Origin of the sequence: Pseudomonas izuensis, from assembly GCF_009861505.1 — a bacterium.
Lineage (GTDB): Bacteria > Pseudomonadota > Gammaproteobacteria > Pseudomonadales > Pseudomonadaceae > Aquipseudomonas > Aquipseudomonas izuensis.
In genome coordinates this window covers 1-57,671 of record NZ_WTFT01000015.1, presented here as the reverse complement: position 1 = coordinate 57,671, position 57,671 = coordinate 1, and the positions used below count along the sequence as shown (strand labels likewise).

Annotated in this window: 49 protein-coding genes and 3 pseudogenes (1 of these 52 running past the window's edge); 27 read left to right on the top strand and 25 right to left on the bottom strand. The window is 61.5% G+C overall.

What is annotated here, in order from left to right:
* Nucleotides 1–940 carry the 5' portion of a DUF1615 domain-containing protein gene (locus tag GPL81_RS16005; RefSeq protein ID WP_160107560.1) on the bottom strand. The gene continues 146 nt to the left of window position 1, outside the view, so the window shows 940 of its 1,086 coding nt (coding positions 1–940); it begins with the start codon at nt 938–940; its stop codon lies beyond the left edge, outside the window.
* Between the two features lie 277 nt (nt 941–1,217).
* Here GPL81_RS16005 and GPL81_RS16000 point away from each other — a divergent pair, with 277 nt between their 5' ends.
* Nucleotides 1,218–2,753 (top strand): FAD-dependent oxidoreductase, encoded by a 1,536-nt coding sequence (locus GPL81_RS16000; RefSeq protein WP_160107559.1) that lies wholly within the window; start codon nt 1,218–1,220, stop codon nt 2,751–2,753.
* Nucleotides 2,754–2,874: 121 nt separating this feature from the next.
* Here GPL81_RS16000 and hemB read toward each other — a convergent pair whose 3' ends face one another.
* On the bottom strand, nt 2,875–3,849 hold the full coding sequence (hemB, locus tag GPL81_RS15995; RefSeq protein ID WP_160107558.1) for a porphobilinogen synthase: 975 nt from the start codon (nt 3,847–3,849) through the stop codon (nt 2,875–2,877).
* A gap of 155 nt (nt 3,850–4,004) precedes the next feature.
* Nucleotides 4,005–4,715, bottom strand: coding sequence for a glutathione S-transferase family protein (locus GPL81_RS15990; protein WP_160107557.1), 711 nt, complete (start codon nt 4,713–4,715; stop codon nt 4,005–4,007).
* 370 nt (nt 4,716–5,085) lie between these two features.
* Between GPL81_RS15990 and GPL81_RS15985 the strand changes: the two genes are divergently transcribed.
* The gene (locus GPL81_RS15985) at nt 5,086–5,760 is read left to right on the top strand and encodes a histidine phosphatase family protein (protein WP_160107556.1); all 675 of its coding nucleotides are present in this window, start codon (nt 5,086–5,088) and stop codon (nt 5,758–5,760) included.
* A gap of 134 nt (nt 5,761–5,894) precedes the next feature.
* Here GPL81_RS15985 and mnmH read toward each other — a convergent pair whose 3' ends face one another.
* From mnmH to GPL81_RS15960, 5 genes are all read right to left on the bottom strand, one after another.
* The gene (gene mnmH / locus GPL81_RS15980) at nt 5,895–6,998 is read right to left on the bottom strand and encodes a tRNA 2-selenouridine(34) synthase MnmH (protein WP_160107555.1); all 1,104 of its coding nucleotides are present in this window, start codon (nt 6,996–6,998) and stop codon (nt 5,895–5,897) included.
* The gene (gene selD, locus GPL81_RS15975; RefSeq protein WP_160107554.1) at nt 6,998–8,032 is read right to left on the bottom strand and encodes a selenide, water dikinase SelD; all 1,035 of its coding nucleotides are present in this window, start codon (nt 8,030–8,032) and stop codon (nt 6,998–7,000) included. The genes mnmH and selD overlap by 1 nt, the downstream gene beginning before the upstream one ends.
* A gap of 139 nt (nt 8,033–8,171) precedes the next feature.
* Nucleotides 8,172–9,128, bottom strand: coding sequence for a quinone oxidoreductase family protein (locus GPL81_RS15970; RefSeq protein ID WP_160107553.1), 957 nt, complete (start codon nt 9,126–9,128; stop codon nt 8,172–8,174).
* A 28-nt stretch (nt 9,129–9,156) separates the two neighbouring features.
* Nucleotides 9,157–9,330, bottom strand: a complete 174-nt coding sequence (locus GPL81_RS15965; RefSeq protein ID WP_096509948.1) for a DUF1427 family protein — start codon at nt 9,328–9,330, stop codon at nt 9,157–9,159.
* 213 nt (nt 9,331–9,543) lie between these two features.
* Nucleotides 9,544–10,329 (bottom strand): AraC family transcriptional regulator, encoded by a 786-nt coding sequence (locus tag GPL81_RS15960; protein WP_160107552.1) that lies wholly within the window; start codon nt 10,327–10,329, stop codon nt 9,544–9,546.
* 147 nt (nt 10,330–10,476) lie between these two features.
* On the opposite strand from GPL81_RS15960, the gene GPL81_RS15955 reads away from it, so the two are divergent.
* A complete protein-coding gene (locus GPL81_RS15955; RefSeq protein ID WP_160107551.1) occupies nt 10,477–10,704 on the top strand; it encodes a DUF6555 family protein in 228 nt (75 codons plus the stop codon).
* Nucleotides 10,705–10,776: 72 nt separating this feature from the next.
* Here the strand turns inward: GPL81_RS15955 and GPL81_RS15950 are convergent, their stop codons facing one another.
* The 4 genes and pseudogenes from GPL81_RS15950 to GPL81_RS15940 all read right to left on the bottom strand — a co-directional run bounded on the left by GPL81_RS15950 (nt 10,777) and on the right by GPL81_RS15940 (nt 14,392).
* Nucleotides 10,777–10,938 (bottom strand): metallothionein, encoded by a 162-nt coding sequence (locus GPL81_RS15950; protein ID WP_096509945.1) that lies wholly within the window; start codon nt 10,936–10,938, stop codon nt 10,777–10,779.
* 277 nt (nt 10,939–11,215) lie between these two features.
* Nucleotides 11,216–11,971, bottom strand: coding sequence for a methyl-accepting chemotaxis protein (locus tag GPL81_RS32000; RefSeq protein WP_425502580.1), 756 nt, complete (start codon nt 11,969–11,971; stop codon nt 11,216–11,218).
* A gap of 102 nt (nt 11,972–12,073) precedes the next feature.
* Nucleotides 12,074–12,892: pseudogene (locus GPL81_RS31995) on the bottom strand (cache domain-containing protein); the annotation flags it as partial.
* Between the two features lie 183 nt (nt 12,893–13,075).
* On the bottom strand, nt 13,076–14,392 hold the full coding sequence (locus GPL81_RS15940; RefSeq protein ID WP_160107549.1) for a Na+/H+ antiporter family protein: 1,317 nt from the start codon (nt 14,390–14,392) through the stop codon (nt 13,076–13,078).
* A 219-nt stretch (nt 14,393–14,611) separates the two neighbouring features.
* Here GPL81_RS15940 and GPL81_RS31990 point away from each other — a divergent pair.
* From GPL81_RS31990 to GPL81_RS15930, 3 genes and pseudogenes are all read left to right on the top strand, one after another.
* Nucleotides 14,612–15,901: pseudogene (locus GPL81_RS31990) on the top strand (methyl-accepting chemotaxis protein); the annotation flags it as partial.
* 102 nt (nt 15,902–16,003) lie between these two features.
* Entirely contained in the window at nt 16,004–16,759 is a 756-nt protein-coding gene (locus tag GPL81_RS31985) for a methyl-accepting chemotaxis protein (protein WP_425502579.1), read from the top strand.
* A gap of 294 nt (nt 16,760–17,053) precedes the next feature.
* Entirely contained in the window at nt 17,054–18,730 is a 1,677-nt protein-coding gene (locus GPL81_RS15930; protein ID WP_160107547.1) for an MFS transporter, read from the top strand.
* A 127-nt stretch (nt 18,731–18,857) separates the two neighbouring features.
* Here GPL81_RS15930 and GPL81_RS15925 read toward each other — a convergent pair whose 3' ends face one another.
* The 3 genes from GPL81_RS15925 to GPL81_RS15915 are packed head-to-tail and all read right to left on the bottom strand — an operon-like array spanning nt 18,858 to nt 21,148.
* Complete coding sequence (locus tag GPL81_RS15925) at nt 18,858–20,174, bottom strand: sensor histidine kinase (protein WP_160107546.1); 1,317 nt, start codon at nt 20,172–20,174, stop codon at nt 18,858–18,860.
* Nucleotides 20,171–20,839, bottom strand: a complete 669-nt coding sequence (locus GPL81_RS15920; protein ID WP_160107545.1) for a response regulator transcription factor — start codon at nt 20,837–20,839, stop codon at nt 20,171–20,173. Before GPL81_RS15920 ends, GPL81_RS15925 begins: the two co-directional genes overlap by 4 nt.
* A gap of 3 nt (nt 20,840–20,842) precedes the next feature.
* A complete protein-coding gene (locus tag GPL81_RS15915; protein ID WP_160107544.1) occupies nt 20,843–21,148 on the bottom strand; it encodes a PepSY domain-containing protein in 306 nt (101 codons plus the stop codon).
* Nucleotides 21,149–21,368: 220 nt separating this feature from the next.
* Here GPL81_RS15915 and GPL81_RS15910 point away from each other — a divergent pair, with 220 nt between their 5' ends.
* From GPL81_RS15910 to codA, 4 genes are all read left to right on the top strand, one after another.
* Nucleotides 21,369–22,448: a patatin-like phospholipase family protein gene (locus GPL81_RS15910; RefSeq protein WP_160107543.1), complete on the top strand. Its 1,080-nt coding sequence runs from the start codon at nt 21,369–21,371 to the stop codon at nt 22,446–22,448.
* A gap of 75 nt (nt 22,449–22,523) precedes the next feature.
* A complete protein-coding gene (queD, locus tag GPL81_RS15905) occupies nt 22,524–22,880 on the top strand; it encodes a 6-carboxytetrahydropterin synthase QueD (protein WP_003223505.1) in 357 nt (118 codons plus the stop codon).
* A gap of 206 nt (nt 22,881–23,086) precedes the next feature.
* Nucleotides 23,087–23,917, top strand: coding sequence for an alpha/beta fold hydrolase (locus tag GPL81_RS15900; RefSeq protein ID WP_160107541.1), 831 nt, complete (start codon nt 23,087–23,089; stop codon nt 23,915–23,917).
* Nucleotides 23,918–24,105: 188 nt separating this feature from the next.
* Entirely contained in the window at nt 24,106–25,350 is a 1,245-nt protein-coding gene (gene codA, locus GPL81_RS15895; protein ID WP_160107539.1) for a cytosine deaminase, read from the top strand.
* Nucleotides 25,351–25,455: 105 nt separating this feature from the next.
* Here the strand turns inward: codA and GPL81_RS15890 are convergent, their stop codons facing one another.
* Entirely contained in the window at nt 25,456–26,448 is a 993-nt protein-coding gene (locus GPL81_RS15890) for a diaminopimelate epimerase (protein ID WP_160107562.1), read from the bottom strand.
* A 145-nt stretch (nt 26,449–26,593) separates the two neighbouring features.
* On the opposite strand from GPL81_RS15890, the gene GPL81_RS15885 reads away from it, so the two are divergent.
* Nucleotides 26,594–27,745, top strand: coding sequence for an MFS transporter (locus GPL81_RS15885; protein ID WP_160107538.1), 1,152 nt, complete (start codon nt 26,594–26,596; stop codon nt 27,743–27,745).
* Nucleotides 27,746–27,835: 90 nt separating this feature from the next.
* On the opposite strand, the gene GPL81_RS15880 is transcribed toward GPL81_RS15885, so the two are convergent.
* The 4 genes from GPL81_RS15880 to GPL81_RS15865 form a co-directional block, all read right to left on the bottom strand.
* A complete protein-coding gene (locus tag GPL81_RS15880) occupies nt 27,836–30,262 on the bottom strand; it encodes a TonB-dependent siderophore receptor (protein ID WP_160107537.1) in 2,427 nt (808 codons plus the stop codon).
* A gap of 97 nt (nt 30,263–30,359) precedes the next feature.
* Nucleotides 30,360–31,343: a FecR family protein gene (locus tag GPL81_RS15875; protein WP_160107536.1), complete on the bottom strand. Its 984-nt coding sequence runs from the start codon at nt 31,341–31,343 to the stop codon at nt 30,360–30,362.
* Between the two features lie 40 nt (nt 31,344–31,383).
* The gene (locus GPL81_RS15870; RefSeq protein ID WP_160107535.1) at nt 31,384–31,884 is read right to left on the bottom strand and encodes a sigma-70 family RNA polymerase sigma factor; all 501 of its coding nucleotides are present in this window, start codon (nt 31,882–31,884) and stop codon (nt 31,384–31,386) included.
* Between the two features lie 195 nt (nt 31,885–32,079).
* Nucleotides 32,080–33,474, bottom strand: coding sequence for an MFS transporter (locus tag GPL81_RS15865; RefSeq protein ID WP_160107534.1), 1,395 nt, complete (start codon nt 33,472–33,474; stop codon nt 32,080–32,082).
* 407 nt (nt 33,475–33,881) lie between these two features.
* On the opposite strand from GPL81_RS15865, the gene tynA reads away from it, so the two are divergent.
* Nucleotides 33,882–36,161 carry a primary-amine oxidase gene (gene tynA / locus GPL81_RS15860; RefSeq protein ID WP_160107533.1) on the top strand — a complete coding sequence of 760 codons (2,280 nt, stop codon included), beginning with the start codon at nt 33,882–33,884 and terminating at the stop codon, nt 36,159–36,161.
* Nucleotides 36,162–36,283: 122 nt separating this feature from the next.
* On the opposite strand, the gene GPL81_RS15855 is transcribed toward tynA, so the two are convergent.
* Both GPL81_RS15855 and GPL81_RS15850 read right to left on the bottom strand, forming a co-directional pair.
* Complete coding sequence (locus tag GPL81_RS15855; RefSeq protein ID WP_096509928.1) at nt 36,284–36,592, bottom strand: cupredoxin domain-containing protein; 309 nt, start codon at nt 36,590–36,592, stop codon at nt 36,284–36,286.
* Between the two features lie 12 nt (nt 36,593–36,604).
* Nucleotides 36,605–37,573: a metallophosphoesterase family protein gene (locus tag GPL81_RS15850; protein ID WP_160107532.1), complete on the bottom strand. Its 969-nt coding sequence runs from the start codon at nt 37,571–37,573 to the stop codon at nt 36,605–36,607.
* 154 nt (nt 37,574–37,727) lie between these two features.
* On the opposite strand from GPL81_RS15850, the gene GPL81_RS15845 reads away from it, so the two are divergent.
* Together GPL81_RS15845 and GPL81_RS15840 are read left to right on the top strand one after the other, a co-directional pair.
* Nucleotides 37,728–38,240, top strand: coding sequence for a sigma-70 family RNA polymerase sigma factor (locus GPL81_RS15845; protein ID WP_160107531.1), 513 nt, complete (start codon nt 37,728–37,730; stop codon nt 38,238–38,240).
* The gene (locus GPL81_RS15840) at nt 38,233–38,976 is read left to right on the top strand and encodes an anti-sigma factor family protein (protein WP_160107530.1); all 744 of its coding nucleotides are present in this window, start codon (nt 38,233–38,235) and stop codon (nt 38,974–38,976) included. The genes GPL81_RS15845 and GPL81_RS15840 overlap by 8 nt, the downstream gene beginning before the upstream one ends.
* 138 nt (nt 38,977–39,114) lie before the next feature.
* On the opposite strand, the gene feaR is transcribed toward GPL81_RS15840, so the two are convergent.
* The 3 genes from feaR to paaY all read right to left on the bottom strand — a co-directional run bounded on the left by feaR (nt 39,115) and on the right by paaY (nt 41,758).
* The gene (gene feaR, locus GPL81_RS15835; protein WP_160107529.1) at nt 39,115–40,029 is read right to left on the bottom strand and encodes a transcriptional regulator FeaR; all 915 of its coding nucleotides are present in this window, start codon (nt 40,027–40,029) and stop codon (nt 39,115–39,117) included.
* Between the two features lie 64 nt (nt 40,030–40,093).
* The gene (gene paaX, locus GPL81_RS15830; RefSeq protein WP_096509923.1) at nt 40,094–41,017 is read right to left on the bottom strand and encodes a phenylacetic acid degradation operon negative regulatory protein PaaX; all 924 of its coding nucleotides are present in this window, start codon (nt 41,015–41,017) and stop codon (nt 40,094–40,096) included.
* Between the two features lie 138 nt (nt 41,018–41,155).
* A complete protein-coding gene (paaY, locus tag GPL81_RS15825; RefSeq protein WP_160107561.1) occupies nt 41,156–41,758 on the bottom strand; it encodes a phenylacetic acid degradation protein PaaY in 603 nt (200 codons plus the stop codon).
* A gap of 349 nt (nt 41,759–42,107) precedes the next feature.
* Here paaY and paaF point away from each other — a divergent pair, with 349 nt between their 5' ends.
* From paaF to tssI, 13 genes and pseudogenes are all read left to right on the top strand, one after another.
* Nucleotides 42,108–42,881, top strand: a complete 774-nt coding sequence (paaF, locus tag GPL81_RS15820; RefSeq protein ID WP_160107528.1) for a 2,3-dehydroadipyl-CoA hydratase PaaF — start codon at nt 42,108–42,110, stop codon at nt 42,879–42,881.
* Nucleotides 42,882–42,923: 42 nt separating this feature from the next.
* Nucleotides 42,924–43,715 (top strand): 2-(1,2-epoxy-1,2-dihydrophenyl)acetyl-CoA isomerase PaaG, encoded by a 792-nt coding sequence (gene paaG / locus GPL81_RS15815; protein ID WP_160107527.1) that lies wholly within the window; start codon nt 42,924–42,926, stop codon nt 43,713–43,715.
* Between the two features lie 3 nt (nt 43,716–43,718).
* Nucleotides 43,719–45,236 (top strand): 3-hydroxyacyl-CoA dehydrogenase PaaH, encoded by a 1,518-nt coding sequence (paaH, locus tag GPL81_RS15810; RefSeq protein WP_160107526.1) that lies wholly within the window; start codon nt 43,719–43,721, stop codon nt 45,234–45,236.
* On the top strand, nt 45,229–45,678 hold the full coding sequence (paaI, locus tag GPL81_RS15805) for a hydroxyphenylacetyl-CoA thioesterase PaaI (protein ID WP_160107525.1): 450 nt from the start codon (nt 45,229–45,231) through the stop codon (nt 45,676–45,678). Before paaH ends, paaI begins: the two co-directional genes overlap by 8 nt.
* Nucleotides 45,671–46,882 (top strand): 3-oxoadipyl-CoA thiolase, encoded by a 1,212-nt coding sequence (pcaF, locus tag GPL81_RS15800; RefSeq protein WP_160107524.1) that lies wholly within the window; start codon nt 45,671–45,673, stop codon nt 46,880–46,882. Before paaI ends, pcaF begins: the two co-directional genes overlap by 8 nt.
* 99 nt (nt 46,883–46,981) lie before the next feature.
* Nucleotides 46,982–48,307, top strand: coding sequence for a phenylacetate--CoA ligase PaaK (gene paaK / locus GPL81_RS15795; protein WP_160107523.1), 1,326 nt, complete (start codon nt 46,982–46,984; stop codon nt 48,305–48,307).
* Between the two features lie 452 nt (nt 48,308–48,759).
* The gene (gene paaA / locus GPL81_RS15790; protein ID WP_160107522.1) at nt 48,760–49,749 is read left to right on the top strand and encodes a 1,2-phenylacetyl-CoA epoxidase subunit PaaA; all 990 of its coding nucleotides are present in this window, start codon (nt 48,760–48,762) and stop codon (nt 49,747–49,749) included.
* A 28-nt stretch (nt 49,750–49,777) separates the two neighbouring features.
* Nucleotides 49,778–50,059 (top strand): 1,2-phenylacetyl-CoA epoxidase subunit PaaB, encoded by a 282-nt coding sequence (gene paaB / locus GPL81_RS15785; protein ID WP_007943393.1) that lies wholly within the window; start codon nt 49,778–49,780, stop codon nt 50,057–50,059.
* An 8-nt stretch (nt 50,060–50,067) separates the two neighbouring features.
* On the top strand, nt 50,068–50,829 hold the full coding sequence (gene paaC, locus GPL81_RS15780; protein ID WP_160107521.1) for a 1,2-phenylacetyl-CoA epoxidase subunit PaaC: 762 nt from the start codon (nt 50,068–50,070) through the stop codon (nt 50,827–50,829).
* Nucleotides 50,816–51,349 carry a 1,2-phenylacetyl-CoA epoxidase subunit PaaD gene (gene paaD, locus GPL81_RS15775; RefSeq protein WP_160107520.1) on the top strand — a complete coding sequence of 178 codons (534 nt, stop codon included), beginning with the start codon at nt 50,816–50,818 and terminating at the stop codon, nt 51,347–51,349. The genes paaC and paaD overlap by 14 nt, the downstream gene beginning before the upstream one ends.
* A gap of 31 nt (nt 51,350–51,380) precedes the next feature.
* Entirely contained in the window at nt 51,381–52,457 is a 1,077-nt protein-coding gene (gene paaE, locus GPL81_RS15770; RefSeq protein WP_160107519.1) for a 1,2-phenylacetyl-CoA epoxidase subunit PaaE, read from the top strand.
* A 178-nt stretch (nt 52,458–52,635) separates the two neighbouring features.
* Nucleotides 52,636–54,690 carry a phenylacetic acid degradation bifunctional protein PaaZ gene (gene paaZ / locus GPL81_RS15765; RefSeq protein WP_160107518.1) on the top strand — a complete coding sequence of 685 codons (2,055 nt, stop codon included), beginning with the start codon at nt 52,636–52,638 and terminating at the stop codon, nt 54,688–54,690.
* A gap of 342 nt (nt 54,691–55,032) precedes the next feature.
* A pseudogene (gene tssI / locus GPL81_RS15760) lies at nt 55,033–56,940 on the top strand (type VI secretion system tip protein TssI/VgrG); the annotation flags it as partial.
* Nucleotides 56,941–57,671 lie beyond the last annotated feature (731 nt).

Genomic DNA, 57,671 nt, shown 5'->3' with positions numbered 1-57,671 from the left:
ACGCGAACACCCGCTGGTAGAGCCGGGTGTTTTCGAATGCCAGCGTGTTGCCCTCCTCCAGTTGATCCCGGATCGTCGGATTGCGCATATCCAATTGCTGGCCGAGGGTGCGCACGGCCTTTTCCGTGGTGCCGGGCATGATCGAGTCATAGCGGACCAGATCGCCATCCAGCGCCAGCGGGATACCTGAAGCCCGGCTCACGGCATTCTGGAATGCGGCATTGCGGCTGGCGTACCAGCCGGCGTTGAAATCAGCGAAGCGATACAGTGGCTGCGGGTAGCTCACCGGGTAACCGAGCAAATGCGCGATGCCGAAATACATGCCACCACGGCGGGTAAAGACTTCACGGCGGATCGAGCTGTCCACCGGGTAGGGATAGTCCTTCGCGTGCTGCTCGGCGAAGTCGATGCTGACCTGCATCGGTCCGCCGGTATGCACCGGGTTGAAGCCTGCAAACAGGGTCTTGCCCATCGGCACCATGCCGATGAAATCGTCGAAAATCGCGCTCAGTTCCTTTTCGCTGCGTGCCGCATTCAGCCGGTCGCTGTAGCTTTTGCCAGTGGACGAACGCACCTGCAACGCACCGCTGACCAACAGGCCGGGAATGTGCGCCTTGGCCGCCCGGCGGTCGATCTCGTCACGGGCAATCTTGCCCAGGCCCGGTACGGGCGGGTCGGCCTGGAAGGTCGACTCCTGCTCGGTGACGGCCAGTACCGCACAGAGGTTTTGCGTGGTGGGCGCAATGTTCTGTGCGGCAAACGCGGCATAGATGTCCGTGGCCCAGCCTTGGCGGTCAACGGCCTGGGCCGGCAGCAGGCGCACGATTTGCGCCTTGACTTCGGCGGGCGTGCGCACCGGAGGCTCCCGGGTCTGTTGGCTGCCGCATCCGGCCAGCACCAGCAAGGCGGCGATGCTCATGATCAAACGATGGACGTGCATGTTGCTCCAGGGAGTCGGAATAGCCGTGTCAACCATAAGGCCGATGGCAGGGTGATGGCTATGACCGTCGCGACGATGCACTGTTCCTCAACCCTGACACGATCCTTGTAGGAGCGAGCCTGCTCGCGATGGCGGTTTAACATTCAACATTGATGTTGTCTGGTCGTCCGTCTTCGCGAGCAGGCTCGCTCCTACAGGGGTTTTCCGCTTGGCGCACAATCTGGCTGTCCGGCCTGTTTGGACCATACTTGCTCCACTCGGTGAGGAGGACAGGCACATGCATCGTAGCGACGTGTTGATCATCGGTGCCGGCCCGACCGGGCTGGTACTGGCACTGTGGCTGAGCAGACTGGGTGTTCGCGTGCGGATTCTCGACAAAACCTCGACGCCCGGCACCACGTCCCGGGCGCTGGCGGTTCAGGCGCGGACACTGGAGCTGTATCGACAGCTCGACCTCGCCGACGCTGTCGTCAAGAACGGCCATCGCGTGGCGGCAGCCAATTTCTGGGTCAAGGGCGAACCCGTTGCCCGCTTGCCCCTGAACCGAGTCGGCGAAGGCCTGACGCCCTACGCGTTCCTCGAAATCTATCCACAGGACGAGCACGAGCGCCTGCTGATCGACCGCCTCGAAACCTTCGGCATTACGGTAGAGCGCAACACCGAACTGCTCGGGTTCGATGAAACCGGTGACAGCATCACCGCCACCCTGCGCCTGCCCGATGGCCAGCAGGAAACCTGTCAGGCCTGTTACCTGGCCGGCTGCGACGGTGCCCGGTCCATTGTGCGCAAGGCCCTGGACACCGGATTCCCCGGTGGCACCTATCAGCAGATTTTCTATGTCGCCGATGTCCAGGCCAGTGGGCCGGCGTTCAATGGCGAACTGCACGTGGATCTCGATGAAGCGGATTTTCTCGCCGTGTTCCCGCTGGCCGGCGAAGGTCGTGCACGTTTGATTGGCACGGTCCGTGACGAACGCGCCGAACACGCCGAAACCCTGCGATTCGAGGACGTCAGCAGCCGGGCCATCGGCCATATGCAGGTGAAGATCGAGCAACTGAACTGGTTCTCGACCTACCGCGTGCATCATCGGGTGGCGAATCATTTCCGCACCGGGCGCGCATTTTTACTCGGCGACGCCGCCCATGTGCACAGCCCTGCCGGTGGTCAGGGCATGAACACCGGGATTGGCGATGCGATCAACCTGGCCTGGAAGCTCGCGGCCGTATTGAGTGGCGGCGCCGAGGCCCGACTGCTCGCCACCTATGAAGCCGAACGCATCGCGTTCGCCCGCAAACTGGTGGCCACCACCGACCGGGTCTTCACCTTCGTCACCGCCGAAGGCCGCATGGCCGACTTGCTGCGCACACGTCTGGCGCCGTTCCTGCTGCCGAAAATGGCTTCGTTTGAAACGTCCCGCGAATTTCTCTTTCGCACGGTGTCACAGATCACCCTGAACTACCGAGGGATGCCCTTGAGCACGGGCGTGGCCGGGCACGTTCACGGCGGCGACCGCTTGCCTTGGGCGCACGATGGCGAGGGGGACAATTTCGAATCGCTGAAATGTCCGACCTGGCAAGTGCATGTGTATGGCGACACCAGCGACGAGATGATCGCCTGGTGCAACGAACATCATTTGCCGCTGCATGTGTTCGACTGGCGACCGGCGTTCGAAACGGCAGGCCTGGGGCGAAACGGCTTTTATCTGTTGCGCCCGGATACGTATGTGGCGATTGCCGAAACGTGCTCGGATCCGAAGGTGATCGAGCGGTATTTCAGCCATCACGGGATCAGGCCGTTTTTTGGCAAATCCTGAAGCCAACAAAATCCCCTGTAGGAGCGAGCCTGCTCGCGATGACGTCATTTCAGTCGACAAATGAGTGACTGTCAGATCGCTATCGCGAGCAGGCTCGCTCCTACAGGGGGGGACGTAGCCTTTAGATCCCCGCCAGGGCCAGGTCCATCGCAAAGTAGGTAAAGATCAGATCCGCCCCGGCCCGCTTGATCGCCCCCAGGCTTTCGCGCACCACGCGATCTTCGTCGATGGCCCCCGCCTGCGCGGCGAACTTGATCATCGCGTACTCGCCGCTGACCTGATACGCCGACAGAGGCAGGCGCGAGGCTTCGCGGATGTCGCGGATGATGTCCAGGTACGCACCTGCCGGCTTGACCATCAGCGCATCGGCGCCTTCCTGTTCGTCCAGCAACGATTCGCGCACCGCCTCGCGGCGGTTCATCGGGTTCATTTGATAGCTTTTGCGGTCACCCTTGAGCGCGCTGCCACCGGCTTCGCGGAACGGGCCATAGAGCGCCGAAGCGAATTTGGTCGAGTAGGCCATGATCGCCGTCTGGGTGAAACCGGCCTCATCCAGTGCCCGGCGAATGGCCCGGACCTGCCCGTCCATCGCCGCCGACGGCGCAATCACGTCGGCACCGGCGCGGGCCGCCGCTACGGCTTGCTTGCCAAGATTGATCAGGGTCTGGTCGTTATCCACTTCATGGTTGTGCAGCACGCCGCAATGGCCGTGATCGGTGTATTCGCAGAAACAGGTGTCGGACATGACGATCATGTCCGGCACCGCATCCTTGGCAATGCGTGACATGCGCGACACCAGACCGTCTTCGCGCCAGGTGTCGCTGCCATTGCTGTCCAGGTGATGGGACACGCCGAAGGTCATCACCGACTTGATCCCGGCCCGGGCATAACGCTCGATTTCACCGGCCAGTTTCGATTCCGGAATGCGCATCACACCGGGCATGCTTTTGATCGGCACGAAATCGTCGATCTCTTCTTCGACGAAAATCGGCAGGACCAGGTCGTTCAGGCTGAACTCGGTTTCCTGGAACAGACTGCGCAGGCTCGCATTGCGGCGCAGACGGCGTGGACGTGCTTCGGGGAACTGGCTGGACATGAATATTCCTGATAATCGGGGGGGTATGAACATAACCCCCTGTAGGAGCGAGCCCTGCTCGCGATGGTCGTCAACGATTACGCGACAAGCCTGTCACCCCGCGGCGATCCGAGGCTTTTCGCGAGCAGGCTCGCTCCTACAGGGTATGCGGTGTGTCAGTTGGAGACGGGTTTCGGGATTTCCAGCCCGCGCTTCACCGCCGGCCGCGCCAGGAAGCGCTCCAGCACCCGCGTGACATTAGGGAAATTCTGGATCCCCACCAGATCGCCGGCCTCATAGAAGCCGATCAGGTTGCGCACCCACGGAAAGGTGGCGATATCGGCAATGGTGTAGCGCTCGCCCATGATCCAGTCCCGGCCTTCCAGGCGTTTATCGAGGACAGCCAGCAGGCGCCTGCTTTCTTCGACGTAGCGGTCACGGGGACGCTTGTCTTCGTAATCCTTGCCGGCAAATTTGTTGAAAAAGCCGAGCTGGCCGAACATCGGGCCAATCCCGCCCATCTGGAACATCAGCCACTGGATGGTTTCATAACGTGCCGCCGACTCCTGGGCCAGCAATTGCCCGCTCTTGTCGGCCAGGTAAATCAGAATCGCCCCGGACTCGAACAATGGCAACGGTTGGTCATCCGGGCCGTGCGGATCGAGGATGGCCGGGATCTTGTTGTTGGGATTCAACGACAGGAACTCCGGGGACATCTGATCGTTGGTGTCAAACCCTACGCGGTGTGGCTCGTATGGCAGGCCGATCTCTTCGAGCATGATCGAGACCTTGACGCCGTTGGGGGTCGGCAAGGAGTACAGCTGAATCCACTCCGGATACTGGGCCGGCCATTTTTTGGTGATGGGGAATGCAGACAAATCGGTCATGGGGATGGGTCCACGGGAAAATTGAGAATGTCGATCATAATGCAGATGATGCAGGGTGTGACGCGTGGCGCCATCAATACCGTTGATGGTCAAGATCAAAGGAGATCACAGCACTCTGATGCACCAGACAGTGTATTGTGTCCACAATTTCGCAACATCCTGTCGATAACCTTTACACTCACCTGTTTAAGGTTACCGGTACATTGCTGCGCCCCGTGGCCGGAATCGAACCAAATGGGCTTCAGTGAACTCTGAGCACTGCCCGTTATAAACGGACTGGTTTAAACGACGGGGAAAACACCCGACGCAGGAAATTCGAGGTATAAAGGATTATCAGCCTTCACCCAATACGCTGAAGAACCCATTTTCGATGACGAACTTTCTGAAACTCGCCAATCGCTTCAAACACCGCGCCTTTATATTCCTGCCCGCCCTCCTGGCGGCGGGTGCGTTGTTCATGTTGCTGGAGGCCCGCGAAAGCCGTGCTCAACCGGCGGACGGCACGCAGACGCTGGTGTTCCTGCGCCACGCTGAAAAGCCTGCCGGCGGCCTGGGCCAGCTCAATTGCCAGGGCCTGAACCGCGCCATCGACCTGGCGACCCTGCTGCCGGAAAAATTCGGCAAGGCCGACTATGTGTTTGCCGCCAACCCGACACGCAATGTAGAGGAAGGCGAGCTAAACAATTCCTACAGCTACATCCGCCCGTTGATGACCATCAGCCCCAGTGCGATCAAGCTCGGCTTACCGGTGAATATCAATTTTTCGGCCAACGACACCAGCGACCTGGCCGAGGAACTGCTGCATGACAAGTATCACAACTCGGTGATCTACACCGCCTGGTCCCACGGTTACCTGCCGGAGCTGATCAACAAGGTCGCCGGGGAAGCCGTCGGTGAGAAGCAGACCATCACCGAGGATTGGGAATCCAGTGATTACGATTCGCTGTATGTGCTGACCCTGACCTGGCATAACGGCAAGGCCAGCCTGCAAAGCCACAGCTACAAGCAAGGGCTGGATAACGGGCCGCAGACTTGCCCGATTTGAGTCGTGCAGGGCCTGATCGGGCCTCTTCGCGAGCAGGCTCGCTCCTACAGGGGGGTTAAGGTGCACACAGATTCAATGTGGGAGCGACGGTACGACGATTCGACCTGCTCGCGAAGGGGCCGGTAAACCCACCCTCAATTTCGCAGACTGCCCCGCTCCCGCAGATACGCCAGCACCGCCCCCCGCTCCCCGGCAAACTCGATCCGCGCGCCCTTTTTCTCGCGCTGAAACGCATACATCGGGTCGTAATACTCAACCAGTAGCCCTTCGATCCAGCCCCGGTGCAAATCCACCGCGCCGCTGCGTCCCTGCTCCGCCAGGGCGTCTTCCATCAGCACCAGCATCCGCCGATGCCGCTCGCCACCCAGGCGTTTCTGCACATTGTTCAGACTGTCCAGCAAGCGTTCGGAAAACAGCACGAAACCTTCATCGCCATGCACGCGGATGAACTCGGCACACAGGTCCACCACATAATCACGCAGGATCCGCTCGACCCGTCCTTGCAGGCTGTCTTCGAGCCAGACCATCGGAAACTGCTGCATCCCCTGATACAGCGACAACGGCAACGCGCAACTGCCGATGGCCCGGCTCTCGTCTTCCAGCACGAATTGCTCACAGCCAAGGGCGCGCTTTTTCAGCAGGTCTACGGCAATACGATTCTCAAAGTCGATATTGGTCGGCTGGCCCGTGGCGCGTTTACCGAAACTGGAACCGCGATGATTGGCGTGACCTTCAAGGTCCAGCCCGTTGTTCAATTGCGTCAGCACTTCGGTTTTGCCGGTGCCGGTCATACCGCCCAGCAGCACGAAATCGCACTGGGCAACGGCCTGATCGACCGTATTCAACAGGAAATTGCGCATGGCCTTGTAGCCGCCAGCCACCCGCGGATAGTCGATACCGGCCTCGTCCTTGAGCCACTGCTGGACGATCTGCGAGCGCAGTCCGCCGCGAAAACAATACAAATACCCATCGGGATGCGCCCGGGCGAAGTCCGCCCAGGCCTGGATGCGCTCGGCCTTGACCGCGCCGGACACCAGTTGATGGCCCAGGTCAATGGCGGCGTGCTGACCCTGTTGCTTATAGCAGGTGCCGACCCGTTGCCGCTCGTGATCGTTCATCAGCGGCAGGTTGACCACACCGGGGAACGCGCCCTTGGCAAACTCGACCGGCGCGCGGACATCCATCATCGGCCGGTCGTTGAGGAAGATATCGCGGTAATCGGTGCTGTCGACAGCCATCAGGACACCTCGACCGCGTGTGTCTGTCGCTCGATCAGTTCACCAATCGGTGCCAGGTCCAGGCCCAGCCCGGCAGCTATCTCCAGGAACTGCTCGTTGCTGTCCGGGGTGACGGCGATCAGCAGCCCACCACTGGTCTGCGGGTCGCACAGCAAGCGTTTATGCAGTTCCTGCAAGCGTCCGAGCTTGCTGGCGTAGCTGTCGTAATTACGCAGCGTCCCGCCGGGAATGCAGCCCTGTTCGAGGTAATACTCGACCCCCGGCAGACGCGGCACCCGGTCATATTGGATGCGAGCAGTCAGGTTGCTGCCGTCCGCCATTTCCACCAGATGCCCGAGCAGCCCGAAACCGGTGACGTCGGTCATCGCCGTCACGCCATCGAGCTTGCCAAAGCGGCTGCCGGGTTTGTTCAGGGTGCACATCCAGTCACGGGCCAGGCCAATGTCGGCGTTGCGCAACTTGCCCTTTTTCTCGGCGGTGGTGAGGATGCCGATGCCCAACGGTTTGGTCAGGTAAAGCAGGCAGCCGGCGGTGGCGGTGTCGTTGCGCTTCATGTGGCGTTTTTCCACCAGGCCAGTGACGGCCAGGCCGAAGATGGGTTCCGGCGCATCGATGGAATGCCCGCCAGCCAAAGGGATGCCTGCCTCGTCGCACACCGAACGGCCGCCGCGGATCACTTCCCGGGCAATCTCTGGCGCCAGCACGTTGACCGGCCAGCCGAGGATCGCAATCGCCATCAACGGGTCACCCCCCATGGCGTAAATATCACTGATGGCATTGGTGGCGGCGATACGGCCGAAATCGAAGGGATCGTCGACGATTGGCATGAAAAAGTCCGTGGTCGACACCACGCCGCGCTCTTCATCGATGGCGTACACCGCCGCATCGTCACGCGAGGCATTGCCGACCCAGAGTCTGGGGTCCAGATTCTGCGCCCCGCTGCCGGCCAGAATCACTTCCAGTACCTGGGGGGAAATCTTGCAACCGCATCCAGCGCCGTGGCTGTACTGGGTCAGACGGATCGGTTCGCTCATCGGGGGTACCTCGTAGGATCGATGAGGCCGATTCTAGCCTTGTGGGAGCGGGCTTGCTCGCGAAAGCGTCGGCACATTCAGCATCAATGTGACGGATAAATAGCCTTCGCGAGCAAGCCCGCTCCCACAGTGAGAGGGGTTATGGCAACAGAATCACCTTGTCACCACTGCCCTGATTCACCTCTGCATAACGCGCCAACCCTTCGGCCAACGGTGATTCGAACAGCCCCTGGGGCAATGGCAACAGGTCCTGATCGAAGAATTGGCCGAACTGATCGAGCATCGCCGCGCAGGCCTGTACGCCGTACAGCAGGGAGTTGATCCCTACCACCGAGCCGCCCTTGCGATACAGCGCCAGTGCCGGCAACTGCACCATGCCATCCACCGGTGCGGCGATGATCGCGATGCGGCCGAAGGTGGCCAAGGCCGCGACGGACGCTGGCAGCCAGAAGCCCGTGGTGTCGAAAATCACGTCAGCGCCACCGGTGAACACCGCATTCACCTGCGCCCCCAGGTCCTCGGGCTTGTCCAGTTGCAGCGTCCGGTAACCCTGGGCCTGCAAATCCTTGACCTGCTCCGGCCGTCGCGCCGCCGCCAGCACCTGGGCACCGCGCACTTTCGCCAATGCCAGCGCGGCACTGCCGACCGCCCCGCCGCCGATCACCAGCAAACGGGTTTCAGCTGTCACCAGGCTGCGCTCCAGCGCATCCCACGCCGTGGTGTAGGGCACGCCAAGGCTGGCGGCCTGGGCAAAACTCAGATGACTGGGCTTGAGCGCAACGCCCTTGGCCGGCAGTTTGACGAACTGCGCATGGGAACCATCGGCGAAAAAGCCCAATTCACGCCCCGTGCCCCAGACCGGCTGGCCGATCAGTGCTTGCGGACCTTCAACGACGATGCCGGCGAAATCACGACCGGGAATCCTTGGCAACGTGGTGTAGGGAAAACGTCCCAGGACGTTCTTCACATCGCTGGGGTTGAGTCCGGCGGCCTTGATTTCGACCAGTACTTCATCGGCACCGGGCACGGGGGTGGCCACCTCGACGTAGCGCAAGGCCGCGAGATCGCCGGTTTTGTCGAATTGCAAAGCTTTCATGGGGTTTCCATCCAGTAAATAAAGGGATTCAGGAGATCCAGCCAGCAACCAACTGACGGCCCATCGGCCAGAGCTTTTCACCGGCCAGCATGCCCAACAGGCCTACCAGGGCGATGGCTGGCGGTGCGGGGGAACGAAAATCCAGGGCGCCGTAGATCAGGCCGACACCCAGGCCGATCGACAGGGAAATGAAGTAGCTCATGGCAGACTCCGCGGGCAATTGAGGTATGCCTGAAGTCTAGAGCGGGGTGACCTCGAGCATCTGCCAAGTGCTTCTGAATTTCGGCCAAAACACGATTCTGTAGGAGCGAGCTTGCTCGCGATGGTCGTTAACGATAACGCGTGCTTTCTGAATAAACGCGCCGTGATTGAGTTCATCGCGAGCAAGCTCGCTCCTACGGGGGGCAGGTTTTCGTTAGGGTTGAACGTGGGATTGGCTTGCACAAAACTGCGAAGGCGCGACACCCAGTTCCCGACGGAACATGTCGCTGAAGCTGCTGGGGGAATAGCCCAGTTCCCGGGCAATCGCACTAACCGGTACGCCCTGGATCAACTCTGCCGCCGCCGTCGCCAGTTGCACCTGGCGCCGCCACTCGGCAAAGCCCATGCCCAGGCCATCCTTGAACAGTCGTGCCAGGGTACGCACGCTGGCACCAGCGGTTTCGGCATGCTGTTCGAAAGGAATGTCCAGGGAAGGCTGGGCCATGACCGCCTGGCACAGGTTCATCAGCCGCCGGTCGGAATCGTCCGGCAAAGGGATTTTCATCAGCGAGCGCCGGGCCCGCTTGAGCTCCAGCAATGCCAGCCCTACCAACGCGTCGTAATACTCGGGGGCACCGTGGTCGCCCTGCTCCACCAGGCCGACGATCAACTCCCGCAGCAGCCCGCCGACTTCAATCACCTGCACGCTGTCATCAAGCGTTGCCGCCAGGGACGGTCGCAGGTAGATGTTGCGCATTTGCAGGTCCGTCACCACGCGAATCCCGTGGGGCACCCCCGGCGGCAGCCACACCGCCCGTTGCGGCGGTACCACCAGCGCCTCATGGGGTGTCTCGACCCACATAACCCCGCTCATCGCGTACAGCAACTGCCCCCAGACGTGCTCATGCGGCTCGATGAACAGCCCGCGCGGATAGGTACGCGCCAGCGGTTGCACGGGCACATCGGTGTCACTCAGATCCGGCGGGGCGGCAAGGGCCATGGGCTATGATCATTAGCTTTGGAGGGAAGGCTTTATGTTAACCAGACCCCGGACAGGCCGCCAGGAGCACAACCGTCTGACAATTTGACTGAATTTTCCGTCTGACCCGCGATCCGTTTATGTACCACAGGGAGGAATACGGGCCATATGAACAACGCAAAACTCTTCGTCATCGAGTACACCCTTCATGGCGTCCCCAAATCGTTCATCATTCGTCTGGAAAAAATGGACAACGCCGAAGCCTGGCATTGGGCGAGTTGCGACGCGGGGGTGGGCCGGATCCCGCGATTTGGCCGGGAAAAAGTGCAAAAGACCAGCAAGCCGATGGCAGAGAAGTTCGGCGTGGAAAACGTCAAATGGCGACCGGCGAGCTGATGCCTTTACAGCCTGTCGCCTTTAAAAAAAGCGGAGCCCGAACGGGCTCCGCTTTTCAATGCGTGATAGCTGTCAGCCATGAGCGCACTTGCAACCTTGATTGGCACACTCTTCACCATGCTCATGGTGCTTGGCGCAGGCTTCACAGCAAAAGTGCTTGCCGTGACGCACGATCGGATGCTCACCAAGCTTGCAGTTACATTTAGGGCAGTCACACTTACGGTCATCGGTCATGACGCTGACTCCTTATGCAGTGGTCGGGCTGAACAAAAACACCCCGTCTTACCAGTGTAGGAGCTGGCTCGCCAGCGAAGGCGGTCTTGAAACTTGCATCGCCAATAAAGTCGCCTTCGCCGGCAAGCCGGCTCCTACAGGTATTGTGTCAGGCGCAAATTATTCATTCATCCCCGGCCCTTGTGGGAGCTGGCTTGTCGGACCGCCGCACCGCAGCGAAGGCGACCTCCAGACGTGCATCGCCCATGCGGACGCCTTCGCCGGCAAGTGGGGTGTGTCAGATGCGGAATTGCCCGACCAGGCCGCCCAGGCGCTGCCCCAGCTCCGCCAGACTGCGTGATGTCTGCGCACCCAGCTGAGTCTCACCAGCCACGTTATCCACCGCCACCGCAATCTGATGCACGCTGCGGTTGATCTCTTCGGCCACGGCGGTCTGCTCTTCGGCGGCACTGGCGATTTGCGCGTTCATCGAATTGATGGTGGCGATCAGTTGCGCCATGGTGTCGAGGGACGCGCCGGCTTCGTTGGCCTGGGCCGAAGTGCCGTCACCGGCCTCACTGGATCGACGCATGGCTTCCACCGCCGACTGGGTGCCGGCCTGCAAACGGTCGATCATGCCCTGGATTTCCTGGGTGCTGATTTGCGTGCGACTGGCCAGTGCCCGCACTTCATCGGCCACCACCGCAAAACCGCGTCCGGCTTCACCGGCGCGGGCCGCTTCGATCGCCGCGTTGAGCGCCAGCAGATTGGTCTGTTCGGCAATCGAGCGAATGACCCCGAGCACGCTGACAATCGATGACACGTCCTTTTGCAGGCTGTCGAGGGACACGCCACTGCTGCGAATGTCATCCACCAGTGCATGAATCTTCACGATACTACCGGCCACCACGCGCTTGGCGGCCTGGCCTTCTTGATCGGTCTGCTGCGCGGCCACCGCGGCGTTCTGCGCGCTCTTGGCCACTTCCTGGGCCGCGGCCGACATTTCATTGATCGCCGTGGCGACCTGATCGGTTTCGTGACGCTGGCGCTCCATGGCCTGGTCCGAGCGGTGAGCCTGGTCGGACACCTGAGTCACCAGCCCGGTCAGTTGCGAGGTCATTTCGGTGATCTGACGTACCAGGCCGTGAATTTTGTCGACGAAACGGTTGAACGAACCGGCCAGCTCACCCAGTTCATCCTGACTGGTGATGGTCAGGCGCCGGGTCAGGTCGCCCTCGCCCGCCGCGATGTCGTCGAGGTTGGCTTTCATCAGGTTCAGCGGACGCAAAATGGTATTGGCCAGCAGCATCCCGGCCGCAGCGATCAACAACAGCACCACCACCGCCACACCGACGATGCTCAGCACCACGCCTTGCATGCGCTCCTGAACCTGAGCCTCGACCGCAGCCACTTGCGCCTCGATGCCGTCGAGGTTGACCGAGGTACCGACCGCCATGTCCCACTTCGGCAGGTATTCGGTGTAGCCGAGTTTCGGCACCAACACTTGTGCGTTGCCCGGTAGCGGCGAGCTGTATTGCAGGTAATGGCTCCCGTCCTTGGCGACTTTCACCAGGTCGCGGTTGACGTAGACGCCGTTCGGGTCGCGATTGTCCTTGAAGCTCTTGCCCACGCCGTCAGGGTCGTTGGCCTTGAACAGGCGCACGGTCTCGGAGTCGTAGCCGAAGAAGTAGCCTTCCTTGCCGTACTTGATGTTCGACATCAGCTTGATCGCCTGGGCCCGCGCTGTGTTATCGCCCTGGGCGGCGGCGTCGTACAGCGGCTTGATGGTGGTCATGGCCACGGCCACATAGCTTTGCAGGGTGGCCTTGGCATCGCTGAGCAGGCGCTCGCGGGTTTGCTCGACTTCGTGACGGGCCTGGCCCTGGAGGATGAACAAAGTAGTCAGGCTGATGACCAGCGCGAAGAGCAACACCGGGAGGACGGCAAGGGACAGGACTTTGGCCTTCAGGCTCATGCGCATGACGTTCACTCTTTTGGTTTTATTGGCGTGGGTAAAGGCTTTAACGGCACGCGAAACCAAAAGTTGAGGTCACACTGTGGGAGCAAAGCTTGCTCGCGATAGCGGTGTACCAGTCGACATCAATGTTGAATGTCAGTACGCCATCGCGAGCAAGCTTTGCTCCCACAGGGATGGGGATTACAAAACCATCGCGGCAATCCACCCAAACGCCAGCAACGGCAGGTTGTAGTGCAGGAAGGTCGGCACCACGGTGTCCCAGATGTGGTGATGCTGGCCGTCGATGTTCAGGCCGGACGTTGGGCCGAGAGTCGAATCCGAGGCCGGCGAACCGGCGTCACCCAGGGCGCCGGCGGTGCCGACGATGCACACGATGGCCATCGGGCTGAAGCCCAGTTGCACGCACAACGGCACGAAAATCACCGCCAGGATCGGCACCGTGGAAAACGACGAGCCGATGCCCATGGTCACCAGCAGCCCCACCAGCAACATCATCAACGCGCCAATGGCTTTGCTGTGATCGATCCAGCCGGCCGACGCCTCGACCAGCGTCTGCACGTCCCCGGTCGCCTTGATCACCTCGCCGAACCCGGAGGCGGCGATCATGATGAAACCGATCATCGCCATCATTTTCATGCCTTCGGTGAACAGATCATCGGTATCACGCCACTTGACGATGCCCGACAGCGAAAAAAGCAGGAAGCCCGCCAGCGCGCCGATGATCATCGAGTCCAGCAGCAACTGAATGATGAACGCCGCCGCGATGGCCAGGCCTGCCACCATCAGGCTCAACGGGTTGTATTGCACGGCCACCTGCTCCACTTGCTCGATCTTTTCCAGATCGTAGACGCGCTTTTTGCGGTAGCTGATAAACGCCACCCCGAGCCCGGCCAGCATGCCCAGCGCCGGGATGCCCATGGCGTGGGTGACGTTGATGCCGCTGATGTCCACGCCGCTGCGGGCGACGTTGGCCAGCAGGATTTCATTGAGAAAGATATTGCCGAAACCCACCGGCAGGAACATGTACGGGGTGATCAGGCCGAAGGTCATGACGCAGGCGATCAATCGGCGGTCCAGTTGCAACTTGGTCAGCACATATAAAAGCGGCGGCACCAGCAGCGGAATGAACGCGATATGTATCGGCAAGATGTTCTGCGAAGCAATGGCCACCACCCAGAGCAGGCCGATCAACAGCCATTTGACCTGTCCCCCACCACTGGCGTGCTGGCGATCGACCATCGCCAGTGCCTTGTCAGCCAGGGCATGGGCCAGGCCGGACTTGGCAATGGCCACGGCGAAAGCGCCAAGTAACGCGTAGGACAACGCCACCGTCGCCCCGCCGCCGAGGCCGCTGTTGAAGGCCTTGAGTGTCGCGTCGATGCCCAGGCCACCAGTCAGGCCACCCACCAGCGCCCCGACGATCAACGCGATGACCACATGCACGCGGGACAGACTGAGTATCAGCATGATGCCGACCGCGGCAATCACTGCATTCATTTCATTACCTCGAGACAAACGGAAAGACTCCGTCCGGCAGTCTGCGAAGAGCCGCCAGCGGATTTAAGAATGGGTTTTATTAGAGGGCGCGCACTGTGAAGGAAGCAGCGGCAAGCTGCAAGCCTTGCTCCCACAAGAAGCGCTCACCACCCTTTAGAAAGCCGATCTGCGGCCGCTACAGTGCAAAGTCTCAGATATTTATCGAATAAGGACGTCTCCATGTCGCTCAGACAACTCTCCATTCAATGGAAAATCACCCTGCTGGCCGGGCTGTGCCTGGCCGGCATCGTGACCCTACTGGTGGGGCTCTCGCTGTATCGCATGGAGCACAGCTCCGAGCTGGTGAAAGCCTCGAGCATGGAGATGTTGACCGAAGCCGCCCAGGCGCGGATCGAGTCCCAGGGTGAAAACCAGGCGCTGGGCATTCGCCAACAGTTCATGGACGCCTATCAATATGGCCACGGCTTTTCGCGGCAGGTGCTGTTTCTGCGCGAGCAGGCCGAGAAACGCTTTCTCGATGCCTTCGACCTGCGCGAGGACCTGACCCGCCAGGTCAAGTCGGCCCTGCAGGCCAACCCGGAATTGCTCGGCCTGTCCCTGGTGTTCGAACCCAACGGACTGGACGGCAAGGACGAGCTGTTCGCCGGCCAGAGCGACGTCGGCAGCAACGAAAAAGGCCGCTTTGCCCTGTACTGGTCGCAACCGACCCCAGGCAAGCTGACGTCCATGCCTCTACCGGAAAAAGACATCGCCGACACCAGCACCGGCCCCAGCGGCGAAGCGGCCAACGCCTGGTTCACCTGTCCTCGCACCAGCCTCAAGCCCTGCGTGATCGAACCGTACTTCTATGCAATCGACGGCCAGAACGTGCTGATGACCAGCATCGTTTTCCCGTTGATGGTCAATGGCAAGGTCATCGCATCGCTGTCGGCGGACATCAACCTCAACAGCCTGCAAGCGGTCAGCCAGAGCGCAAGCAAGAAGCTCTATGACGGCCAGACCAGCGTCAGCATCGTCAGCCCGGCCGGTTTGCTCGCCGGCTACAGCCCGGACGCCAGCAAACTCAGCCAGCGCCTGGAAGCCGTGGACCAGCGCAGCGGTGCCGAGCTGATGCGCATGCTCGCCACAGCCAGCAAGACCACCAGCCTGCACAGCGATCAGCAGCTCAAAGTGCTGGCACCGTTCCAGCCGATTCCGGATGGCAAGGCCTGGGGCGTATTGCTCGACGTGCCGGAGAAAGTGCTGGTCGGGCCTGCCGAAGCGCTGAAAAAACAACTGGATGAAAGCAACACCGCCGGCACCCTGACCGAGCTCGGCCTGGGCGTGCTGGCTGCATTGATCGGCCTGTTGCTGGTATGGCTGATGGCGCGCAGCGTGACCAAGCCGATCCTCGGCGTGGCGCACATGCTCGAAGACATCGCCAGCGGCGAAGGTGACCTGACCCGTCGCCTGGCCTACGACAAAAAGGATGAGCTGGGTCAATTGGCCGGCTGGTTCAACCGCTTCCTCGACAAGCTGCAACCGATCATCGCCGAGGTCAAACGCTCGGTGCAGGACGCCCGCAGCACCGCGGACCAGTCATCCGCCATTGCCACCCAGACCAGTGCCGGCATGGAGCAGCAATACCGCCAGGTGGATCAGGTCGCCACCGCGTCCCACGAAATGAGCGCCACCGCCCAGGACGTTGCCCGCAGTGCCGCCCAGGCAGCCCAGGCGGCGCGGGACGCGGATCAGGCGACCCGTCAGGGCCTGACCGTGATCGACCGCACCACCGCCAGCATCGACAACCTCGCCGCCGACATGAGCGCGGCGATGGTCCAGGTCGAAGGCCTGGCCGCCAACAGCGAAAAGATTGGTTCGGTACTGGAAGTGATCCGCGCCATCGCCGAACAGACCAACCTGCTGGCGCTCAACGCCGCCATCGAAGCGGCGCGTGCCGGTGAGGCCGGGCGCGGTTTTGCGGTGGTGGCCGATGAAGTGCGCAATCTGGCGCGACGCACCCAGGAATCGGTGGAGGAAACCCGCCTGGTGATCGAGCAACTGCAAAGCGGCACACAGGACGTGGTGGGGTCGATGGGCAACAGTCATCGCCAGGCTCAGGGCAGCGTCGAGCAGGTCGGCCAGGCCGTGACGGCCCTGCGGCAGATCGGCGATGCGGTAACGGTCATCAGCGACATGAACTTGCAGATTGCCAGCGCCGCCGAAGAACAGAGCGCGGTGGCCGAGGAGATCAACAACAACGTGGCGACCATTCGCGATGTGACCGAGTCGTTGTCGGGGCAGGCCAATGAGTCGGCGCGGGTGAGCCAGTCGCTCAATAGCCTGGCCAATCAACAGCAGAGTTTGATGGATCAGTTCCGCGTTTAACCCCCTCACATCTCATGTGGGAGCAAAGCTTGCTCGCGATAGCGGTAGATCATTCAATACCGCGGTGACTGACCTGCCGCTATCGCGAGCAAGCTTTGCTCCCACAGGTTCACCTACAGGTTCTGTGTCTGCCGTGATGGCGAGTGGATATCTTTGCAAAGCCGATTATGCTTTTAGAGACTTCGCAGCAATGCGAGGCCGTCAGCTTGTGTCCGATGACATCAGCCCCAGGGCCAGGGTGCGGCAACAACAATGAAGGTGCTCCGGCCTAAAACAAGAAAAACGGAGAGTCTCATGGCGGCAATCGACAATACATCCACGGGCAGCGCGCCCCACCACGGCATTACCAAGGAGGAGCGCAAGGTCATTTTCGCTTCGTCCCTGGGCACCGTGTTCGAGTGGTATGACTTCTACCTGTACGGTTCCCTCGCCGCGATCATCGCCAAGCACTTCTTCGCCGGCGTCAACGAAACCACCTCCTTCATCTTCGCCCTGCTCGCGTTTGCCGCGGGCTTCGCCGTACGCCCCTTCGGCGCGATTGTATTCGGCCGACTGGGGGACATGATCGGGCGCAAGCACACCTTCCTCATCACCATCGTGATCATGGGTGTGTCCACGGCGGTGGTGGGCTTTCTACCCGGCTACGCAACCATTGGCGTGGCGGCGCCGATCATCCTGATCTCCCTGCGCCTGTTGCAGGGCCTGGCCCTGGGGGGTGAATACGGTGGCGCAGCGACCTACGTGGCCGAACATGCACCGAAAGGCAAACGCGGTTACTTCACTTCGTGGATTCAGACGACCGCGACCCTCGGCCTGTTTCTGTCGCTGCTGGTGATCCTCGCCTGCCGCACGGCGCTGGGCACCGAGGCCTTCGAAGCCTGGGGCTGGCGGATTCCCTTCCTGTTGTCGATCCTGTTGCTGATCGTCTCGGTGTACATCCGCCTGCAACTGAGCGAGTCGCCGGTGTTCATGAAAATGAAGGCTGAAGGCAAGGCGTCCAAGGCGCCGCTGACCGAGTCCTTCGCCCGCTGGGAAAACCTCAAGATTGTGATCATGGCCCTGCTCGGTGGCACCGCCGGCCAAGCGGTGGTCTGGTACACCGGGCAATTCTATGCGCTGTTTTTCCTCCTGCAGACGCTGAAAATCGACCCGCAGACCGCCAACTTGTTGATTGCCGGCTCCCTGCTGATCGGCACGCCGTTCTTTGTCATTTTCGGCAGCCTGTCCGACCGCATCGGCCGCAAGGGCATCATCATGGCCGGCTGCATTCTGGCCGCCGTGACTTACTTCCCGATCTTCCATGCGCTGACCCAATACGGTAACCCCGACGTGTTCGTCGCGCAGGCGAAAAACCCGGTCAAGGTGGTCGCCAACCCCGATCAGTGTTCGTTCCAGTTCGACCCGGTGGGCAAGGCCAAATTCACCAGTTCCTGCGACCTGGCCAAGACCGTGTTGGCCAAGCGGGCCATCCCCTATGAGAACGTGAAGTCCGAACCGGGCACCGTCGCGCAAGTCCGCGTCGGCGAGAAAGTGATCACCAGTTTCGAGGGCACCGGCATGCCGGCCGCCGACTTCAAGACGCAGAACGACGCTTTCACTGCCTCGCTTGTCACCGCCCTCAAGGAGGCCGGCTACCCCGAGAAGGCCGATCCGGCCAAGACCAACTACCCGATGGTGCTGCTGCTCCTGACGATCCTGGTGATCTACGTGACCATGGTCTACGGGCCGATCGCCGCCTGGCTGGTGGAGCTGTTCCCGGCGCGCATCCGCTACACCTCGATGTCGCTGCCCTACCACATCGGCAACGGCTGGTTCGGCGGCTTCCTGCCGACGGTGGCCTTCGCCATGGTCGCGGCCACGGGGGATATCTACTACGGGCTGTGGTACCCGATTGTCATCGCGGTGATGACGGCCGTCCTGGGGATTTTCTTCATGCCGGAAACCAAGGATCGGGAGATTCATCACACCTGAGATGCGCAACACAGATCATTGTAGGAGTGAGCCCTGCTCGCGATGGCGGAGTGTCAGTCGATAAAAGTATTGGCTGACACTCCGCTATCGCGAGCAGGCTCACTCCTACAGTTTTTGCAGTGTGTCTTCAATTACGTTTGGGTAGTTCGATCAGCACCTTCAACCCACCCCACTCGCTCTCCTGCAACCGCAACACCCCGCCCCAGGTGTCGACGATGTCACGCACGATACCCAGGCCCAATCCATGGCCATCGGTCTGTTCATCCAGCCGTGTACCACGACCGAACACCCGATCGCGGCGGTCTTCGGGAATGCCCGGCCCGTCGTCCTCCACACTCAATTCAAACCCGTGGGCAGTTTCGATCACACTCAAGCGGACCTCGGCATCCGCCCATTTGCAGGCGTTGTCCAGCAGGTTGCCGAGTAATTCCAGCAGGTCTTCGCGATCCCACGGCAGTTGCAGGCCCGAGGGTGATCGATAGCTCAAGTTCAGGTGTTGCCCATGGATCATGTTCAATGTCGCCAGCAAGCCGGGCAGTTCGACGTCGCAGTCAAACAGAGCGCCGGGCAGTGCGTCGCCGGCCAGACGGGCGCGGTTGAGTTCACGGTTGAGCCGCTGTTGGACCAGCTCCAGTTGCGCCTTGAGAATCTTGCGCAGTTGCGGGTGGGCGTCGAGCTGCTCGCTTGACGCCAGGCTCAACAGCACCGCCAAGGGGGTTTTCAGGGCGTGGCCGAGATTGCCCAGGGCATTGCGTGAGCGCTTGAGGCTGTCCTCGGTGTGGACCAGCAAATGGTTGATTTGCGCCACCAGCGGTTCCAGTTCCACCGGCACCTGATCATCAAGCTGCGAGCGCTGGCCCTGTTGCAGCTGCGCGATCTGTTCCCGGGCCTTTTCCAGTGGCCGCAAGGCACGTCGCACGGTAACTCGCTGCAACAACAGGATCAGCAGCAATCCCGCCAATCCCAGGCCGAGACCGATTTGCCGCATGCGCTGGAAGCTCTCTCGCACCGGCGTATAATCCTGCGCCACGCTGATGGAGATCGACTGGCCCAGCCGGCGATAGTCCGAACGCAACACCAGCAACTGCTGGCCCTCCGGCCCCAATTGCAGGTTGCTGTGCAGGCCGGGATGTTCGAGGCGCGGCAGTTCCTGATCCCACAACGACCGGGAGCGCCAATGACTGTCGGCAAAATCGATACGGAAGTAATGACCGGAAAACGGTCGTTGGTAGGCCGGCGACAAATGCCGCTCATCCAGTTGCAGGCCCTGCGGCCCCCGCACCAGCGCCACCAGCAGGTTCTCGCTGTCGATGCGCAGCCCGGATTCGAGGTAGCGCTGCAAGCCCACTTCGAACAGCCACAGACTGGTTTGCGCCAGTATCAGGCCGACGACCACCAACACGCTGATCAGGCCCAGGCTCAAGCGGCGCTGGATCGATCTCACTGCGCTTGCCCGCCGAACAGGTAACCTTGGCCGCGACGGGTGTCGATCACGCTGCGCCCGAGTTTGCGCCGCAGGTGATTGACGTGGACTTCCAGCACGTTGGAGTCGCGCTCGGTTTCACCGTCGTAGAGGTGTTCGGCGAGATGGCTTTTGGAAAGGATCTGATCCGGGTGCAGCATGAAGTAACGCAGCAGGCGGAATTCGGCGGCGGTCAGCTGAATTTCAGCGCCGTCGCGGGTCACGCACTGGCGACCTTCATCCAGCTGCAAGCCCGCCGCCTTGAGCGTCGGTTGATTGACCTGGCCGTGGGAGCGGCGCAACAGGGCCTGGACCCGCAGGTGCAGTTCTTCCGGATGGAAAGGCTTGGTCAGGTAATCGTCGGCGCCGGCCTTGAGCCCTTCGATGCGCTCGGCCCAGGAACCGCGGGCGGTGAGGATCAGCACCGGCGTGGCCAGGCCACCGGCACGCCACTGCGCCAGCACCTCGAGTCCCGGCAACCCTGGCAGGCCGAGGTCGAGGATGATCAGGTCATAGGGTTCGCTACTGCCCTGGTACACCGCGTCGCGACCGTCGGCCAGCCAATCCACGGCATACCCTTGCCGATTGAGGCCGGCCATCAGTTCGTCGGCCAGGGGCACATGGTCTTCCACCAGGAGCAAACGCATCGGTCAATCTTCCTTGTCTTTCAGTAAACGGCCGGTGGCGGCATCGAGCTCGAGCTCGCGGACCACGCCTTCAGGGGTCAGCAACTCGACTTCATAAATGTAGACGTCGTGCTTCTCTTCGAGATCGGCTTCCAGCAGCTTGGCCCCCGGGTAGCGGTCCAGCGCTTGTTGCAGCAGTTGTTCAAGCGGCAGGATCACGCCTCGCTGGCGCAGGCGCAGGGCTTCGTCCTGATCCAGGTCGCGGGCGTGGACGGGGCTGGCGGTCAGGCCGATGAGGGACGCGGCGAACAGGGCCGTCAGGGTGTTCATGGGTGTTTCCGTATTCTTCGGGTCTTACCTAAGGGGGCCACCATAGCAGCATCAACTTAATTGAAACTGAATGGCCATCATCGATCATACCCAATCCTTGTGGGAGCGAGCCTGCTCGCGAAGAGGCCGTGTCAGTCGCCATCGATGTTGAATGACACACCACTTTCGCGAGCAGGCTCGCTCCCACATAATCCCTCGCTTGCCAGACACCGAGACCGGTATGACCGCCATCCACATCAAGTTCCCCTCCCTGACGATCAAGGCCGGCCCGCGAGCCTTTGCGCGCATTCGTGAAAACGGCCTGAGCGCCGCCGATGTCGGCACGCTGCCAGGCGCTGCCGGTGGGCCGAAGGCATTGGGGATTCAGGGGCTGGACCTGGCGTTGTTCGGCCAATGGCTGCCGTCGGCGCCTCGGGAGCGTTCACTGATTGGCGCCTCAGTCGGTTCCTGGCGCTTCGCCAGCGCCTGTCTGCCGGACGCCGCCGAGGGCATCCGCCGTCTCGGGCAACTCTATACCGAGCAGAATTTCGCCAAAGGCGTGACCATGGCACAGATCAGCCAGAGCTCGCGACGCATGCTCGATGACTTGCTCGACGGTCGCGATGCCGCCCTGCTCGACAATGCCCATTACCGCCTGAACATCATGGTGGTCAAAAGCCACGGCCTGCTCGCGGATGATCATCGCGGCCGGCTGGGCCTGGGTCTGTCGTCGGTAATCGCCGACAACCTGCGCGGTCGCGCGCGACTGTCACGGCACTTCGAGCGGTTGATCATCCACGACCCGCGCCTGGCGCCGCCGGTCAACGCACTGAACGACTTCCCGTCGCGCTTCGTCCCGCTGAACGTCGGCAACCTGCGCCAGGCCCTGCTCGCCTCGGGGTCTATTCCGATGGTAATGGAAGGCGTGCGCGACCTGCCGGGTGCCGGTGCAGGCACGTTCCGCGACGGCGGTCTGCTGGACTATCACCTCGACTTACCCTACAGCGGCAATGACATCGTGCTGTATCCGCACTTCACCGACCGGGTCATTCCCGGCTGGTTCGACAAGACCCTGCCCTGGCGCCGCGCCTGCCCGGCACGCTTGCAAGATGTGCTGCTGCTGGCACCGTCCAAGGAATACCTGGCACGCCTGCCCTACGGCAAACTGCCGGACCGCAACGACTTCAAGCGCTTCATGGGCGACGCGCCGAGCCGGCAGAAGTACTGGCGCGCGACGATGGATGAAAGCCGCCGGCTGGGCGATGAGTTTCTTGAACTGACCGCCAACGGTCGCCTTGGCGAACGCCTGCTGACCCTTTAGTCAGGACAAGCTGTTAAACTCGCAGCCTGCCTACATCGCTGCGGCGATCGCCACCTGAACAGAGCTGAAAACACTGTGGAAATCTTCAAGGAATTTACGTTCGAATCCGCCCACCGCCTGCCCCACGTCCCGGACGGCCACAAGTGCGGGCGCCTGCACGGTCACTCGTTCAAGGTGGCGATTCACCTGAGCGGCGATCTCGATCCGCATACCGGCTGGATCCGCGACTTCTCGGAGATCAAGGCGATCTTCAAGCCGCTGTATGAGCGTCTGGACCACAACTATCTGAACGATATTCCCGGCCTGGAAAACCCGACCAGTGAAGTGCTGGCCAAATTCATCTGGAACGAGATGAAGCCGCTGCTGCCGGAACTCAGCGCGATCCGCATTCACGAGACCTGCACCAGCGGGTGCATCTATCGCGGCGAGTAAACAGACAACACAGATCCAATGTGGGAGCGAGCCTGCTCGCGAAAGCGGTGTGTCATTCACCATTAATGCTGACTGACACGGCCTCTTCGCGAGCAGGCTCGCTCCCACAGGGGGAATGCGGTTTGTCAGGTAAAAAGAGAACAGCCTTCATTGGCTGTTTTTTATGCCTATGCTTTTTGGCGCTCACCCGCCAAGAGGACACGCCCATGACTGACTGGCCGCTGGCCCAGACCTTTCGCTTCAACGGCCACAGCGTTCGCTACGCCGTACGGGGCGACGGCCCGCCGTTGGTGTTCGTGCACGGCACGCCCTTCTCTTCTTACGTCTGGCACCGTATCGCGCCGTACTTCATCACCACGCACCGGGTGCACTACTTCGATCTGCTGGGCTACGGGCAGTCCGAGAAGATCGAAGGCGACGTGTCGTTGGGCGTGCAAAACGAATTGCTGGCGCGCCTGCTGGAGCATTGGGGCCTGGATTGCCCGGACGTGGTGGCTCACGATTTCGGGGGGGCCACGGTGCTGCGCGCTCATCTGCTCAACGGCAAGGATTATCGCAGCCTGACACTGATCGACCCGGTAGCGCTGACACCCTGGGGCTCGCCGTTCGTGCAGCATGTGCGTCAGCACGAGGCCGCGTTCAGCGGACTGCCCGACTACATTCAACGGGCAATCGTGCCCGCCTATATTCGCGGGGCGATCAAGCGGGACATCCCGGACGACGAACTCGCACCCTACGTGCAACCCTGGCTGGGCGATCCGGGGCAAGCGGCATTCTATCGGCAGATCGCGCAGATGGACGAGCGCTACACCCGCGAGGCCGAGAAGTTGTACCCGACGATTCGCTGCCCGGTGCAGATCCTCTGGGGTGAAGACGATCAGTGGATCCCCATCGAACGCGGGCGCGCCTTGCAGGGCATGATTCCCGGGGCGCAATTTCACGCCATTGCCAATGCCGGACACCTGGTCCAGGAAGACGCCCCCGAAGCCATTGTTGCGGCACTGCTGCGCTTTTTGCCCCTGCACAAATCCCCCTGACAAACCCCAACCCCCTGTAGGAGTGAGCCTGCTCGCGATGGCGGTGGGTCAGTCAACTACATTGTCGGATATGACGCCGCCATCGCGAGCAGGCTCACTCCTACAATTGAACTTTGCCACTGGCGGGGATTACGGCTGCCAAGCTAACGTAGAGGTATCGCCTAAACATTTTTAAAAGGACCTTCCTGATGCACATCATCAACGCCCGGCTGCGCAACCAGGAAGGCCTGCATGAGTTGCACCTGGAAAACGGCCTGATCAGTAGCATCGCCCGGCAGACCGAAGCCCCGACCCTGGGGCCTGAGGACCTGGACGCCGGCGGCAACCTGGTGGTGCCACCCTTTGTCGAGCCACACATCCACCTCGACGCGACGCTGACCGCCGGCGAACCACGCTGGAACATGAGCGGCACGCTGTTCGAAGGCATCGAATGCTGGGGCGAGCGCAAGACGACCATCACCCTGGAAGACACCAAGACCCGGGCGAAGAAATCCATCCAGAGCCTCGCCGCCCACGGCATCCAGCATGTACGCACCCACGTCGATGTCACCGATCCGCAACTGACGGCACTGAAAGCGATGCTCGAAGTGCGCGAGGAAAGCCGTCACCTGATCGACCTGCAGATCGTCGCCTTTCCCCAGGAAGGCATCGAGTCCTATCGCAATGGCCGGGACTTGATGGAGGAAGCGATCCACATGGGTGCGGACGTGGTCGGCGGGATTCCGCATTTCGAGTACACCCGCGACCAAGGCGTCAGTTCGGTGAAGTTCCTGATGGACCTGGCCGAGCGCACCGGTTGCCTGGTGGATGTGCATTGCGATGAAACCGACGACCCCCACTCGCGCTTTCTCGAAGTCCTGGCCGAAGAAGCCCGCAGTCGCGACATGGGTTCGCGGGTCACCGCCAGTCACACCACGGCCATGGGCTCCTACGACAACGCTTACTGCGCCAAGCTGTTTCGCCTGCTCGGGCATTCAGGGATCAGTTTTGTCTCCTGCCCCACCGAGAGCATTCACCTGCAAGGGCGCTACGACAACTTTCCGAAACGCCGGGGTGTGACCCGGGTCAACGAGCTGCTCGAAGCCGGCATGAACGTGTGTTTCGGCCAGGATTCTATCGTCGACCCGTGGTACCCGCTGGGCAACGGCAACATCTTGCGGGTACTCGAAGCAGGCTTGCATATCTGTCACATGCTGGGTTACCGCAACCTGCAAAGCGCGCTGGACCTGGTCACCGACAACAGCGCCAAGGCCCTCGCCCTGGGGGATCGCTACGGCCTGGTAGCGGGACGGCCGGCGAACTTGCTGATCCTGTCGGCGCAGAGCGACTACGAGGTGATCCGCAGTCAGGGTTTGCCGCTGTATTCGGTGCGCGGCGGCAAGGTGTTGATGAAACGGACGATGCCGGTGGTGGAGTTCAGCGATCTGGGCTGAAATTAGTATTGGCCTGACTGACGCCATCGCGAGCAAGCATTGCTCCCACAGGGTTAACGCGTCCCCCTGTGGGAGCAAAGCTTGCTCGCGATGGCCATTTCAGATTCAACCCATCAACCGCGCCGTACCAAACAGGCTCACCCGACTCAATTCCCCTTGCTCTTCTTCGAGCAAAATCGGCGCCGTCCCACCCGGCATCACCACTTTCACCTCCCCGGCACTGACCCAACCCACGCGCCACGCCGCACAAGCCACCGCCGTGGCACTGGTCCCCGATGAGGCGGTCGGCCCTTCGCCCCGCTCGAACACCCGCGCGACCACCCTCTGCCCGGACTCATGCATCGCCCATTGCAGGTTGATCCCCGCCGGGCACGGCCGCCCTGCCCCCGCCGGCATGGCATAGGCGATCCGCGTCAATCCTTCGGCCAATGGCGATTCGCGCATCTGTTCATTGCCCGGCAAGGCATCCGCGTTGTCCACCAGCGTCACGCAATGCGGATTGCCCACCCGTGCAAACTGGCTGCGCGACCAGGCGACATTCAACGACGACAACGGTTGGACATGGCTAAGTTCGCGACCGCTGAACAGCACGCTTTCAACGCCATGGGCACTGACCGCTTGCGGCCCGAACGAAGGCTTGCCCAGGTCCAGCCAGAACCCGTTCACACCTTCGACCTGCGCCGCTTTCACCGATGTTTCACCCGGTGAAACCACATCGGCCTTGTCGTGGTGCACCCTGAGCACACAGGTCTCGTCCTTCGGCAAAAGCCCCTGGTCGCTCAGCGCCTGAGAGAAAATCGTCAGCCCGTTGCCGCTGCGCTCGGCCAGGGTACCGTCGGTGTTCACGATCAACAGATCGAAGGGCGCCGCCGACTGGAAGGGCCCCACCAGCAACCCATCGCTGCAATGATCCTTGCTGCCGGGCGGTTGTGTGCCGGGAGCCCAGGAGCAGCACGCCTCGATGGCCGCCAACGCCCAGGTTTCGCGGGTTTGTGCAGCGTCGCCGGCCTGATCGGGCAAGGCGATACCCTGGCGGCGCAATGCCTCGGGCGCCACAACCTTGTAGATATTGCCTCGTGCATCGTACATCCGCGCCATGGCGCCCTCCCTGCTGGAATGATCGGTCAGGCTCAACATATCGCGAAACACCGTCTGGCTGTGCAAGGATGTGCGGACGCTGATCGAACCCTCGCCGCCAGATCACGGTCCTTAAAGGACGCGACGTTTTTTGCCAAGGATTGATATGACCAACCTCAACACCCAGACCGAGTTCGTGCCGGGGCGCCTGGAACAGATGTCCACGCGTGTCGCCTTTTTCATTGCCGGCTTCGGCATCGCCGCGTGGGCGCCGCTGGTGCCTTATGCCAAGGCCCGGGCCGGGCTGGATGAAGGCACCCTGGGTCTGTTGCTGCTGAGCCTGGGGGTAGGTTCGATCCTGGCAATGCCCATGGCCGGGATTCTGGCCACGCGTTTTGGCTGTCGCAAGGTCGCGACCGGCGGCACGCTATTGATCTGCCTGGCCCTGCCGCTGTTGGCGACGGTGTCGTCGATCCCGGCGATGATCGCTGCATTGTTCCTGTTTGGCGCGGGCCTGGGCACGGTGGATTCGACGGTGAACCTGCAAGCGGTCATCGTCGAGCGGGCCAGCGGCAGGAACATGATGTCCGGGTTCCACGGCATGTTCAGCCTCGGCGGGATTGTCGGCGCGGCAGGCGTCAGTGCGCTGCTGGGCCTGGGGCTTTCGCCGCTGGGCGCGACGCTGGTGGTGATGGTCTTGCTGCTGGTCGCCCTGGCGAAGGCGGCACCGCACCTGCTGCCCTATGGCAGCGAAAGTTCGGGGCCGGCGTTTGCCGTTCCCCGCGGCATCGTGCTGTTCATCGGCGGGATGTGTTTCATCGTATTCCTCGCCGAAGGGGCGGCTCTGGATTGGAGTGCGGTGTTCCTGGCGCAGGAGCGCGGGATCGACACGGCCTATGCCGGTCTGGGTTACGCGGCGTTCGCGCTGACCATGACGGTGGGACGCTTGACCGGTGATTCGATCGTGCGGCGCCTTGGCGCGACGCGGGTGATTGTCTTCGGCGGGGTGACGGCTGCGCTCGGGCTGCTGCTGGCGACCTTCGCCCCGGGCTGGGAAGCGGCGCTGGTGGGCTACGCCCTGCTGGGCGCCGGCTGTTCGAACATCGTGCCGGTGCTGTACACCGCCGTGGGCAAGCAGACGGTCATGCCGGAAAGCATCGCCGTGCCGGCCATTACCACCCTGGGTTACGCGGGAATACTCGCGGGGCCTGCGGTGATCGGGCTCATCGCCCATGGCAGCAGCTTGAGTTTTGCCTTTGGGCTGATGGCGGTGTTGCTGGTGGCGGTGGCTATCGGTGGGAAGGTGTTGAAGGTCTGAAAAGCATCGCGAGCAAGCATTGCTCCCACAGTTGATCTGTGTCGCCATGGATCAACTGTGGGAGCAAAGCTTGCTCGCGATGGGGGTCTATCAGAAGCCTACGCTGGCCTGCACGAAGAACGTGCGCGGTGCGCCGACGTACATGCCCGAGTTGTTGTCGCTGGAGCGGGTGAAGTACTGCTTGTCGAAGATGTTTTTCACCCCGGCGCCGACCTTCAGGTTCGACACCTGCGGACCGAAGTCATAGCCGCTACGCACGTTCCAGGTGACGTAGCCCGGAATGTCGCCGAACTGGCCATCGGCGGTGCCTTCGGTGATGTAGTTGTTGGTGAAGCTGCCGTCGGCGTTCACGGCAACGCCCGGCGAGCGCTGTTGCGACTGGGCGAAGGCGTCGACGTTGTAGGTCCAGCGGTTGATGTCGTAACGCAGGCCGACGGTTGCCACCTGACGCGAGTAGAACGGCAGGTCGCGACCCTTGAAACCTGGAATCTCACCTTCGTAGACGGCACGGGTGTAGGTGAAACCGGCGTTGGCGGTCAGGCCGTCCAGGCGTGGGTCCAGTGCCGCCATGTCGTAGTGCACCGAGGTCTCGATGCCACGGTGCGTGGTCGCGCCGAGGTTGGTCCAGCCCGCGTCGTTGCTGATGTACTGCAACTCCTTGTCGAAGTCGATGTAGAACAGCGTCACTTCGCCGCCCCACACATCATCGTTGTAGCGCGTGCCGATCTCGTAGGTCTTGGCTTTCTCCGGCTCCAGGCCGTTGGCGGTGTTGTCACCCACGCCACCCTGGCCGAGCTGGAAATACTGCAGGGCGCCGAACGAGGTTTCGTAGTTGGCGAACAGCTTCCAGGCATCGGACATGTGGTACATCACGCTCAGGGCCGGTAGCGGCTCGTTGCTTTCGATGCTGCGGTGCTTTTCCGGCACAGGCTTGCCGGCAGTGTCGAGCACCGGGCGGTCGTGCCAGTCGGTGCTGATGTGCTCGAAGCGGATGCCTGGGGTAATGGTCCAGTTACCGACATCGATCTTGTTGTCGACATACACCGAGTTGGCTTCAGTGCCGCCGGTACGGTCCTGGTACACATGGCCGTCCGAAGTCTTGGTCACCACCGGTTCGTTGCTGCTGTTCAGCGCCAGACGGCTGGCCTCTTCGTGCATGCCTTCCTTGAGGTAGCGATAACCGACACTGACTTCCTGGGTGGTCGGGCCGACGTCGAACACATGGGACACCCGTGGCTCGATCCCGAAGGTGTAGTAGGTGCGCGGAAACGAGCCGAGGGTCTTCTGGTCGCGAGCGGCGATGTTGCTGCCACGGAAACTGTCGGTGTAGTAGGTCAGCACTTCGGCCTGGGTACGGTCGTCGATCTGCCGCGCCCACTTGAACGACACATCCTTGCGGCGGCCGCTGAAGTTATCGTTGTTGCGGTCGGACTGGAACGGATCGGCATCGAACTGCGCCTGGGTCAGGCCGCCGGGCATGTCGGCGCTGGCATCGTAGTAGTGAAAATTCAGGCTGAAGTCGTCGACATCGGTAGGTGCCCAGTGGGTCTTGAGGATCACGTCGTCGATGTCGTTGCCGTTGTTGCGCTCACGGTAACCGTTGCCGTTCACGCCGGAATACAGCAGCGCCACGCCGATGCCGTTGTCGGCGGTGCCGCCCATGAATGCGGTATCGATGTGTTTCCAGCCACCGTGCTGGGAAGTCTCCAGGGTGGTGCCGATTTCAGCGGAGGCTTTTTCCGGGATGGCACGGGTCACAAAGTTGATCACACCGCCCACGTTCTGCGGTCCGTATCGCACCGAGCCGGCGCCGCGCACCACGTCGATGCTGTCGAGGTTGCCGGAAGAAATCGGTGCCATCGACAGTTGGGGCTGGCCGTAGGGGGCGAATGCCGCCGGCACGCCGTCAATCAGCACGGTGGAGCGTGGCGACAGGCGCGAAGTCAGGCCACGCACGCCGACGTTGAGGGAAATATCACTGCCACCGGTGCCGTTGGCATCCTGCACTTGCACACCCGGCACGCGCTTCAATACGTCGCCAACGTTCATCGCGCCCTGCTCGACCATGGCTTCACGGCGAACCACCGTGCGCGCGCCAGGGTGGTTCTGCACCAGCGCGGCATCGGCATTGTCGAGCCAGTCGCCGACCACCTTGATGTCGGTCGCCCCCAGTTCCAGCGGGCCGCCTGCCGCCTGGGTCGGCGCCGGCATCAACGTCACCGAACCTTCATCGATCTGGTACTGCAGACCGCTGCCTTGCAGCAACTGACGCAACGCCTCTTCCGGCGAGAGATTGCCGTCCACCGCCGGCGCTTGCTTGCCGGCCACCAGCTCAGGGCTGAAAAAAACCTGCAATGACGTTTGCTGGCCCAACTGAGTCAAGGCCTGCCCCAAAGGTTGCGCCTGGATATGGATGGCGTCGGCGGCGTATGCCTGGGGCATCGCAACGTTGACCGCCAGCGCGAGTGCCAGCGGCAACCAAGGGAACGTATTGTTTTTAGCGGTGGATTTCTTCACGTCAAACGTAGTCCTGTGAATCGCAAGAGTGTGCGCTTGTTAATGCAAACCAGTTGCAGTTGAACAGGAAGACGATGAACGCAAAAAAAACCTGAATTTATTTTGAAATTATTTCCTGGCTGCCATCATCGAGGGTGCGCACGGCCACCGGAAGGATGCTCGGCAAGGCCTTGAGCAATGCATCGGTGTTGTCGGACTTGAACACGCTGGTCAGGCGCAGATTGCCCACCGCCGCATTGCCGACCTTGAGTGGCTGCTCCCGATAACGCGAGACCTGTTCGGCGACATCGGCCAGGCTGGCGTTGTTGAACACCAGTTTGCCGCTGCGCCAGGCCGTCATTTCGGATGGATTCACCGCGTAGGCGGCCGCGACCTGGCCCTGGGCATCGACATGGGTGCCCATACCCGCAGTGAGGTTGACGAAATCATGATCGGCCGCCGAGCGTCCTTGGACCTTGACCGTGCCCTGCTCCACCACCACCCGGGTCTCGGCGCTGCTGCGGCGGACATCGAAGCGTGTCCCGGTGACCGTGACCTTGCCGTTTCCGGCTTCAACGACAAACGGCCGGCCGGTGTCATGCTGGACGCTGAACATCGCCTCGCCTTCGGTCAACTCGATGCCGCGACGATGCTTTTCAAAGTGCACTTGAATCCGGCTGCGGCTGTCCAGGTCGACCACCGATCCATCCGGCAAGGCCACGTGGCGACGCTCGCCCAGGGTCGTGGAAAACTCCGCCGTGTAGGACGACGATTGATTCAAGCCGTTGAACAGCCCAAAACCGACCGCCACCGCCAGCACACTGGCAGCCACCGCGTAACGCACCATCGGTCGACGTTTGCCGCGGGCCGGCGCTTCTTCACACAGCGCCCGCAGACGCGCCGCCGGCAGCAGGTCGGCGGCTTTCCACAGGCCCTGGAGCAAGTCGAATTCGCGTCGGTGTTGAGGATGTTGGTCCATCCAGGTTTCGAACCGGCGATGCTCATCGACATCGACGACCGGTTCCTGCAAACGTACAAACCAGCGCGCCGCTTCATCGCGAACCGTTGTTTGCCCGCACGCACAATCACGAGTATCCATCATGGAAGTTCCTGTTTGGCCGGGGGTGAAAACGCGCAACTGCTCATGGGTACTGTCCTTCCAGGCGGTCGCGCAGATGCCGCAGCGTGCGGATCATATACTTTTCCACCATGTTCCTGGACAGCCCCAGGCGTTCGGCGATTTCGGCCTGGGTCAGACCTTCGATTTTCTGCCAGACAAACACCTTGCGGCAGTTGACCGGCAGCTCGGTGAGCGCCCGCTCGATGGAGTCGGCCAATTGGATCGCACGCATGTAATGCTCCGGGTCGCCGGATGACGACGCACTTTCATCGATCGCCTCTAACTCCATGGCGCCCCGCCGATCCTCACGCCGATAACCATCCACCGCGATATTGCGCGCGGTCTGGTGCAGATACGCCCGGGGTTGCTGTACCGCCCCCGAATCGGACTCAAGCACGCGCACAAAGGTATCGTGGGCCAGATCCTCGGCCTGCTGACGATTTCTCAGGCGACGGGTCCAGGTACCAACCAACTCTTCGTAATGCTCGAAAAAGCCGTGTCTGCGGGGCAGCTTGGGGGTCATTGCGGCATGCTGTGTAAACGGGGCGTGAATAGTAATGCTTCTTATTAAACCGAAGCAATCGTTTGCCGCCCCGCGGTCAAGTCCTGGCCATTGAAAACAGCGGAACACACACCTGATAAACAAAAAAGGCCGCTGATTGCTCAGCGGCCTCGTTCAATGCGAAGGGTTACATGGACACGCCGTCGAAGCCCTCACTCACAGATCGGTAATTTCCTTGTGACGAGGCACCAGCATCTTCATCACGCTCCACGCCACCAGGTAAGCCACGGCGCAGATGGCAAACATGATCATGTAGCCGGTACGGATGTCGCCGACCGATTTGTAGTAGTCAAACACCCAGCCACCGAGCTTGGTCAGCAGCACGCCGCCCAAGCCGCCCGCCATGCCGCCAATGCCGACCACGGAAGCGACGGTCTTTTGCGGGAACATGTCCGATACGGTGGTGAAGATGTTGCATGACCAGGCCTGATGCGCCGACGCGCCCACACCAATCAGCAATACCGGTACCCAGACACTGATGTGGCCAAACGGCTGCGCCAACAACACTAAAAGCGGGAACAGGGCAATCACCAGCATGGCTTTCATACGGCCGTCATACGGAGCGTCGCCGCGTGCCATGAAGTAGCTGGGGAACCAGCCGCCACCGATACTGCCCACCATGGTCATGCTGTACAACACAGTCAGAGGCACCACGATAGCCGCGCCTTTCAGGCCGTACTGCTCCGAAAGATAGGTCGGAAGCCAGAACAGAAAGAACCACCACACACCGTCGGTCATGAACTTGCCGAACGCGAACGCCCAGGTCTGGCGATATTTCAGCAATTTGAACCACGATACCTTTTTGCCAGCGCCCGTCGACACGGGGGCACTAGCGTCCAAATCGCTGCGGATATGCGCCAGTTCGCCTGCCGACAGGCGTTTCTGATTTTCCGGCTTTTCGTAAACGGCAAGCCAGACGCCCATCCAGATGAAACCCAGCATGCCGATGATGATGAATGCAGCTTGCCAGCCCCACAGGCCCGCGATCAGCGGCACTGAAATCGGTGCCAGGACTGCCCCGACATTAGCGCCGGAGTTGAAGATGCCGGTGGCGAAGGAGCGTTCCCTCTTCGGGAAATATTCAGCGGTGACCTTGATGGCGGTCGGGAAGTTGGCCGACTCACCCACCGCCAGCACGGCGCGCGCCAGCATGAAGCCGGCGATCGAGACCGGGATGACCGCAATACCGAGCGCGCCGGAGATGGCGGCGATGCCCTCGCCCATCGGCTCTGCGAACGCGTGCATGACCGCGCCGGTCGACCAGATACAGATCGCTGCTACAAAAGCGGCCTTGGTGCCGATCTTGTCGACCACACGGCCGGCGAACAGCATTGAAATCGCGTAGGTGAACTGGAAGACGGCGGCGATGTTGGCGTAATCGGTATTGCTCCAGCCAAATTGCCTCGACAGATCCGGCGCCAACAGACTAAGGACCTGGCGGTCCAGGTAGTTGACGGTGGTCGCAAAAAACAACAGCGCACATATGGTCCATCGAAATTTGCCGACAGCTTGGCCGACGCGTTGCGCGGTGATGGGCTCGTTCAGATTCATGGTGGTGTCGACGCTCTTTTTATTTTTAGAAGTACAATCTCAGTCGTCATACGTCGTCATATGACTTGTTGAATTTATAGCTACCCTCGTACGGAACGTCAACAAAAAACCCTTTCCACGTGATCGGCATTACCGCTTAAAAAATTCGTGTCGTCGTCGAATACTGTAATAAAATTGGCAAAAACACAGGAAACGTCACCTACTTTCGCTCATTTTTTCAGTTCTTTGAAATAGTTGATGATCAGAAATAGTCGTACGACAACATATGACATCGCTAATCGCATTCCCCCCACTACGCTAAATCAGGCACAGATCCAAAGGATTTTGGCAGCAATTCCAATGCAGCCATTCACCGGCTGTAGCAAAGTGCGGGTATGCCAGTCACCGGCTTTTCGAAGGAACCCAGAATGTTCACCTCACTTGCATTGCGAAACAGAAAACCACTTGCCCGACTCGCGCTGGCCATCACCCTGGGCCTGTCTTTCTGGGCGGGCAATGCACAGGCCCATGGCGGTCACGCCGAGATGGTGCCGCTGCAAGCGGGGCTCGAAGAGTTTGGCGCCACGGTCAAATGGGACGATTACGCCAACCTGTTCACCATCGCCAAGGACGGGGTGTATCTCAAGGTCAAACCGAACAGCAAAGTGGCGATGCTCAATGGCAAACGCATCGAGCTGACCGTGCCTGTGGTGTTCAAGGACAAAACGGCGTTCATGTCCAAGGACTTCATCAACCAGGTGTTTCAGTCTGGCCTGGACACCACCTTTGTCGTGGAAACCCGGCCTAACCCGCTCAACCCGTTGAGCGCGGACGAAATCACTACGGCGGTGGGCATCGTCAAGAAGTCCGAGCACTACCAACCCGGGTTCCGCTTCACCGAAGTCTCGGTCAAGGCGCCGCCCAAGGATCAGGTGTGGAATTTCGTCTACACCGGGCAAAACGTCGCCCAGCCGCGTGAGGCCTCAATCGTGGTGCTCGACGGCAAGCATGTGATCGAGGCGCTGGTCGATCTCGACAGCAAACAACTCAAGTCCTGGAAGCCAATCGAAGGCGCCCACGGCATGGTGCTGCTGGACGACTTCGCCACGGTACAATCGGCCGTCGAGGCCAGCCCGGAATACGCCCAGGCCCTGGCCAAGCGCGGCATCAACGATGTGAAGAAAGTCGTGGCCACGCCTTTGACCGTCGGTTACTTCGACGGCAAGGACGGCCTGGCGCAGGACAAGCGCCTGCTGAAAATCGTCAGCTACCTCAATACCGATGACGGCAACTATTGGGCGCACCCGATCGAAGGACTGGTGGCGATTGTCGATCTGGAACAGAAGAAGCTGATCAAGATCGAAGACGAAGCGCTGATTCCGGTGCCGATGAAGCCGACGCCCTATGACGGACGCGGACGCAAGGGCGTGTCGGTCAAACCGCTGGAAATCACCGAGCCCGAGGGCAAGAACTACACCATCACCGGCAACAGCATTCACTGGCAGAACTGGGATTTCCACGTCCGCCTCGATTCGCGGGTCGGCCCGATCCTCTCCACCGTCACTTATGACGACAAGGGCAAGAAACGCAAAATCATGTACGAGGGCTCGCTGGGCGGCATGATCGTGCCTTACGGCGATCCGGACGTCGGCTGGTACTTCAAGGCTTACCTGGATTCCGGCGACTACGGCATGGGCACCCTGACCTCGCCGATCGCCCGTGGCAAAGACGCCCCGGAAAACGCCGTGCTGCTGGATGCGACCATCGCCGACTACACCGGCGCGCCGACCGCGATCCCGCGCGCCATGGCGGTGTTCGAGCGTTATGCCGGCCCGGAATACAAACACCAGGAAATGGGTCAGCCCAACCTCAGCACCGAGCGGCGTGAACTGGTGGTGCGCTGGATCAGCACCGTCGGCAACTACGACTACATCTTCGACTGGGTCTTCCAGCAGAACGGCACCATCGGCATCGACGCCGGCGCCACCGGTATCGAAGCGGTCAAGGGTGTGAAGTCCAAAACCATGCACGAGGACACCGCCAAGGAAGATACGCGCTACGGCACCCTGCTCGACCACAACATCGTCGGCACCACGCACCAGCACATCTACAACTTCCGCCTGGACATGGACGTGGACGGCGAAAGCAACTCGCTGGTGGAAGTGAACCCGGTGGTGCTGCCCAATGACCGTGGCGGCCCGCGCACCAGCACCATGCAGACCGAAACCAAAGTGGTCGGCACCGAACAACAGGCCGCGCAGAAATTCGACCCATCGACCGTGCGCCTACTGACCAACTTCAGCAAGGAAAACAAGGTCGGCAACCCGGTGTCCTACCAGTTGATCCCTTACGCTGGCGGCACGCATCCGGTTGCCAAGGGCGCCAACTTCGGCAAAGACGAATGGCTTTACCACCGCCTGAGTTTCATGGACAAGCAGCTGTGGGTAACGCAGTACAACCCGGAGGAGAAGTACCCGGAAGGCAAGTACCCGAACCGCTCGGACAAGGACTCGGGCCTGGGACAGTTCACCCAGGACAACCACGCCATCGAAAACACCGACGACGTGGTCTGGCTGACCACCGGCACCACCCACATCGCCCGGGCCGAAGAGTGGCCGATCATGCCGACCGAGTGGGTGCATGTGCTGCTCAAACCGTGGAACTTCTTCGATGAAACACCGACGCTGAACCTAAACGCCCCGAAATAACGCCAAACCTGTGGGAGCAAAGCTTGCTCGCGATGGCGGTGTATCAGTCGACAGCATTGTTGACTGGACTGCCGCCATCGCGAGCAAGCTTTGCTCCCACAGGCGTTGACCAGGCCACCGGGTTATTGGGTAACCACAATCTTCCCGATCATCTGCGGATGCAGCGCACAAAAATACTCATATTCCCCCGGCGCGTTGAACACCCAGGAATAACTGTCCCCCGTATCCAGCGCCCCCGAGCGAAACACCTTGTGGGTTTCCGCCACCGTGTGCGGGACCTCGTCGTCGTTCACCCACGTCACTTTGGTGCCCACGGGCACAGTCATGTCCTTGGGCCCATACATGAATGCCTTGATATCGACTTTCACCTCCTGAGCCCACACCGGCATCGACAGCATCAGGCACAGCACGGCCAACAGTCGCGTTTTCATCACTCCCCTCCCCTAAACCAGTGTCGAATCGATCAGCGCCAGTGGATGATCACCCTGGGTCGCCCGCACATCGGTGATCCCCAGGTAATTGCGCAATTGATCCGCCGCCACCGTCATCGGCCCCGGTGATGGCGCCGCACCCGGTGCGGGTTGTGGATAAGCCGTGCCCCGGGCGGTGTGGAAGGTGATATTGCCTTCGACCTTCTGGATGACTTGATGGATATGCCCGTTCAACACCGTCACCGAACCGTACTTGCGCAGCATGGCGATGGCCTGGTCACCGTCTTCGGTCCCCCACCCCCACGGCTGATAAATCGTCCACAGCGGAATGTGGGTAAACACCACGATCGGTGTACTGCTCGATACCGCGCGCAGGTCATCGGCCAGCCACGCCAGTTGATCGGCGCCGAGGGTCGCTTCATGGCCCGCCTGGAAGTTGAAGACATTCACCAGCGCGATGAAATGCACGCCGTGGTCGTCGAAGCTGTACCAGCCATTGCCTTGGGTGCCCTTGCCGTAACGTTGCAGATAGAGTTTGCCGCCGCCCTCGTCGAGGGTGTCGTGCTCGCCCGGCACGTAATGCACGGTGGAGGGCAGGCCTTTGAGCAGCTGTGCGGCGGTGTCGAACTCTTCGGGTTTGGACAGGTGGGTGATATCGCCGGTGTGCAGGATCAGCGACGGCTGTTTCGGCAGTGCGACGACCCTGTCGATGGCCACCTGCAAAGTCTTGACCGGTTCCGGGTTGGCCTCTTTGTTGAAGCCAATGTGCGAGTCGCTGATCTGCACAAAGTGGAAGTTGCTGGCCAGTGCCTTGGGGTCCGAGACCTTGCCCGTGTCATCCAGGGCGAAGGCCCGTGGAATGCCGCCGGACAGGGCCCAGATCACGCCTGCCCCCGCCCAGGCCGAACATTTGAGGAGCGTTCGGCGGTCCGGGTTCAAGGGGCCGTCGACGCGTCGTTGGTGTCTTGAATGAATGTTCATCGGTATTCCCTCGCAGGCGTTCTACAGTGATGCAACTGACACGAGTTAAAACCGGATGGGTTGGGACTTTATTCCCGGTCGAAAAAAACATTTTTTCCAGGGAATAAAACATCACGCGGCACAGTTATAGAGGCGGGACAGTGCGGGAACCACTATGAAGCGATTTGAGGAATTGTTTGCGCCCCACCTGGACGCCGCCTACAACCTCGCGCGCTGGCTCACCGGCCAGGACAGCGCCGCGCACGATGTCGTCCAGGAAAGCGCCCTGCGCGCCTTCCGGTTTTCCCAGCGTTTCGCCGGCGGCAACGCCAAGGCCTGGTTCCTCACGATCGTGCGCAACGAGAGCTACACCTGGCTCAAGGCTTCGGCCGGACACCGTTGGGTCGCTTTGGGCGACGAGTTTCCCGAAGACGACGACACGCCGAGCCACGGCCAGACCCCGGAACTGCTGGCCATTCACACGGAAAATGCGGCGCTGATCCAGCAGGCCCTGTGCGCCCTGCCTCCCGTGTTTCGCGAGGTGATTGTTCTGAAGGAGCTCGAAGACATGCCCTACAAGGACATCGCCCTGGTGGTCGACATCCCCATCGGTACCGTCATGTCGAGACTGGCCAGGGCTCGCGCCATGCTCAAACACGAACTACTGAAGTTGCACGATCATGAATGAACTCGACTGCACGGTTTGCCAGACGCTGATACATGGCTATCTGGACAAGGAACTCGATCCGGCGACGGCTGCGAAGGTAGCCGGGCATTTGGCCGGGTGCGCCGAGTGCGCGCGGTTGCATGATCAGGCTCGGTTGCTGGTGGCCGGCGTGAAGCAGAGCGCGGTGTATTACGCAGCACCGGCGTCGCTGGCCGCCAGTATTTTCCCTGCCGAGCCGCCAAAACCCCGTTTCATCGAGCGCTGGCGAACCTGGTTCGCTCCGGCGTTTTCAGCGGCGGCGCTGGTTTTGGCAATGGTGCTTTATGTGGCCACGCCGGGCGCCCAACAACCCTTGATGGACGAAGCGGTGTCCAGTCACGTCCGATCATTGATGGGCGAGCATTTGAACGATGTGGTGTCCTCTGACCGCCACACCGTGAAACCCTGGTTCACCGGCAAGCTCGACTTCTCGCCGCCGGTGTTCGACTACTCGGCGCAGGGTTTTCCCCTGTTGGGTGGGCGTCTGGATTATCTGCAGCATCAGACCACGGCGGCCCTGAGTTACGGGCGCAACAAGCACATCATCAATGTGTTCATCCTGCCCACGACGGAGGCCGACAAACCGCGACAGAGCGAGACGATTCGCGGCTTCAATGTGGTGTCGTGGCAGGAGAACCACATGCGCTTCGTGCTGGTCTCGGACCTTGAGAAAAGCGAGCTGGAGGCGCTGGGCCAGTTGCTCAAAAACGGTGCCTGACTCAGTTGGCCCAACACCTACCCCTGTGGGAGCAAAGCTTGCTCGCGATTGCGTCGTGCCAGTCGACAACCCTTTAGCTGACACACCATCGCGAGCAAGCTTTGCTCCCACAGGGTGAATCATCGCTGAGGCGAACCCTCACGCATGCTGCTTGCGGTATTCCCCCGGCGCAATGCCGAAGCGCGATTTGAACGCTGTGGAGAAGTAGCTCGAATCGGAAAACCCCCACGAATACCCCAGCACCGACAACTTCTGTTCCTTGCCCGATTGGCGCAGGGATTCGGCGCACAGGTCCAGGCGACGGTTCTTGATGTAGCGCGCCACCACCAGGCCCTTCTTGGCGAACATCCGGTACAGGCCACGGGTGGACATCCCGACTTCTCGGGCCAGCCATTCCGGGCACAGCTCTTCGGAGCGGATGTGCTGGTCGATGAAGCTCAGGGTCTTGCGGAAAGTGCGCTCGTGCAGATCCGTGCAATCGTCAGCCTGACTGATGGCCGGACGCAGCAGGCTGACAAGCGCCTCCAGGGTCGCTTCACTTTCGTGGCGGCTCAAGTCCGGTTGGCGCGTGGCCTCGAGGATCAAGCGATGCGAGAGCATGGCCATGGGCGATGTCGCCGGAATGCGATGGCCGCACCTGACCTGATTGAAGCGAAGGGTCTGCTCCACCAGTTGCGACGGCAGGATCAGCGACAATTGCCGGGAGTTTTCGCTGTAGGTGAAATCGCTGGGCCGCGCGGCATCGATCAGCGTGATGTCACCGGCGGACAGCAACACCCTGTCGTCGCCCTGGGCCATGCCCGCCGTGCCATCGAGCTGGAATACCGCGAAGTACTTGCCGCCCTCGCCCGCCGCCACTTCCTGCGGCGTGCGGTACAGCCGCGCCTGGCAGACATCGACGAAGCTGAGCTTGAGCGCATCGCTGCGGTATTCCCGGATCTGCCCGGCAAAACCGGTGCCCAGGGGTTGTGCGTTGAAGGCGCCGCAGATCTGGTTGATCTGATGGATCCACTGATCGAACCCATCCTGGCGCTGTGCAATTGTAGAAATCATGGCAGGCCTCACGCAGGCTTATTGTTATTGTCTACGTCAATCCCTGAGCGTGTCTGACAGCGGGTTATTTCAACCCGCCAAAGCGTCGATAAAAACTCTCGCCCACGTCCGGCAACGGGCCGTCGGCAGTTTCCAGTGCACTGTTCAGCCATTCCTCGGCCTTGGCGTAAATCAAACGGTAAATGTTGCGGCACAACTGGCGGGCTGCTCGACCTTCCCAGTCACCGGGCAATAGCTCGTCCGGCAATTGCGGATCGCGCAGCAGCAGTTTGCGGTATTCGTGAATCAGCAGAATCCGTGCCAGGAAGCAGTCCGCCGGTTGCAGGTTTTCCTGCTCGCGAAGCGCTTGCCAGAGCGGTCGGAACAGCTGGATGAACTCGCTGTAATGGGTCGCCAGTTCCTCGATGTTCCAACTCTCGCGCACCTGCAGACGCAGGGCCTTGGAGGCCAGCACGTCCTGGGCGGTGGTTTCGAAGACGATGGTTTCTTCCAGGGCGCCAAGGTCGAGCAGGGTCGCGTTGACGTCGGTGCGGTCGCTGCGCGGGCAGGCGAGCACCGCCGGCGAAATCGCACCAAAACCTTGCCACTCCAGTTCTTCACGCACTTGTTTGCGCTTGTCCTGGGTCAGTTGCGAGAGCATCACCAGGCACCAGGAACCATCCCAGGCCGGCATGCTGGTGCTGTAGACCCGCTTGAATGCCTTGTCGAAACGCCGGCGACCGGTGCCGGTCAGGCTGTAGTAACTGCGCCGGCCGACTTTCTCGGCCGTCAGCCAGCCTTCCTTGGTCAAACGGAAAATCGAGGTGCGGATCAGCCGCTCGTTGATGCCGATCGGTTCGAGCAATTGAATCAGGCTACCCAGCCACACGGTACCGCCATGGGGTTCGATGGCATCACCGTACAAGGTGATGATCAGGGAGCTGGCGCGGATTGGCGTCTGCTCCTGGAAGCGGGTGATCAGATGGTTCAGGGGTGTCAGGGACGACATGGGCGTACCGGGCTAAAAAAAGAAAAGGAATATACCGAAAGAGGAGCCACCTGTAGGAGCAAAGCTTGCTCGCGATAGCGTCGTGTCAGTCGACATCAATGTTTAATGACACACCGCCATCGCGAGCAAGCTTTGCTCCTACAGGGGATTGGTGCTGTCCTTGGGCCGCAACCCACGATCACTCATACGCGGCCGATCCGCCTCCGGCTCGGTCAACGGCTCGCACTCTTGCATCTGCGTGAGGCACCGCTTGGCCAGCTCTTGATACTCACGGGTACCCGCCTGTTTCCACGCCACTTCCTGATCGCTGAGGGTGCGCTTGATGCTGGCCGGCGCGCCCATCACCAGCGATTGCTCGGGGCATTCGAAACCGGCCTTGACGAACGCCGCCGCCGAGACGAAGGACCGCGGGCCGATGCGCGCGTTGTCCATCACCACTGCATTCATGCCTACCAATGCATCGGCGCCGATCCGGCAACCGTGCAATACCGCGCCGTGGCCGATGTGACCGTTGCGCTCGACCACCGTGTCACTGTCCGGGAAACCGTGCATCACGCAGGTGTCCTGCAGGTTGGCACCCTCTTCCAGCACGATCCGCCCGAAGTCACCGCGCAGGCTCGCCAGCGGCCCTACATAGCAATGCGCACCGATGATGACGTCACCGATCAGGACAGCCGTCGGGTGCACATAAGCAGTGGGGTCGATCACCGGGGTCAGGCCATCGAGGCTGTAGCAGGTCATGGCGGCTTCCTTTACAAAGCGATGCATTTATTGACTCAATTTGTATCACATCGCTTTTATCAGCACAAAGACAAAAAAGCGTATCACTTGAAAAGCCCGGGATCCGTCCACCTAACCCGCCGCTCTGGAACACCACCAAAGCCAATAAACACGGGGGAAAAGCCCTTACAACCGATTGGCTGATACAGGCTTCTAAAAAACACAAATCCGACAATAGGACACATCAAATCAATTTTTGTATTGCATTTTCGTATCACGTTACGGGTATACTCCGGCAAAACCGGCCCCTGCGGCCGATCCAATAACAAGCCGGCACTCCCGCCGTGCGTACACCGTGAGGGCAACCGCCGTGCCTCAAACCCTGACCGTCGAAACGCTCGACACTGGCGTGCGCCTGATTACCCTGCAGCGCCCACAGGCGCTGAATGCCCTGAACACCCAACTGCTGGGCGAACTGGCCGACGAACTCGCCGTCGCCCAGGCCGATCCCGACACCCGCGCCGTGGTCATCACCGGCAGCCGCAAGGCATTCGCCGCCGGTGCCGACATCAAGGAAATGGCCGAGCGCGATCTGGTCGGCATCCTCGACGACCCGCGCCAGGCCTCCTGGCAGGCCATCACCCGCTTCAGCAAACCGCTGATCGCCGCCGTCAACGGCTTCGCCCTGGGCGGTGGCTGCGAACTGGCGATGCACGCCGACATCATCATTGCCGGCGAAGACGCGCGCTTCGGCCAGCCGGAAATCAACCTCGGGATCATGCCCGGCGCCGGTGGCACCCAACGCCTGCTGCGCGCTGTCGGCAAATCCATGGCCATGCAGATGGTGCTGACCGGCGAGCCGATCGATGCCCGCCAGGCGCAACGCGCCGGCCTGGTCAGCGAAGTCACCCAACCGGAATTCACCGTCGAGCGCGCCCTGCAAGTCGCCCGCGCCATCGCTGCCAAAGCCCCACTGGCCGTGCGCCTGGCCAAGGAAGCGCTGCTCAAGGCCATGGACACCGACCTGGCCAGCGGCCTGCGTTTCGAGCGCCACGCCTTCACCGTGCTGGCCGGCACCCGTGACCGCAACGAAGGCATCGCGGCGTTCCAGGAAAAGCGCACGCCGAACTTTACTGGCCAGTAATCAACAACGAATTCGTACGACCTCTTAGAGAGCGCCCACAACATGAACTTCGAACACATCCTGTTTTCCATCGACGCTGGCGTCGCCCTGCTGAGCCTCAATCGTCCGGATCAGCTCAACAGCTTCAACACCCAGATGCATGGCGAAGTGAAAGAAGCGCTGAAACAGGTACGGCAGAACCCGGACGTGCGCGTGTTGCTGCTGACCGGTGAAGGCCGCGGCTTCTGCGCCGGACAAGACCTGAGCGATCGCAACGTCGCGCCGGGGAGTGCCGTGCCGGACCTGGGCGAGTCCATCGAGAAGTTCTACAACCCAATGATCCGCCAACTGCGTGACCTACCGATGCCGGTGATTTGCGCGGTCAACGGCGTGGCGGCGGGTGCTGGCGCGAACATTCCCCTGGCCTGCGACCTGGTATTGGCCGCACGCTCGGCCAGCTTCATCCAGGCCTTCTGCAAGATCGGCCTGATCCCGGATTCCGGTGGTACCTGGACCCTGCCGCGCCTGGTCGGTATGGCCCGCGCCAAGGCCCTGGCCTTGCTCGGCAATCGCCTGAGCGCCGAACAGGCCGAGCAATGGGGCCTGATCTACCGCTGTGTGGACGACGCCGAACTGCGTGACGAAGCACTCAAGCTCGCGCAACACCTGGCCACCCAGCCGACCTACGGCCTGGCGCTGATCAAGCGCAGCCTCAACGCCAGCATGAGCAACAGCTTCGACGAACAGCTGGAACTCGAGCGTGACCTGCAACGCCTGGCCGGGCGCAGCGAGGATTACCGCGAAGGCGTCAGCGCCTTCATGGAAAAACGCACCCCAAGCTTCAAGGGGCGTTGAGTCATGACCGCATTGAATAAAACTGAACGCGTCGCCGTGATCGGCGCGGGTGCCATGGGTGCCGGCATTGCCCAGGTCGCGGCGCAGGCCGGCCATCCGGTATTGCTGCTGGACAATCGTCCCGGTGCTGCCGCCCAGGCCATCCAAGGCATTGACCGGCAACTGGGCAAACGGGTCGAGAACGGCAAACTGTCCGCCGAGTCGCGCACCGCAACCATTGCCCGCCTGCAAGCTGTGGAAGCTATCGAAGCCCTGGCCGATTGCGATCTGATCATTGAAGCGATCGTCGAGAACCTCGACGTGAAGCGCGCGCTGTTCCGTCAGCTGGAAGGCATCTGCGGCGCGCAATGCATTCTGGCCAGCAACACCTCATCGCTGTCGATCACCAGCATCGCCGCGCAGCTGGAGCATCCGGAACGCCTGCTCGGCCTCCACTTCTTCAACCCGGCGCCGGTCATGGCGCTGGTGGAAATCGTCTCGGGCCTGGCCAGCGATCCGGCTCTGGCCGAATGCCTGTACGACACCGCCAAGGCCTGGGGCAAGAAACCGGTACACACCCGCTCCACGCCGGGTTTCATCGTCAACCGCGTGGCCCGGCCGTTCTACGCCGAAAGCCTACGTCTGTTGCAGGAAGGCGCCGCCGATTGCCCAACCCTGGATGCACTGATGCGCGAGGCCGGCGGCTTTGCCATGGGCGCCTTCGAGCTGACCGACCTGATCGGCCATGACGTCAACTACGCCGTGACGTGCTCGGTGTTCGACGCCTACTACCAGGACACCCGCTTCCAGCCTTCGCTGATCCAGAAGGAACTGGTGGACGGTGGTCGTTTCGGCCGTAAAAGCGGACAGGGCTTCTATTCCTATGCCCAGGGCGTCGAACGCCCGCCAGCGAGCGAAATCACCAGCAGCGCCAGCGTCGAAGCCTGCCTCGTCGAAGGCGATCTGGGTATCGCCCAAGGCTTGCTGCCACGCCTGCGCGAACAAGGCGTCAACGTCATCCAGCGCGACGGCCGTGGCCTGCTGCGGGTTGGTGACGCGGTGCTGGCCTTGAGCGACGGCCGCATGGCCTGTCAGCGTGCCAAAGAAGACGGCCTGCGCAATCTGATCCTGCTGGATCTGGCGGGCGATTACGCCACTGCCAAACGCATCGCCATCAGTTACGCAGCAGGCATCGATCCGCTGGCCCTCGAACAAGGTGTTGCTCTGCTGCAGCGAACCGGACTCAAGGTCAGCCTGCTCAGCGACAGCCCGGCCCTCGCCGTGCTGCGCAGCGTGGCGATGCTCGCCAATGAAGCCGCCGATGCCCTGCTGCAAGGCGTGGCCTCAGCCGCCGACATCGATCTGGCCATGCGCGCCGGGGTCAACTACCCCCAAGGCCCGCTGGCCTGGGCCGATGCCGTGGGCCTGCCGCACATCCTGACCGTGCTGGACAACCTGCAAGTCGCTTACGGCGAAGAACGCTACCGACCGTCGCTGTTGTTGCGCCGCCGCGTGGCCGAAGGGAGAAACTTCCATGACTAACCATGAAGCGATGACCCTGGCCAGCGACTGTGCGCAGTCGCTGTTCCAGCGCGACGCCGCCAGCCAGGCCATGGGCATGCGTCTGCTGTCCGCCGGCCCCGGTACTGCTCGCGTGGGCATGACCGTGCGCGCCGACATGGTCCAGGGCCACGGCACCTGCCACGGCGGCTACCTGTTCGCCCTCGCCGACTCGGCGTTTGCCTTTGCCTGCAACAGCTACAACGAAGCCACCGTGGCCATCGGTTGCAGCATCGACTACATCGCCCCGGCCCGCCTGGGCGACACCTTGAGTGCCGACTGCACCGAGCAAAGCCGCTCCGGCCGCACCGGCAATTACGACGTACGTATTGAAAACCAGCAGGGCCAGTTGATCGCCCTGTTCCACGGCAAATCCTACAAAGTGCGCGGCCCGGTGCTGGCGCAGGAGACCCCGAATGAATGACGCCCTGATTATCGACGCGGTACGCACGCCCATCGGCCGCTACGCCGGAGTCCTGAGCAGCGTGCGCGCCGACGACCTCGGCGCGGTGCCGCTGCGTGAACTGCAACGCCGCCACCCGCAAGTGGACTGGAGCAGCGTCGACGATGTGATCTACGGCTGCGCCAACCAGGCCGGCGAAGACAACCGCAACGTCGCACGCATGTCGGCCTTGCTGGCCGGGTTGCCGGTCAGCGTGCCGGGCACCACCCTCAACCGCCTGTGCGGTTCCGGGCTGGATGCGGTCGGTACCGCAGCGCGGGCGATTCGCAGTGGCGAGGCCGGGCTGATGCTGGTGGGTGGCGTGGAATCGATGTCCCGCGCACCGCTGGTGATGGGCAAGGCCGAGCAGGCGTTCTCCCGTCAGGCCGAGATTTTCGACACCACTATCGGCTGGCGTTTCGTCAATCCGCTGATGAAAAAGGCTTTCGGCATCGATTCCATGCCGGAAACCGCGGAGAACGTCGCCGCACAGTTCAATATTTCCCGCGCTGATCAGGACGCTTTCGCCCTGCGCAGCCAGCAACGCGCCGCGGCTGCCCAGGCCAACGGTCGCCTGGCCAAGGAAATCGTTGCGGTGGAAATCCCCCAGCGCAAAGGCCCGGCCAAGATCGTCGAGCACGATGAACACCCGCGCGGCGATACCACGCTGGAGCAACTGGCCAAACTCGGCACGCCGTTCCGCGAAGGCGGCAGCGTCACCGCCGGCAATGCCTCGGGCGTCAACGACGGTGCCTGCGCCCTACTGCTGGCCAGCCCCGAAGTCGCCCAACGCCATGGCCTGACCGCCCGTGGCCGCGTGGTGGCAATGGCCACCGCCGGCGTCGAGCCGCGGATCATGGGCATCGGCCCGGTGCCGGCAACCCGCAAAGTGCTGGAGCTGGCCAACCTGAGCCTGGCGGACATGGACATCATCGAGCTCAACGAAGCCTTTGCCGCCCAAGGCCTGGCGGTGCTGCGCGAGCTGGGTCTGAGCGACACCGATCCACGGGTCAACCCCAACGGCGGCGCCATTGCCCTGGGCCATCCGCTGGGCATGAGCGGCGCGCGTCTGGTGACCACCGCCCTGCACGAGCTGGAAGAACGCCAAGGCCGCTATGCCCTGTGCACCATGTGCATCGGCGTCGGCCAAGGGATCGCGCTGATCATCGAGCGTCTATCCCACTAAAGAATCGCGATTCCCAAGGAACCCAGAGGTATCCTTGGGGCATGCACTCAAAGCCCCCGCGTGCAGGGGCTTGAACACAAAAACAATTCGAGTGAAACCATGAACATGCCAATTTCCCAATCCACGCTTGATCCCGTGCTGGACCCGCTGGAAACCGCCAGCGTCGACGAACTCCGTCAACACCAGCTGGAACGTCTGCGCTGGAGCCTAAAGCACGCTTACGAGAACGTGCCGCTGTACCGTCAGCGCTTCGATGCGCTGGGTGTGCACCCGGATGACATCAAGTCCCTCGAGGACCTGGCGAAGTTCCCGTTCACCACCAAGTCCGACCTGCGTGACAACTACCCCTACGGCATGTTCGCCGTGCCAATGCACGACATCGTGCGCCTGCACGCCTCCAGCGGCACCACCGGCAAACCGACCGTCGTCGGCTACACCCAGAACGACATCGACACCTGGGCCAACGTCGTGGCCCGTTCGATCCGCGCGGCTGGCGGTCGTCGTGGCGATAAAGTGCACATTTCCTATGGCTACGGCCTGTTCACCGGCGGCCTCGGTGCGCACTACGGTGCCGAGCGCCTGGGTTGCACCGTGATTCCGATGTCCGGCGGCCAGACTGAAAAGCAAGTGCAGCTGATCAAGGATTTCCAGCCAGACATCATCATGGTCACGCCGTCCTACATGCTCAACATCGCCGATGAAATCGAGCGCCAGGGCATCGACCCGCACAAACTGGCCCTGCGCCTGGGGATCTTCGGTGCCGAGCCGTGGACCGCCGAACTGCGCAGCGCCATCGAGGCGCGCATGGGCATCACCGCCCTGGACATCTACGGCCTGTCGGAAATCATGGGCCCGGGCGTTGCCATGGAATGCGCCGAAACCAAGGACGGCCCGACCATCTGGGAAGACCACTTCTACCCGGAAATCATCGACCCGATCACCGGCGAAGTGCTGCCGGACGGCCAGATGGGTGAACTGGTGTTCACCTCCCTGAGCAAAGAAGCCCTGCCGATGATCCGTTACCGCACCCGCGACCTGACGCGCCTGCTGCCGGGCACCGCGCGGCCAATGCGTCGCATCGACAAAATCACCGGACGCAGCGACGACATGCTGATCATTCGCGGCGTCAACGTGTTCCCGACGCAGATCGAAGAACAGGTGCTGAAAATCAAGCAACTTGCCGAGTGCTACGAGATCCATCTGCATCGCAACGGCAACCTGGACAGCGTTGATGTTCACGTGGAGTTGAGGGCCGAGCATCAGCACATGACCGACGAACAGCAGAAGGCTGTTTGTGGCGAGTTGAGCAAGCACATCAAGACCTACATCGGGATCAGTACGCGGATCGTGTTGCAGCCTTTCCACTCGATCAAGCGATCCGAGGGCAAGGCCTGCCACGTCGTGGACAAACGCCCTAAAGCATGACTGCTGCACCCCTTTGAGCCCCGCTGATGCGGGGCTTTTTTTTGGTTCATCGCCCTGCCTGCCCTCTGTAGGAGCGAGCCTGCTCGCGATGGACGTCAACGATGACGCGGGCTGCCTGATACCCCGTGGTGACCTTGAGTTCATCGCGAGCAGGCTCGCTCCTACAGTGGATTGAATGCATTCGCGAATGTCAGGGTGAAGACAGTTGCTCCCACAGGGTACGCACGGCATTCCCCTGTAGGAGCGAGCCCTGCTCGCGATGGACGACAACGATGACGCGCCCTGCCTGTACGAACGCGTTGCCCCGGCGTTTTTCGCGAGCAGAGCTCGCTCCTACAGGGGAAGCGATACAAAAAACAAATACGACACGTCATTTTGTGTTTGATATTAATTTCTGTATCGCTTATAAAGTTCTCCATGCCTCAGAACAGATTCAAGGCGGGAGACCTAAAATGTACGCACAGCTAGTAGAAACAGGCGTAAAGCGCATAAAAGACCTGTCGGAAATGTCCGAACAGGAGCGCGCTTTCCAGGAAAAAATCGATTCAGAAATCAAGATCGAAGCCAAGAACTGGATGCCAGATGCCTACCGCCAGACCCTGATCCGGCAGATATCCCAGCACGCTCACTCCGAGATCGTCGGCATGCTGCCCGAAGGCAACTGGGTCACCCGCGCGCCATCGCTCAAACGCAAACTGCAACTGATGGCCAAGATCCAGGACGAGGCCGGTCACGGCCTGTACCTGTACAGCGCCATGGAAACCCTGGGCGCCGATCGCGATACAGAAATCGACAAGCTGCACAGCGGTAAAGCCAAGTATTCGAGCATCTTCAACTACCCGACGCTGAACTGGGCTGACATGGGTGCGGTGGGCTGGCTGGTGGATGGCGCGGCGATCGTTAACCAGGTGGTATTGCAGCGCACCTCTTACGGTCCGTACTCGCGGGCGATGATTCGCATCTGCAAGGAAGAAAGCTTCCACCAGCGCCAGGGCTACGAAATCCTCCTGACCATGATGCGCCACGGTAATCAGGCGCAAAAAGACATGGTCCAGGACGCGATCAACCGCCTGTGGTGGCCGTCGCTGATGATGTTCGGCCCGAGCGACGAACACTCGCCGAACAGCGCGCAATCCATGGCCTGGAAGATCAAGCGCCAGAGCAACGACGAACTGCGCCAGCGCTTCATCGACCAGACCATCCCGCAGCTGGAGTTGCTGGGCTGCACCTGCCCCGATCCTGACCTGAAGTGGAACGCCGAACGCGGCCACTACGACTTCGGCGAGATCCAGTGGGACGAATTCTACGAAGTGCTCAAGGGCAACGGCCCGTGCAACCAGGAACGTGTCGCCACTCGCCGCAAGGCGATTGAAGACGGTGCCTGGGTTCGCGAAGCCGCCGTCGCCCACGCCCGCAAAAAACAAAACAAGAACGCCGCCTGATCCGGCCACCTGATGTGGAGTAACTGAAATGTCCGAGTGGACCCTTTTCGAAGTTTTCGTGCGCAGCAAGCACGGCCTGAACCACAAGCACGTCGGCAGCGTACATGCCGCCGATACCACCATGGCCATCGAAAACGCCCGCGAGCTGTACACCCGTCGCAGCGAAGGCGTGAGCCTGTGGGTCGTGCCTTCGGCATTGATCACTGCTTCGTCGCCGGATGAAAAAGACCCGCTGTTCGATCCGTCGGACGACAAGGTTTACCGCCATGCCAGCTTCTACGAGCTGCCGGCCGAAGTCGGGCACATGTGAGGTCGACCATGAATAACAAGACCGATCTGATCGAATACCTGCTGCGCCTGGGCGACAGTGCCCTGATCCAGGGCCAGCGCCTGTGCCAGTGGTGCGGCAAGGCCCCGGCACTGGAAGAAGAGCTGGCACTGATGAACGTCGGCCTCGACCTGGTGGGTCAGGCGCGCAACTGGCTGGAATACGCCGCCGAACTGCTGGACGACGGCCGTGACGCCGATCACCTGGCGTTCCGTCGCGACGAGCGTGCCTACCGCAACCTGCTGCTGGTGGAACAACCCAACGGTGACTTCGCGGTGACCATGCTCAAGCAGTTCCTCTACGACGCCTGGCACCTGCCAGTGTTGCAGGGCCTGAGCCAGTCCAGCGACGAGCGTATTGCCGGCATCGCCGCCAAGGCTGTGAAAGAAGTCACCTATCACCTGCGCCGCTCCGGCGAGTGGATCGAGCGCATGGGTGACGGCACCGAGGAAAGCCACAAGCGCATGCTCGCGGCCATTCCGGAACTCTGGCGCTTCACCGTCGAACTGATCGCCGCCGATGACAGCGAACAGCGCCTGTGCGAAGCCGGCATCACCCCGGACATCGCCACGGTTGCCAGTGCATGGCAAGCCAAGGTCGAACAGATTTTCGCCAGCGCCACCCTGCCCGTCCCTGCCGCGCCAAGCTATTTCTACCTGAATGCGCGCAAGGGCCTGCACACCGAACACCTGGGCATTCTGCTGGCCGAGATGCAGTTCCTGCCACGAGCGTACCCCGATGCAACCTGGTGAGCTGATCGCCAGCGACCAGGGCGCCCGGCCGGTACAACCGAGCGACTTAACCGCCGCGTGGGCGATTCTGTCCGAAGTCATGGACCCGGAAGTGCCGGTGGTCAGCGTTGTCGATCTGGGCATCGTCCGGGATCTGGACTGGCAGGCCGGCCATCTGCACGTGGTGGTCACCCCGACCTACTCCGGTTGCCCGGCTACCGAAGTGATCGAGGGCGATATCCGTGCCGCCCTGGAACAGGCCGGCTTCAACGCCCCGCGCCTGGAGCGCAAGTTGACCCCGGCCTGGACCACCGACTGGATCACCGACAGCGGCCGTGAGCGCCTGCGCGCCTACGGCATCGCACCGCCCGAGGGCAGCTCCAGCAAGCGCAGCCTGCTCGGTGAAAGCCCGGTGATCGCCTGCCCGCAATGCGGCAGCGTCCACACCGAGGTGCTCAGCGAGTTCGGCTCCACCGCGTGCAAGGCGCTGTATCGCTGCGTCGATTGCCGGGAACCGTTCGACTATTTCAAGTGCATCTGAGCGGCGTCGTCCGTCCAGCTGGAGAACAACAATGAGCAAGTTTCATAGCCTGACCATCAAGGACGTGCGCACCGAGACCCGTGACGCGGTGTCCATCGCCTTCGAGATTCCACAGGAACTGCAAGACAGCTTCCACTTCACCCAGGGCCAGCACCTGGTTATGCGCACCCAGCTGGACGGCGAAGAAGTGCGTCGCTCCTACTCGATCTGCACCGGCATTAACGACGGTGAACTGCGCGTGGCCATCAAGCGCGTGGCCGGTGGGCGTTTTTCCGCCTACGCCAACGAACAACTGAAGGCCGGACAGACTCTGGAAGTCATGCCGCCGGCCGGGCATTTCAGCGTCGAACTCGACCCGGCTCGCCATGGCCAATACCTGGCCGTGGCCGCGGGCAGCGGCATCACGCCGATCCTGTCGATCATCAAGACCACCCTGGAAACCGAGCCCCACAGCCGCGTCACCCTGCTGTACGGCAACCGTTCCAGCTCCGGCGCGCTGTTCCGCGAACAGCTCGAAGACCTGAAGAACCGCTACCTGCAACGCCTGAACCTGATCTTCGTGTTCAGCCGTGAGCAGCAGGACGTCGACCTGTACAACGGCCGGATCAACGCCGAGAAATGTGAGCAGCTGTTCAGCCGCTGGATCGACGTAAAAGCCCTCGACGCCGCGTTCATTTGCGGCCCGCAGGAGATGACCGAGACCGTGCGCGACAGCCTCAAGGCCAAGGACATGGACCCTGCACGCATTCACTTCGAGCTGTTCGCCGCCGCCGGCAGCCAGCAGAAACGCGAAGCCCGTGAAGCCGCCCGCCAAGTCGATTCGGCCGTCAGCCAGATCACCGTCATCAGCGACGGCCGCGCCCTGGCCTTCGATCTGCCACGTAACAGCCAGAGCATCCTCGACGCCGGTAACGCCCAGGGCGCCGAACTGCCCTACTCGTGCAAGGCCGGCGTGTGCTCGACCTGCAAGTGCAAGGTCATCGAAGGCGAAGTCGAAATGGACAGCAACCACGCCCTGGAAGACTACGAAGTCGCCGCCGGCTACGTGCTGTCGTGCCAGGCCTTCCCGATCAGCGAAAAAGTCGTGCTGGATTTCGACCAGCTCTGAAACACCGCTCTCACAGATTTGCATTGCCCCCTGTGGGAGCGGGCTTGCCCGCGATGAGGCCATCAAATTCAACATTGATGGCGGCTGACACTCAGCCTTCGCTGGCAAGTCGGACCGCCGCATCGCAGCTCCCACAGGGTCTGCGGCGACCCAAACCCTATTGATTCCAGGAACCACCATGTCCCACGCCCCTACCCTGCAAAGCTTCATCGCCGGCCGCTGGATCGGCCAACAAGGCGCGCAAACCCTGCGTAGCGCCATCGACGGCCATGAAATCTTCCGTACCCATGAAGAGCGTCCGGATTTCGCCGAAGCCATCGAGCACGGTCGCCGCCAAGGCGTCAGCGGCCTGATGGCGCTCGACTTCCAGCAACGTGCCCAGCGCCTGAAAGCCCTGGCCCTGTACCTGGCCGAACGCAAGGAACAGCTCTACGCGATTTCCCACCACAGCGGCGCGACCCGTGCCGACAGCTGGATCGACATCGAAGGCGGCAACAGCACCCTGTTCACCTACGCCAGTCTCGGCTCGCGTGAACTGCCGTCGGGCAATGTCGTCCACGAAGGCCCAGCCATGCAGCTGAGCAAAATGGGCACGTTCGCCGGCACTCATATCCTGGTGCCTCGCGGCGGTGTGGCGGTACACATCAACGCCTTCAACTTCCCGATCTGGGGCATGCTGGAAAAGTTCGCCCCGAGCTTCCTCGCCGGTATGCCGTGCATCGTCAAGCCAGCCAGCGCCACCAGCTACCTGACCGAAGCCGTGGTTCGCCTGATGGACGAATCCGGGCTGTTGCCAGCGGGCAGCCTGCAACTGATCATCGGTGGCACCGGCGACCTGCTTGACCGCCTGCAAGGCCAGGACGTGGTGACCTTCACCGGTTCCGCCGACACCGCCGCCAAGCTGCGGGTCAACCCGAATCTGATTCGCAACTCGGTGCCATTCACCGCCGAAGCCGACTCGCTGAACTGCGCGATCCTCGCCCCGGACGTCACCCCGGACGACCAAGAGTTCGAGCTGTTCATCAAGGAAGTGGCCAAGGAAATGACCACCAAGGCCGGGCAGAAATGCACCGCCATCCGTCGCGCCATCGTCCCGGCCAAGCACATCGATGCCGTCGCCACGCGCCTGCGTGATCGTCTGGCCAAAGTCGTGGTCGGCGACCCGTCGGTGGAAGGCGTGCGCATGGGCGCACTGGCCTCCCACGATCAACAGAAAGACGTGGCCGAGCGCCTGGAAATGCTGTTGCAGAGCAGCGACCTGCTGTTCGGTGCCCGCGATGGTTTCGAACCACGTGGCGAGAACGTCGACAAGGGCGCATTCTTCGCCCCGACTCTGTTGCAGGCGCGCGATCCGCACGCCGAAGGCGGCGCTCACGACATCGAAGCGTTCGGTCCGGTCAGTACCCTGATGGCCTACGACGACCTGGACGAAGCCCTGGCCCTGGCCGCACGCGGCAAAGGCAGCCTGGTCGCCAGTCTGGTGACCAAGGATCCACAAATCGCGGCCAAAGCCGTTCCAGTCGCAGCCGCCCTCCACGGTCGTCTGTTGGTACTGGACCGCAATTGCGCTGGCGAATCCACCGGCCACGGCTCGCCGCTGCCGCAACTCAAGCACGGCGGTCCGGGCCGTGCCGGTGGCGGTGAAGAACTCGGTGGTCTGCGTGCGGTGAAACACTACCTGCAACGCGCCGCGGTACAAGGTTCGCCGACCATGCTGGCAGCGGTCACCGGTGAGTATGTGCGCGGCGCCAAGGTCATCGAAACCGACGTGCATCCGTTCCGTCGCTACTTCCAGGACCTGCAAATCGGCGAATCGCTGCTGACCCACCGTCGCACCGTCACCGAAGCCGACCTGGTGAACTTCGGTTGCCTGTCGGGCGACCACTTCTACATGCACTTCGACGACATCGCCGCCAAGGAATCGCAATTCGGCAAGCGCATCGCCCACGGCTACTTCGTGCTGTCGGCAGCGGCCGGCCTGTTCGTCTCCCCCGGCGTCGGCCCGGTGCTGGCCAACTACGGCCTCGACACCCTGCGCTTCATCAACCCGGTAGGCATCGGCGACACCATCCAGGCCCGCCTGACCTGCAAACGCAAGATCGACCAGGGCAAGAAGAGCCCGCAAGGCATCCCGCAAGGGGTGGTGGCGTGGGATGTGGAAGTCACCAACCAGTTGGGTGAGCTGGTGGCGAGCTATGACATTTTGACCCTGGTGGTGAAGCGCGAAGACTGATCACGCCACATGGTTGACCACAGATCTTGTGGTCAACCAGCAACCACCTGTAGGAGCAAAGCTTGCTCGCGATAACGGAGTACCAGCCGGCATCATCGTCGGCTGACACTCTGCTATCGCGAGCAAGCTTTGCTCCTACAGGTTTTGGGGGTAATCACAGATTTGCGGTCAACCCAAAAACCACTGTGGGAGTGCCCCATTAGAAAACCTGCTGTCGCAAGCACTCGTCTGAAGGCCAAAACTTCAGGGGACGTAGGTCATTTCTGATTTCCCCTCCTCCCGCTCATCCCCCGTTGCCACTCATGCAGAATTGATCGCCTCAGTTCTGCAGAGAGACATCGGATGTTCACCCCTGCTAACCAACCGCGATTCACGCTGAGCCTCGACGGCGACCAGCACCATGACTTCAAGGTGCTTGAGTTCACAGGCTTGGAAGCCATCAGCGAACCCTATCGTTTTGACCTGGAGCTGGTCAGCGAGCTGCCCGACATTCCTCTCGAAAGGCTGCTGCATCGTCAGGCATTCCTGAGTTTCGATGGGCAACGTCGTGGCATTCATGGCCAGATTGCCCGGGTCGGCCAAGGCGACTCCGACCAACGCCTGACGCGCTATCAGATCAGCCTGGTCCCGCGTATGGCTTACCTCGACAGACGCATCAATCATCGGATTTTCCAGCAAAGATCGGTGCCGCAGATCATCGCCCGGGTGCTCAAGGACCACGGTATCTTCGAACACCTTGACTTTCATTTTCGACTCAGCGGCCAATACCCCGAACGTGAATACTGCGTGCAATACGCTGAAAGTGATCTGCTCTTCATTCAGCGTTTGTGCGCCGAAATCGGTATCCACTATCACTTCCAGCACAGCCCCGATGGTCATCTGCTGATGTTCGGCGATGAGCAGATGATTTTCCCCCGATTGCCCACACCGAAGAAGTACCTCCCGGGCAATGGCATGGCGGCAGAAACGCCTGTCATCCACCGCTTCAACGTCCGCCTGGAACCACGTACGACTGCAGTTACGCGCCGGGACTACGACTTCCAGAAACCGCGCCTCCACCTCGAAAGTAGCGTCGACAACAAGCAAATGCCGGTGCTCGAGGACTACTATTTCCCCGGCCAATTCATCGACCGCGAACACGGCCACCACCTGGCTCGGCGGGCTCTTGAGCGACACAACGCAGACTTTCGCCAGGCCAAGGGCAGCAGCGACGATCCGGACTTGGCAAGCGGGCATGTCCTGGACCTGGCCGAGCACCCGAACCGTGCCTGGAACGACGGGTGGCTGATCACCCGAATCGATCACCGTGGGCGACAGCCGCAGGTGCTGGAGTCGTCGGCTCCCAGCGACGACACGGGCGACTTCCAAGGCTATGACAATACCTTTCTGGCCACACCGAGGGACATCTACTATCGCCCGCCATCGATCGAAAAAACCCGCGTCTCGGGTTATCAATCTGCCGTGGTCACCGGCCCCAGGAACAGCGAAATTCATTGCGACAAGTACGGTCGGGTCAAGGTCCAGCTGTTGTGGGACCGGGAAGGCCAGTTCGACGCGCTCTCCAGTTGCTGGTTGCGTGTAGCCACGGGGTGGGCCCATGAGCGTTACGGCAGCGTGATGATTCCCCGCGTCGGCATGGAAGTGCTGGTGGGCTTTATCCATGGCGACCCCGACAAACCCGTGATCATGGGCTGTTTGCCCAACGCCTCGACACCGCTGCCGCTGGACCTGCCAGCGGACAAGACGCGCAGCATTTTGCGCAGCCAAACCAGCCCCGGAGGTGGTGGCTACAACGAGTTGCGCATCGAGGATCGCAAAGGTGCCGAGGAGATTTACCTGCGCGCACAGCGAAACTGGAATCAGGATGTACTGAAGGACATGCATGTTCAGATCGGCAACCAGCGCAATGTGGTGATCGGCAGTGCCGAAGGACAGATTTCCATCGATAGCCTTCAGGTTCACGGCGACCGCAAAATCCGCGTCAGCAACCAGACCCTAGAGGCGAGTGGGCACGTCCATGTCGGCGCGAGCCGGCAGATCGTTATCGACTGCGATGACAACATCTCCATTCAGTCGGGTGGGCACTGGATCAACATTGGCCCGGCGGGGATTTTCAGTAGCGTGGCGATCCAGCAGGGGGGCGCACCGATACCAACAAACGATGGCGAGACCGGCAAGGCAGCGTCACCCTCGGTACCGCTGAGTGAAGCGCAAATCCAGGGCCTGAAAAGCAACGCACCGTTCAGCGAAACGTTCGTGCGCCGCCATGAGGGCTCAACACCCTCCGCCACCGCGATGGCGTCCAATGTTGAACCCGGCTTCCACATCGTCGAGCAGCCTCTGTCCCGCACCGCTCTGGAGTCGCTGCTGTTTGCGCAACCGGACCCAACCGTACTGGCCAAATTTCGCAACCTCAACCCACAACTCAGCGGTTACGCCAAACCCGGTCAACTGATCGTGCTCAGCGACCCGCGCAACACACAATGCACCCGCGAAGAAGCCTTGCTGATGGAAGCGGCACAAAAAGTCAACGCCGCCCTCGAGCCCATGAGCGATGCCGAAGCCGAGTTCATGGCGCGTCATCACGATGAAATCGAATCCTTCCTCACCCAGGGTTCGACCGCCGTAGGCATTGGCGCCGCGATGTTCAACAACCACCTGACCAACTTGAAAAGCACCTTGGGAGAACTGGAAGCCCTGCACACTCGCACCTTCAATCAACACGGCAAACTCCAGGGCGCCGACTTCTTCAGCGAACGCAAACGCCTGATGGCCCAACTCGACACCAGCCTCGGCCCGCTGGTGCGCAAAGGCGTCGGCATTCCCGAACACCCGAAACTCAAAAACGCACTGGGCATTTCCAGCCGCAGCCTGGCGCACCACTGGAGCAAGGCCGGCACGGCGGGCGGGATTCCGGGGTATGCCACACACATTGAAGGCGTGAGCAAGGCCAGCAAGGTGATCAAGGCTGGGGGGTGGGT

Excerpts from the sequence above, each read along its gene's own strand:
- GPL81_RS15870 (WP_160107535.1), bottom strand. The coding sequence starts at position 31,884 with ATGACCCCCAAGCTGCCCCGCAGACACGGCTTTTTCGAGCATTACGAA.
- GPL81_RS15900 (WP_160107541.1), top strand. The coding sequence starts at position 23,087 with ATGACTGACTGGCCGCTGGCCCAGACCTTTCGCTTCAACGGCCACAGC.
- selD (WP_160107554.1), bottom strand. The coding sequence starts at position 8,032 with ATGAGCGAACCGATCCGTCTGACCCAGTACAGCCACGGCGCTGGATGC.
- mnmH (WP_160107555.1), bottom strand. The coding sequence starts at position 6,998 with ATGGCTGTCGACAGCACCGATTACCGCGATATCTTCCTCAACGACCGG.
- GPL81_RS15965 (WP_096509948.1), bottom strand. The coding sequence starts at position 9,330 with ATGAGCTACTTCATTTCCCTGTCGATCGGCCTGGGTGTCGGCCTGATC.
- paaE (WP_160107519.1), top strand. The coding sequence starts at position 51,381 with ATGAGCAAGTTTCATAGCCTGACCATCAAGGACGTGCGCACCGAGACC.
- GPL81_RS15885 (WP_160107538.1), top strand. The coding sequence starts at position 26,594 with ATGACCAACCTCAACACCCAGACCGAGTTCGTGCCGGGGCGCCTGGAA.
- paaA (WP_160107522.1), top strand. The coding sequence starts at position 48,760 with ATGTACGCACAGCTAGTAGAAACAGGCGTAAAGCGCATAAAAGACCTG.
- GPL81_RS15920 (WP_160107545.1), bottom strand. The coding sequence starts at position 20,839 with ATGCGTTTGCTCCTGGTGGAAGACCATGTGCCCCTGGCCGACGAACTG.
- GPL81_RS15940 (WP_160107549.1), bottom strand. The coding sequence starts at position 14,392 with ATGAATGCAGTGATTGCCGCGGTCGGCATCATGCTGATACTCAGTCTG.
- paaG (WP_160107527.1), top strand. The coding sequence starts at position 42,924 with ATGAACTTCGAACACATCCTGTTTTCCATCGACGCTGGCGTCGCCCTG.
- GPL81_RS15985 (WP_160107556.1), top strand. The coding sequence starts at position 5,086 with ATGACGAACTTTCTGAAACTCGCCAATCGCTTCAAACACCGCGCCTTT.
- tynA (WP_160107533.1), top strand. The coding sequence starts at position 33,882 with ATGTTCACCTCACTTGCATTGCGAAACAGAAAACCACTTGCCCGACTC.
- GPL81_RS15950 (WP_096509945.1), bottom strand. The coding sequence starts at position 10,938 with ATGACCGATGACCGTAAGTGTGACTGCCCTAAATGTAACTGCAAGCTT.
- paaD (WP_160107520.1), top strand. The coding sequence starts at position 50,816 with ATGCAACCTGGTGAGCTGATCGCCAGCGACCAGGGCGCCCGGCCGGTA.
- GPL81_RS15960 (WP_160107552.1), bottom strand. The coding sequence starts at position 10,329 with ATGGCCCTTGCCGCCCCGCCGGATCTGAGTGACACCGATGTGCCCGTG.
- paaI (WP_160107525.1), top strand. The coding sequence starts at position 45,229 with ATGACTAACCATGAAGCGATGACCCTGGCCAGCGACTGTGCGCAGTCG.
- GPL81_RS15865 (WP_160107534.1), bottom strand. The coding sequence starts at position 33,474 with ATGAATCTGAACGAGCCCATCACCGCGCAACGCGTCGGCCAAGCTGTC.
- paaK (WP_160107523.1), top strand. The coding sequence starts at position 46,982 with ATGAACATGCCAATTTCCCAATCCACGCTTGATCCCGTGCTGGACCCG.
- GPL81_RS32000 (WP_425502580.1), bottom strand. The coding sequence starts at position 11,971 with ATGGAGCGCCAGCGTCACGAAACCGATCAGGTCGCCACGGCGATCAAT.
- GPL81_RS15850 (WP_160107532.1), bottom strand. The coding sequence starts at position 37,573 with ATGAACATTCATTCAAGACACCAACGACGCGTCGACGGCCCCTTGAAC.
- GPL81_RS31985 (WP_425502579.1), top strand. The coding sequence starts at position 16,004 with ATGGAGCAGCAATACCGCCAGGTGGATCAGGTCGCCACCGCGTCCCAC.
- GPL81_RS15875 (WP_160107536.1), bottom strand. The coding sequence starts at position 31,343 with ATGATGGATACTCGTGATTGTGCGTGCGGGCAAACAACGGTTCGCGAT.
- GPL81_RS15840 (WP_160107530.1), top strand. The coding sequence starts at position 38,233 with ATGAATGAACTCGACTGCACGGTTTGCCAGACGCTGATACATGGCTAT.
- GPL81_RS15930 (WP_160107547.1), top strand. The coding sequence starts at position 17,054 with ATGGCGGCAATCGACAATACATCCACGGGCAGCGCGCCCCACCACGGC.
- feaR (WP_160107529.1), bottom strand. The coding sequence starts at position 40,029 with ATGATTTCTACAATTGCACAGCGCCAGGATGGGTTCGATCAGTGGATC.
- GPL81_RS16000 (WP_160107559.1), top strand. The coding sequence starts at position 1,218 with ATGCATCGTAGCGACGTGTTGATCATCGGTGCCGGCCCGACCGGGCTG.
- paaZ (WP_160107518.1), top strand. The coding sequence starts at position 52,636 with ATGTCCCACGCCCCTACCCTGCAAAGCTTCATCGCCGGCCGCTGGATC.
- GPL81_RS15955 (WP_160107551.1), top strand. The coding sequence starts at position 10,477 with ATGAACAACGCAAAACTCTTCGTCATCGAGTACACCCTTCATGGCGTC.
- GPL81_RS15855 (WP_096509928.1), bottom strand. The coding sequence starts at position 36,592 with ATGAAAACGCGACTGTTGGCCGTGCTGTGCCTGATGCTGTCGATGCCG.
- paaH (WP_160107526.1), top strand. The coding sequence starts at position 43,719 with ATGACCGCATTGAATAAAACTGAACGCGTCGCCGTGATCGGCGCGGGT.
- GPL81_RS15890 (WP_160107562.1), bottom strand. The coding sequence starts at position 26,448 with ATGGCGCGGATGTACGATGCACGAGGCAATATCTACAAGGTTGTGGCG.
- paaX (WP_096509923.1), bottom strand. The coding sequence starts at position 41,017 with ATGTCGTCCCTGACACCCCTGAACCATCTGATCACCCGCTTCCAGGAG.
- paaC (WP_160107521.1), top strand. The coding sequence starts at position 50,068 with ATGAATAACAAGACCGATCTGATCGAATACCTGCTGCGCCTGGGCGAC.
- GPL81_RS15915 (WP_160107544.1), bottom strand. The coding sequence starts at position 21,148 with ATGAACACCCTGACGGCCCTGTTCGCCGCGTCCCTCATCGGCCTGACC.
- GPL81_RS15990 (WP_160107557.1), bottom strand. The coding sequence starts at position 4,715 with ATGACCGATTTGTCTGCATTCCCCATCACCAAAAAATGGCCGGCCCAG.
- paaB (WP_007943393.1), top strand. The coding sequence starts at position 49,778 with ATGTCCGAGTGGACCCTTTTCGAAGTTTTCGTGCGCAGCAAGCACGGC.
- GPL81_RS15910 (WP_160107543.1), top strand. The coding sequence starts at position 21,369 with ATGACCGCCATCCACATCAAGTTCCCCTCCCTGACGATCAAGGCCGGC.
- paaY (WP_160107561.1), bottom strand. The coding sequence starts at position 41,758 with ATGACCTGCTACAGCCTCGATGGCCTGACCCCGGTGATCGACCCCACT.
- hemB (WP_160107558.1), bottom strand. The coding sequence starts at position 3,849 with ATGTCCAGCCAGTTCCCCGAAGCACGTCCACGCCGTCTGCGCCGCAAT.
- GPL81_RS15845 (WP_160107531.1), top strand. The coding sequence starts at position 37,728 with ATGAAGCGATTTGAGGAATTGTTTGCGCCCCACCTGGACGCCGCCTAC.
- pcaF (WP_160107524.1), top strand. The coding sequence starts at position 45,671 with ATGAATGACGCCCTGATTATCGACGCGGTACGCACGCCCATCGGCCGC.
- codA (WP_160107539.1), top strand. The coding sequence starts at position 24,106 with ATGCACATCATCAACGCCCGGCTGCGCAACCAGGAAGGCCTGCATGAG.
- GPL81_RS15970 (WP_160107553.1), bottom strand. The coding sequence starts at position 9,128 with ATGAAAGCTTTGCAATTCGACAAAACCGGCGATCTCGCGGCCTTGCGC.